Source organism: Staphylococcus sp. EZ-P03 (assembly GCF_003344575.1).
In the GTDB taxonomy this organism is placed as follows: domain Bacteria; phylum Bacillota; class Bacilli; order Staphylococcales; family Staphylococcaceae; genus Staphylococcus; species Staphylococcus simulans_B.
In genome coordinates, this window is record NZ_QPMO01000004.1 from 1 (window position 1) to 57,671 (window position 57,671).

The window sequence follows — 57,671 nt, forward strand, 5'->3', positions numbered from 1 at the left end:
AATATGTGTAATTTATATAAAAACCCCGCTGAAATTCAATTTGGAATTTCAGCGGGGTTCTTTTGAGGCTGTATTTATGTCCCAGCCCCTTTAAAATTGTTGTTTGAATTATTGTTAATTTTAGACTCTTACAGCAGATATATTATGGGATATAATAGTAGATGCAATCAGAAGTGGGAGATGATAAATTGTGAAAAAATTAATACTTATTATGATAGCAGTTGGCACACTACTTACTGCGTGTGGTAATGATACGAAAGAAAAAGTGCAATCTAAATCAAAACCAACAACAATGAAACAAAGTCAGCATCAAATTAAAAAAGAAAATGGTATTACGACAGTAGATGGTTTTGTTCTCGCAAATAAAAAAGTACCTCTGCCTAAAAATTTTAATCCTGGTGAAAATGCTAATGCTAGAAATCATTTGAATCAAATGATACAAAATGCTAAAGCAAAAGGCCTAGATATTGTGTATCGAAGTGGATTTAGATCTTATCAGCAACAAGTCAGTTTATTTAACAGCTACGTCCAACGAGATGGTAGAAAAGCAGCTGAAAAATACAGTTCTCCACCGGGCTATTCTGAACATCAAACGGGTTTAGCTTTTGACGTAGGTTCTAATCGCTACAATAAAGATTTCTTGAAAGAATATGGTGAAACACCAGAAGGAAAATGGTTAGCAAAGCATGCGCATGAATACGGCTTTATCTTGCGTTATCCAAAAGGAAAAGAACAGATTACAGGCTATCAATACGAACCGTGGCATTTCAGATATGTAGGTAAGAAAACTGCTAAAGCTATCTATGATAAACAGTTGACTTTAGAAGAATATTTAGACTATGGATATGACAAGAAAAGTACCAAGTAGTTAAAGGCAAAATAAAAAGGCGAAGCTGAACGGCTCCGCCTTTTATTGTGTAATTTGATTATGCGATTTCTAATGCGACTTCCATCATTTGTGTGAATGAATTTTGACGTTCTTCTGGTGTTGTTGCTTCGTCGCGTAAAATATGGTCGCTGACAGTGAAGATACCTAATGCTTTTTTACCTGCGTAAGTTGCATTTAAGTAAAGTCCTGCAGATTCCATTTCAATTCCTAAGATACCCATTCTTTGCCATTGTTGGTTGAAAGTACTATCTGCATTATAGAAAGTATCTGAAGATAAGATGTTGCCTACATGTGTTGTAGCACCAAGTTTATCTGCCGCATTTTTAGCTTGTACCATTAAATCGAAGTCAGCTAATGGTGCAAAGTGGCCTGGGATATTGTATTGGTCTACATAGTTAGAGTTTGTTGAAGCACCTTGTGCGATAATGATGTCGTATAAATTAACATCTTCTTGCAACGCACCGCAAGAACCGATACGGATGATTGTGTCTACATCAAATGTGTTGTAAAGTTCGTATGAATAAATACCGATACTTGGAATACCCATACCTGAACCCATTACTGAAACTTCTTTGCCTTTATATGTTCCAGTGTAACCGAACATATTGCGGACTTCGTTGAATTGTACAACATCTTCTAAGTAATTATCAGCAATGTATTTAGCGCGAAGCGGATCTCCTGGCATTAATACTGTCTTTGCGATTTTAGCACCGTTAGGTTGAATATGAGGTGTACCTTGAGTCATAAATTATCTGCTCCTTTAATATTTAGATATTTAAGTTAAATGTAACACGAAAAAGCCTGAATATGCGAGAATAACCTTGTTTTGTACATCTTATTTAGTGTTAAAAGATGCATGATTTTCCAAAAAGAGTGAAATTGAAATAGTGAGCAAGCAACAAATATTTTAGTCAGTTAAAATATTTTGGTAAAATGGCATATGAATCAATAATATTATATTCGAGCTTAAACAACATAATTGGAGGATGAATAAATAATGGATTACGCAAAATACATTGACCACACTTTATTAAAACCTGATACGACGGTTGATCAAATCGACAAGTTGATTGATGAGGCTAAAGAATACAAATTCAAATCAGTATGTATTAACCCGACATACGTTAAACATGCGGCAGAAGCATTGAAGGATTCAGATGTTTTAGTATGTACAGTTATCGGTTTCCCATTAGGCGCAAATACTTCAGAGGTTAAAGCATTTGAAGTTGAAGATGCAGTGAAAAACGGCGCAGACGAATTAGATATGGTGATTAATATCGGCGCATTAAAAGACGGCCGCTATGATGAAGTACAAAAAGATATTGAAGCTGTTGTCAAAGCAGCGGACGGTCATACTGTCAAAGTCATTATTGAAACAGTATTGTTAACTGAAGAAGAAAAACGTAAAGCGTCAGAATTAAGTAAAGCAGCAGGTGCTGATTTTGTGAAAACTTCAACTGGTTTTGCGGGCGGCGGCGCAACTGTCGAAGACGTGAAATTAATGAAAGAAGTTGTCGGAGATGATTTAGAAGTGAAGGCATCCGGCGGTGTAAGAAATCTAGAAGACTTTAAAGCTATGTTAGATGCAGGCGCTACACGTGTAGGTGCGAGTGCAGGTGTTCAAATCATTCAAGGATTAGAGTCAGATTCTGATTATTAAAACTTAATAAATTTTGATAAAAATGCTGTTCTTAATTGTAGAAAAGATTAAGAACAGCATTTTTTCATAGTTAAATTTGGTTAAAGTATGACAATAATAAACAATATTACGCTACTTTGTTGTGTAAATTTTGAAGTAATGATACTGTTAAAATAAGCGACAAAACAACAAAGGAGATACACCATGTACTTTACAAATTTAACTGAAGAAGAGTTTGGTAATTTTACACAAAATCATTTTTCACACTATACACAATCAGCACGGCATTACCACAACCGTAATAAGTTTCGTAATGATGTGCATTTAGTAGGTGTAAAAGATGATGATAATCAAGTAATCGCAGCTTGCTTGTTAACTGAAGCGCGCAGTATGAAGTTTTTTAAATACTTTTATACACACCGCGGACCAGTGATGGATTTCAATGATTTGAAATTAGTAGAATACTTCTTTGCATCTTTGACATTGTATTTGAAAAAGCAGAATGCATTATATGTATTAGTTGACCCTTATGTATTAGCTAGTGTCAGAGAAGCAGATGGAGAAATCATTGAAAGTTATAATAATCATGCATTGATGGATACATTGAAAAAGCTCGGTTATATTCATCAAGGTTATTCAATCGGCTACTCGTCAATGAGCCAAATCAGATGGTTGTCAGTATTGGATTTGAAAGGAAAATCAGAAACACAGCTGCTGAATGAAATGGATTATCAAACAAGACGCAATATTAAAAAGACCTATGAAATGGGTGTACAGGTCAGAACTTTATCGATTGATGAAACACCTCTATTCTTTGAATTGTTTAAAATGGCTGAAGAAAAACATGGTTTTACTTTCAGAGGATTAGATTACTTTAAACAAATGCAGAAAACTTACGGCAATCGCGGTTTCTTAAAATTAGCTTATATTGATTTGCATAATTATTTGAAAGAACTGCAAGACAAACGGATGGAACTGCAGGGACAACTAGATGAAATCAATGAGAAATTAAAAGAAAATCCGAATTCTAAGAAATCTAAAGGCAAAGCCAATCAGCTGCAGCAGCAATTTGACAGTAATGAGCGAAAAATCAATGAAACGCAGGCTATGGCAGAAAAAGACGGTAATATTTTAAATCTCGCAGCGGCGCTGTACCTTTACAACGAACATGAAGTGTATTATTTATCCAGCGGTTCAAACCCTGAATACAATGCCTTTATGGGTGCGTACCGTTTACAATGGGATATGATTAAATTTGCGAAGAAAAAAGGTATCGATCGTTATAATTTCTATGGTGTAACAGGGGACTTCTCTAAAGAAGCTGAAGATTATGGTGTACAAAAATTTAAAGAAGGTTTCAATGCACATGTAGAAGAATATGTCGGCGACTTTATTAAACCAATCAGACCATTGGTTTATAAATTATCGCTGCTGATTGATAAATTGAAACAAAAAGCAAAATAATTACAGTTCAAAATGACTTAACATAAGAAAACAGCACTGATAATGCGCGGTACTGCGCTATCAGTGCTGTTTTCTTATAGTTTAACTTCTTTTGAGAAATATAATCTGCAGATTATTCGCTGAAGATTTTATCCCATTGGTCGCGTTTTTCTAACATTTCTTTTGCGATTTTTTGTGCATCTTCTAAAGAGTGGCTTGCAGCCCAGCCGCATTGTACTTCGTTGTCAGCTGGAACTTCAGTTGCTGCAACAGCATCTTTTAATGTTGCTTCAATGATGTTTAATACATCTTCGTAATCATCATGGTTGATGAATGAAACATAGAAACCAGTTTGGCAGCCCATTGGACTTAAGTCTACGACTTTGTCTGTGTGGTTTCTGATATTTTCAGCCATTAAATGCTCTAATGAGTGCATTCCAGGCATTTTCATGTGTTCTTTGTTCGGTTGTTTGAAACGAATATCGTATTTCTTAATAACATCTCCGCTTTGACCTTCTTTAGTACCTGCTAAGCGTACGAATGGTGCAATAACTTTCGTATGATCTAAATTGAAACTTTCAACGTTCATTTTAGGCATAACTTGTAACCTCCTTGAATTATTCATTCCCTATTGTAACAAGGGGAAAGGGCTTTTACAATTTGTAGGTTTCCACTTTTTGCGAAAATATTATCGGTTTACTCGGAATGAATTTGTTGAAAATTGAGAAAAAGGATGACAAAGCACTTAAAAACCTTTAAAATGTTTAGTAATCGAATTTACTGATAAAGATATAAAAGAGGTTTGGAACGTGGTGAAAAAGCGTTCCAAATTGTGTTATTTCAACCTCTGTGTAACTTATAGCTTTGAAAATAAAGGGAGCCATGGAAATGTCATTTGAAACACAAATTGAACAATTTATTAAAGATAAACAGTCAGAATTTATTGATATTAGTCACAAAATTCACGAAAGACCAGAACTTGGAAACCAAGAAGTATTTGCTTCTGGGGTTTTGATGCAAGAATTAACAGAATATGGATTTGAGATTGAACAAGATATTGCTGGTCACCCAACAGGATTTATTGCAGAATACAACAGTCATAAACCTGGCCCAACCATCGGTTTCCTTGCTGAATATGATGCGCTTCCGGGCTTAGGACATGCATGCGGACATAATATCATCGGTACAACGAGCGTGCTTGCAGGTATCGCATTGAAACAAGTAATCGATGAAGTCGGCGGCAAAGTTGTGGTATTAGGCTGCCCTGCCGAAGAAGGCGGAGAAAACGGCAGTGCCAAAGCCAGCTATGTAAAAGCGGGTGTGATTGATCAGTTGGATGTAGCTTTAATGCTGCACCCAGGCAATGAAACATATAAAACAATCCATACACTTGCTGTGGATGTATTAGATATTAAATTCTACGGTAAGAGTGCGCATGCTTCTGAAAATGCGAATGAAGCAATCAATGCGTTAGATGCAATGATCAGCTACTTTAATGGTGTGGCGCAATTACGTCAGCAAATCAAGAAATCAGAACGTGTTCACGGTGTGATTTTAGATGGCGGTCAAGCAGCCAATATTATTCCTGATTTCACACATGCACGTTTCTATACACGTGCAACAACACGTAAAGATTTAGATGTATTAACACATCGTGTCGGACAGATTGCACAAGGTGCAGCTATCCAAACAGGCTGTGATTATGAATTCAAACCGATTCAAAACGGCGTAAACGAATTCATTTTGACACCTAAATTAGATGAGTTGTTTGCTTATTATGCCAGAAAAGAAGGCGAGGAAGTCAGCGAAGATGATTTCGGATACGGTTCAACAGATACAGGCAACGTCAGCCATGTTGTTCCTACATTGCATGCACACATTAAAATCGGACCGAGCAACTTAGTCGGCCATACGTATAAATTCAAAGAGGCTGCCGCAAGCGATCATGGGGACAGTGCTTTAATCAAAGGTGCCCAAATTATCGCATTGATGGGGCTGGACTTGATTCAAAACAATGAATTGCTGAGAGAAATCAAAGAGCAGCATGTCAGAAAAGTAAAACAAGCTTCTTTAAAAGAGTTCAGAAAGCACTCTGAACAGCCGAAAGTCACATTAAGCGATTTATATGATGATTCGATTGTGTATACTTCAAGACCTTCATATGTCTCTAACCCTTGGTTAGAACCAGATGAACATCAATCGAACTTCTTAACTGGACGAGAATTGCTGATTGCGAATAAAATGCCGGTCATTGTGCATGAAGCAAGTGTTACAGATAAACTGCAGCAGCTATTCAATGAAGTCGGTAAAGAAGTACCAAGCAATGTTTATAAATTCCATAATCAAGCAAGTTATGAACACTTGCTGAAATCTTTACCTAAAGAAGAAGGCAAGAAAATCTACTTCCAATATGTGCATAGTGAAGAACTTGTACCAAAAGAGGATTATGCATTAGATAAAGATACTTTTGTTGCGTTGAATAATAAAGCACGTATTCCAGAGTGGACCAACGGCAAATACTTGCCGAAACGTGAAGTAGTAGCGATAGAAGATTTTGAAGAAGCGGTTAAACAATGGCCGTTGCCGATTGTGTTGAAACCAGGCGATGACTTGCCTACAGCAGGCGGTTACGGCGTTATGATTTGTTATAATCAAGAGGATTTAAATAAAGCTATCGATCGTATTCATAAAGCAACAGAGGAAACCGATACAATTATTATCGAGCAGAAAATCGAAGATATTGCGAACTACTGTGTGCAATTCGCTTATTCAGATCAGCTTGGATTGAAATATCTTGGTACAACAGAACAGTTGACGAATGAGTATGGATTCTATAACGGCAACCAAAGCGTGCCAGTTGAAGAAGTACCGCAAGCTGTAATTGAAGCAGGCCGTGAAATTATGGAAATCGGTATCAGTCACGGTTTCTACGGTGTCGCAGGTTTTGATTTGCTTTATGATAAATACGGTGATGTTTATGCGATTGATTTGAACTTCCGTCAAAATGGATCTACAAGCATGCTGCTGTTAGATGATGAATTGACAGGAGATTATCACAAATTCTACAGCTACTTCTCAAAAGGCGATAATACGAAATTCTACCGTACTATTATGAAATATGTCCGCCAAGGTAAAATTTATCCATTATCTTATTATGATGGTGATTGGTACGGCAAAGATAAAGTCAATTCACGCTTTGCTTGTATTTGGCACGGCAGCTCAAGAGAAGAAATCGAATTAAACGAAAAAGCATTCTTAAAAGAAATTGAATCTTAATCAATAAACAGCGAGTCGTCTAAAAGAGAGGCTCGCTGTTTTTGATTTGTCTTAAGCACATTAGATTGACTGATAAAGTTAATTATTTTATATTTGCATTGATGCACAACTAAAGAGAAAGTAGGTTGATTATGGATTATAGACACGAAAGATTTTTTAAAGACCTTCTTGTTAATGAAACATATTATATTGCGATTAAAGATAGAAAAATGGTTCGCAGAAATGTAGAGGACGATGCGGTCGCTTTATTTTGGACAAGAAAAGAATTAGCAGAAGCTTACTTTGAAAATCGTACAGACGCATACGATAAAATTATTACAAGAGACTTAGATCGTTTTGTGACAAGCGAATTAGATGATTTGTTTGATGAAGGCGATAAAGTATTAGTCAATGTTACAGATGATGTGGATGGTCATTTTATTGATATTTATGAAACTACAGATAAATTGATGACAGAACTTGACCGCATCCGTGTTGTAGAATTCTCACGTATTACTGCACAATCAGATGATGTGTTCGGCTTAACACATAAAGGCAACAAACAATTCATTATCATCAGTGATAATGGTGAAGACAAGCCGAATTTGATGCCGGTATGGAGTGATTACCATTCAGCATTGAAAGTCCGCGATGAAGACTTTGAAGAATGCGACGTTGAACAAGTCGAAGGCGAAGTGTTCAGCGAATGGTTAGAACAATTAAGAGATGAAGACCGTGCAGTCGGCGTCAACTTAAAACCTGGTGTGGTAGGTTCAATCGTTTCAGCACAAACACTTAAAAACGAATTATCATATTAAAAAATAAGGGGATAGGGTGATAGCAGATAACTATCAACCGTATCTCCTTATTTTTAATTAATCCTGATTGCCTAAATAGACACTGCCTAACGCGCCTGAGAAAGCACCATGTTCGATATAGTAAGGTTTGAATCCGCGCAACACAGTATAATCTTCAACAACTTTTCTTAACAGCGGATTGTTGTTGAAGGAAGAACCGATATAAACTACATTTTCAGTATGAGACTCGCGTGCAAGGGTAATGGCCATCGTTGTTACGACTTCTCCGACCACACCCATCACAGAGGCAAGTTTGTCTGCAGGGGTTAAGTCTTTATCCAAATTATGCAAGACATGACCGAAATTGGCAGCTGTTAAATCTCCTGGAATCGGCGGTTCGCTGTTTTTATAAATGTGTTTTACTTTTAAATCGATGTATTCGCGATCGCCTTGCTGGGCTGTATTTGTCAAATCAGTGTAGTCTGTAATCCCTGATAAGAGATAGCCGAGACCTTGAATCATACCGCCGCCAGCACCGATACCGCCGACACGTTTTTGCGACTTTCCGTCTGAATAGTGCATGGAAGTACCTGTTCCGACATTTGCGAAGATATAATCAGATAAATAATGGCCTTGTTCTTCAAGCAATACTTCTAATCCTTTAGAGGACGCATCGAATTCTACGAATTCTTTTGAAGGGAAATTCAATTGCTTTTGAATGAGTTTTGCTTTCCCGCCTGTTAATGTGACGTTCGTACAAGATTGATGATTCAACCAGTCGATTACTTTGGATAAATCATCAGAAGGTTCAGTGCGGAAATTACGCTGCCCGTTTTCAATCTCAACAATTTTAATTAATGTCCCACCTGCATCAATACCGATTTTCATGTTTTCACCTCAAATATATGTATAAGACGTAATCATTAATAGTATAATCAAAATGTAAAGAAAAAAGCAAAAATGAGGAGTGTACGATATAAAATGAAATTAAGTCCATACCTTATCGTTGAAAATGCAGGGCAAGCAGCAGAATTTTATCAACATGTATTCGGCGGAGAAACAAAAATATTAAATCAGCAAAAAGATACAGTTCTTCACGCAGAAGTGCATGTGAATGAACAAATGGTTCTGCATATTTCAAGCAATTACGGCAAACCTTTCAGCAATGAAAGTGTGAACCTGATTTTGACATTCGAAGATGCAGCAGAACAGCAGCGTGTTTATGATGCATTAAGTGAAAACGGAGATCCGCATATGCCGATTGCAAAAACTTTTTTCAATGCGATGCACGGGCAAGTGAGAGACCAATACGGTGTCAATTGGTTATCTAATTGTTTCTTATAATAGAGAGTAGGGAAACACTAATTGAACTTGTAGTAAATTAGAAATGTAGGGGATATTATGAAACATAGCAAGCAATATGAAGATATTATTGTAACATCATACCAACCAAAATATTACCAAGAAGTTGTGAACTTTGAATTATCAGAACGTCAGCAGATTTATTCATCGCTGCCGATTCAAGTCTTAGACGATGCACTTAAAGATAAAGACCGCATCGCAAATATTGCGATTAATAAAGAAGGGGCAGTGGTCGGCTTCTTTGTGCTGCATCAATATTATCAGCACGAAGGTTACGATACACCTGAACATGTCGTTTATGTGCGTTCTTTGTCTATTAATGAAAAGTACCAAGGCAACGGCTATGGCACTAAAATTATGATGAATCTGCCGAATTATGTTCAATCGCTGTATAGTGATTTTAACCACCTTTATTTAGTGGTGGATGCTGAGAATAAAGCAGCATGGAACGTATATGAACGTGCAGGCTTTATGCATACCGCAACCAAACAAGAAGGGCCGATTGGAGAAGAACGCTTGTATTATTTAGATTTAGATTCTAAATATGTATCTTCTTTAAAATTAAAAGCACCAGAAGAACAGCCGGACAAAGAGATTGATACGGTCCATTTAATGCTGGACGGCAAGAAAGCAGGCTTCATTGCACTGCAAGCGACAGAAAACCGTATGCATATCAGAGGGATTGAAGTCGATAAAGCACAACGGCATAAAGGTATCGCAGAAAGTGCATTGCGCCAATTAGCAACATATATCAGAAAAAATTATCCTGACATTGATGTGCTTGATATTGTTTTATTCGGAGAACATAATGAATTAAAACAACTCTGTTTGAACAGCAACTTTGTCGAGACTTTACAGACAGAGGATTATGTGAAGTTTGAAAAGTATATCGTTTATTAATGGCGAATGGTAAAAAAGAATCATCATTAGCATTGCGAAATAAGACATTGTCATTTATAATTTACATTTGTTAACATGAGATGTAACTAAACTTGTGATTGAATTGATAAAGCCTTTGAAAGGGAGTAATAGAACATATGAAAATTCAAGATTACACAAAAGAAATGGTAGACGAAAAATCATTTATCGATATGGCCCATACTCTATTAGAAGAAAAAGGGACAACAATGAATTTATACGATATTATCGATGAATTTAAAGCTTTAGGACATTATGAAGATGATGAACATTTAGAGAATCGTATTGTTCAGTTCTATACGGATTTAAATACTGACGGTCGTTTCCTTAATGTCGGCGAAAATAATTGGGGATTGCGCGACTGGTATTCAGTAGATGATATCGAAGAAAAAATCGCACCTACAATTCAAAAATTCGACATCTTGGATGAAGAAGATGAAGAGGATAAAAACCTTAAACTTCTTGGCGAAGAGGAAGAAGAAGCCGAAGATGAAGAAAGATCTGAAGCGGACGCTGAAGACGACGAAGAAGATTTAGATGATCCTCAAGAAGAAGATGAAGTCGGCGAAGAGGATATCGTAATCGATGAAGATGACGATGAATTAGAAGAAACAGAAGAAATGTTTGAAGATGCGGCAGACTTCAATGACGAGCCGGATGAAGAGTAAATTATAATTGACTTTTTCTAGAAAAATGATAGAATTTTATTCGGGCTCCTTTAATTAGGACAACGTGTATAAATGATACGCTCCCCCTTTACATGAGATGTGAGAGGGAGCGTTTTTTTATTTTTAAAAGCTTATTTTATCAGTGGATTAAGGCATTTTTGCCTTATCATGTATACAAGCAATATGGGAATGTACAAATTATATGTAATTGAATAGTAGGAGGAAAAAGAATGACTAAGTTCATATTTGTTACTGGCGGAGTAGTTTCTTCACTAGGTAAAGGGATTACTGCTGCATCATTAGGCAGATTATTAAAAGATAGAGGCTTATCTGTTACAATTCAAAAATTCGATCCGTACTTGAACGTGGACCCGGGTACAATGAGTCCGTATCAGCACGGTGAAGTATTCGTGACTGATGATGGAGCTGAAACAGACTTAGACTTAGGCCACTATGAACGTTTTATTGATATCAACTTAAATAAATACTCTAATGTGACAGCAGGTAAAGTGTATTCACACGTATTAAAGAAAGAACGCCGCGGTGATTATTTAGGCGGAACAGTTCAAGTAATTCCTCATATCACTAACGAAATCAAAGAACGTCTGTTATTAGCAGGCGAAAGTACAAAAGCTGATGTAGTAATTACAGAAATCGGCGGTACAACAGGCGACATCGAATCATTGCCGTTTATCGAAGCAATTCGTCAAATCCGCAGTGATTTAGGCCGTGAAAATGTTATGTATATCCATTGTACATTGCTGCCGTATATTAAAGCAGCAGGCGAAATGAAAACAAAACCGACACAACATAGTGTAAAAGAATTACGCGGTTTAGGGATTCAACCTGATTTAATCGTTGTAAGAACAGAATATGAAATGACACAAGATTTAAAAGATAAAATTGCGTTATTCTGTGATATTCCAGAAGAAAATGTTATTGAATGCCGCGATGCTGAATCTTTATATGAGATTCCTTTACAATTAAGCAAACAACATATGGATGATTTAGTCATTAACCGTTTAGCATTAGATGCGAAATATGAAACACAATTAGATGAGTGGAAACACTTATTAGAAATTGTGAATAATTTAGACGGTGAAATTACTATCGCTTTAGTCGGTAAATATGTCAGCTTGCAAGATGCTTATCTTTCAGTAGTAGAAGCATTGAAACATGCAGGTTATCCGCTTCACAAAGACATCAAAGTTAAATGGATTGACTCAAGCGAAGTTACAGACGAAAACGCAGCAGACTTCCTTAAAGATGCAGACGGTATCTTAGTACCTGGCGGCTTTGGATTCCGTGCCAGCGAAGGTAAAATTTCAGCTATCCGTTATGCACGTGAAAACAACGTACCTTACTTCGGTATCTGCCTTGGTATGCAATTGGCTACTGTTGAATTTGCGCGCAACGTGCTTGGCTTAGAAGGGGCACACTCTACTGAGTTAGATCCTGAAACAGCATATCCGATTATCGACTTATTGCCTGAACAAAAAGATATTGAAGATTTAGGCGGTACTTTACGTTTAGGTTTATATCCAAGCGAAATCAAAGAAGGTACGTTAGCTTATGATATCTACGGCAAAAAAGAAATCGAAGAACGGCACCGTCACCGCTATGAATTCAACAATGATTATCGTGAGCAAATGGAAGAAAAAGGCATGGTCTTCTCTGGTGTAAGTCCAGACGGCAGAAGAATCGAAATGGTAGAAATTCCTGAAAACGACTTCTTCTTTGCGAGCCAATTCCACCCGGAATTCTTATCAAGACCAAACCGTCCGCAACCGATTTTTAAAGCGTTTATCGAAGCGGCAAACAAATTCCGAGAAAACAAAAACAAATAATAAACTGATAAAAAGAGAACAAAAATAATAAGCGGCAGAGCTGATCACCAATATAAGTGAAAAGCTTTGCCGCTTATTTTATTCAACATCTATATCTAAATCTCTGATCATTTCAATCATTTGCGTGTAGATTTCATAATACACATAGCCGAACGCCATCGGATGAGGCTGTACAATCTTATCATAGTCTTCTGTATAAACAATCGGCCTTGGTGTACATAAGTCGATGAAATGCAAGAGGTGATCCGGAATCTCAGTTTCTTTGCTCTTGTTGCAAATCAATACAAAGTCCACATCCAGATCAATTAATGCTTGTGTATCTGCTTGAATCGCTTCATCATAAAAGGGTGAGAACAATAAGACACGGTCTGTTGTATCTAATGCACTGAAATCCTCTAAGTCAGAAAGCAGTCTGCTGTCTTCTAACTTCTCATTGCTTTCTAATAAATAGCTTTCAAAAAACTTCAAGTCGCCATAGCCTTTAACATAAATATGGCCTTCTCCGCCAATTGCTTGAATCAGACATTGTGCTGCCATTTGAATATCGATTTCTTGTTGATTCAATCGATTAAATATACCTGTAAGTTGTGTTTGTAATATATTTGCCATGGTATCCTCCAACTTCATAATAGATATATTAATTCTATATGATGTGGTACGTGAATTCAATCTGAGGAAAAATGTATAACAAAGGGTAGAAAAAGGGTAGTGTAAAAAGATACACCGCTGATAATGAATTAATCAAGATAATGTGACGTATATTTCAAATGAATACGTTTTCATTTGAAAATTCACACAATTTTATCATTTATAACCGCTTACATTTAGTTTTGCAATGCATTACAGTGGTGACTTTGGTATACTAAACTTATAAAAATCACGTGCAATATGCACGCAAGGAGGAACTTTCATGCCTTTAGTTTCAATGAAAGAAATGTTAATCGACGCAAAAGAAAAAGGTTATGCAGTTGGACAATATAACCTTAATAACCTAGAATTCACTCAAGCTATTCTAGAAGCTTCACAAGAACAAAATGCTCCAGTTATCTTAGGTGTATCTGAAGGTGCTGCGCGTTACATGAGCGGGTTCTACACAGTAGTTAAAATGGTTGAAGGTTTATTACATGACCTTAAAATCACTGTACCTGTAGCAATCCACTTAGACCATGGTTCAAGCTTCGAAAAATGTAAAGAAGCAATCGACGCTGGTTTCACATCAGTAATGATCGACGCTTCACACAGCCCATTCGAAGAAAACATTGAAACAACTAAAAAAGTTGTTGAATATGCACATGCTCGCGGAGTATCTGTAGAAGCTGAATTAGGTACAGTCGGCGGACAAGAAGATGACGTTGTTGCTGACGGTGTTATCTATGCTGACCCTAAAGAGTGTCAAGAATTAGTTGAAAAAACTGGTATTGATACTTTAGCACCAGCATTAGGTTCAGTTCACGGTCCTTACAAAGGCGAACCAAACTTAGGCTTCAAAGAAATGGAAGAAATCGGTAAATCTACTGGCTTACCATTAGTATTGCACGGCGGTACTGGTATCCCAACTAAAGATATCCAAAAATCTATTTCTTTAGGTACAGCTAAAATCAACGTGAACACTGAAAACCAAATTTCTTCAGCGAAAGCAGTTCGCGAAGTATTAAACAACGACAAAGATGTTTACGATCCACGTAAATATTTAGGACCAGCTCGCGAAGCTATCAAAGCTACTGTAACTGGTAAAATCAAAGAGTTCGGTACTTCTAACCGCGCTTAATTTATAATTTAGTTTTGTTAAAGAGCATCTGTATTCTCAGGTGTTCTTTTTTGCGTTATAAATATATTTGAAAAGATTGTACTCTTATCAACCATGTGTTAGGATACATAAGATTGATTGAAAATTAATCGTACTTAAGGTAATCACTTTGAAGAAAATCTTTTTCAGTATCAACGTGCTTTATGCTATAATATCTTAAGTGATTTTTTGAATGATCAAAAAGTTTATTGAAACTAACATCTTAGATAACAAGATTAAATGGGTGCAACATATCAACTGTTATATTTACAGTATTAAATGGCAATGCATCCATAATATGAATATACAAACGCTTGTGAATTTAACTATAATAAATATGAAGAACTACGATAACCAATATTTTCATAGATGAATCTAATGTGAGTGGGGTGTAGTCATATCAGAAACATGGGTATGCTATACATAGAACTATGGAATGAAGATTGAATAACAAAGGAGAACAATCGAATGGCTCAAGAAGTAATAAAAATCAGAGGCGGACAGCCATTAAAAGGGAAGCTTAAAATTAATGGTGCGAAAAACAGTGCAGTTGCCATTATCCCAGCAGCATTACTGGCAGAAGATGTTGTAAAACTTGAAGGGCTACCGCAAATTTCAGATGTTGCTACTTTAGTTAGCTTGTTAGAAGATTTAAATATAAAAACAGATCTTGAAGGTACAGAGTTAAAAATAGATCCGACAGAAATTCAAAACGCATCTTTACCGAATCATAAAGTCGAATCTTTAAGAGCATCATATTATATGATGGGGGCTTTATTAGGCAGATTCAAAAAATGTGTCATCGGTTTGCCTGGCGGCTGTCCTTTAGGACCGCGTCCGATTGATCAGCATATTAAAGGGTTCAAAGCTTTAGGTGCGACAATTGATGAATCAAGCCCGACATCAATGAAGATTGAAGCAGAAGAATTAAAAGGTGCAAATATCTTCTTGGATATGGTCAGTGTCGGTGCGACAATCAATATTATGTTAGCGGCAGTGCGTGCAGAAGGACAAACAGTCATTGAAAACGCCGCAAAAGAACCTGAAGTTGTCGATGTTGCGACATTCTTGACAGGTATGGGTGCTAATATTAAAGGCGCTGGTACAAGTACGATTAAAATTACAGGTGTTGACCACCTTTATGGTGTAACGCATCAAATTATTCCAGATAGAATTGAAGCGGGTTCATATATGTGTATGGCAGCTGCTTGCGGCGGAGAAGTGGAATTAGACAATATTATTCCAAAACATATTGAACCGTTAACAGTTAAGCTTCAAGAATTAGGCGTGGATGTTAATATCAATGATGATAGTGTCACGCTTAAAGGCCAATTGCCATTCAACAATGTGAATATCAAGACATTGGTATATCCTGGATTTGCGACGGACTTGCAGCAGCCGATTACGCCATTGCTTTTCTTAGCTGATGGCCCTTCATTTGTGACGGATACGATTTATCCAGAACGCTTCAGACATATTGAAGAATTGAAGAAAATGGGCGGCGCAATTTCTGTTGATCAAAATACAGCAACTGTTAAACCTTCAACACTGCAAGGCGCTTCTGTCTATGCCAGCGACTTGCGTGCAGGGGCTTGTTTAATTGTTGCAGGCTTGATTGCAGAAGGTGTAACAACAATTTATAATGTAAATCACATTTATCGCGGTTACACAAACATTGTTGAAAATTTAAAATCTCTCGGCGCAAACATTTGGACTGAAAAAATCTAAAATTTGTGGTATACTTTGTATATTAGGTTGACATGATCTAGTAATCATGGAGAGGTGATTTAAATGGAAGTATGTCCTTATTTAGAAGAAACATTTAAAATCATCGGTCGCAGCTGGAATGGATTGATATTGAATTATCTATCTAGATGCCCAGAAAAGTCAGCTCACTTCAGTGAAATGAAGAAAGACTTGAAGACCATCACACCGCGTTCTTTAAGTTTAAAACTTACAGAATTGATGGAATGGGACTTAGTAGAAAAGAATATTGTATCCAAAGCACCTGTCTCAATTGTCTATCAATTAACAGATAAAGGTGCAGCACTGGCTGAAGCATTAGTACCGATGGAAGAATGGGCACAAAAATACGTCGAACTGGAACAAGAGCATAAAGCTGCAAATTCTTAAAATAGATTTGATAAAAGCAAGAGTTATTCCTTCATGGAGTAGCTCTTCTTTTTGGTTATAAGCACATTCGTTTAAAAATAGCGCTGTTAGGTTAAAATAGATAATAAGACATTTACTAAGGAGTGACTGTAATTGAGAACTCAAACGAAACAATATATCAATGGCGAATGGGTAGACAGTACAAGCGGTGAAACAATTGATGTCATCAACCCTGCAACTGAAGAAGTCTTAGGCCAAATTGCAAAAGGGAATAAAGAAGACGTTGATAAAGCAGTAGAAGCTGCGAACAATGTTTATCTTGAATTCCGTCACAGCAGTGTAGAATACAGAAGAGATTTACTTGATAAAATCGTTAAAGAGTACGAAAACAGAAAAGAAGATATTATAGAAGCAATTACAGATGAGTTAGGTGCACCATTAGAAAAATCTGAAAAAGTGCACTATCAAATGGGATTAAATCATTTCGCAGAAGCAAGAGATGCGTTGGATAACTTCCAATTCGAAGAACAGCGCGGCAATGATTTAGTTGTAAAAGAAGCTATCGGTGTAGCAGGATTAATTACACCTTGGAACTTCCCAACCAACCAAACTTCACTTAAATTAGCAGCAGCTTTCGCAGCAGGCAGCCCAGTAGTGTTGAAACCTTCTGAGTTAACACCATTTGCGGCTGTTATCTTAGCAGAAATCTTTGATAAAGTCGGCGTACCGAAAGGTGTCTTCAACTTAGTGAACGGTGACGGCGAAGGTGTCGGCAATCCATTAAGCGAACATCCTGATGTGCGCATGATGTCATTTACAGGTTCTGGCCCGACAGGTGCAAAAATTATGGAAAAAGCTGCCCAAGACTTCAAAAAAGTTTCACTTGAACTTGGCGGTAAATCACCATATATCATTTTAGATGATGCAGATATAGACGGTGCAGCAGAAGCAGCTGCAGGCAAAGTCTACAATAATACTGGACAAGTTTGTACTGCAGGTACAAGAACCATCGTCCCAGAATCATTGAAAGATGACTTCATTAAAGCAGTAAAAGAAAAAATGAGTGCAGTTAAAGTCGGAGACCCAAGAGAAGACGGTGTAGACATGGGTCCGATTATCAGTAAAAAACAATATGATCAAGTTCAAGATTATATTCAAAAAGGTATCGACGAAGGTGCTGAATTAATCCTTGGCGGTACAGGCAAACCTGAAGGCTTAGAAAAAGGCTATTTCGCAAAACCTACTATCTTTACAAACGTTAAAAACGATATGACGATTGCACAAGAAGAAATCTTCGGTCCGGTGATGTCAGTCATCACATACAAAGACTTGGACGAAGCAATTGAAATCGCAAACGATACAGTATATGGTTTAGCAGGTTATGTTTATGGTAAAGATTTAGATACTTTACGCAAAGTTGCACGTGAAGTAGAAGCCGGTACAATTGAAATCAATGAAGCCGGACGCAAACCAGATCTTCCATTCGGCGGCTACAAACAATCAGGCTTAGGCAGAGAATGGGGCGACTACGGTATTGAAGAATTCTTAGAAATTAAATCAATTGCCGGATATTACAACAAATAGAATTTTGAACTAAAATGCTGGGCAGTAATGTGCTCAGCATTTTTATTTTTTTAAGGAGAGGATAACGTACAATTTTAAGCAGAGTATCAATCATTGTTTTGCGATAAGGTTTAAAATTTGCTATGGTTATCTTATGAAAAATACTTTATAATAAGTAAATACGTAAACTAAAATGAAATGAGTGTAAAACATGCCTGAAAGAGAACGTACATCTCCCCAATACAAGTCTTTCCACGAACTCTATAAGAACAATACTACTAAAGCGCTAACTCAAAAAGCAAAATCTCTTAAATTAACTAACTATAGTAAATTGAATAAAAAAGAATTAGTATTAGCCATTATGGAAGCACAAATGGAAAAAGACGGCAATTACTATATGGAAGGTATCTTAGATGATATCCAACCAGATGGTTATGGCTTTTTAAGAACTGTCAACTACTCTAAAGGCGAAAAAGATATTTATATTTCTGCAAGTCAAATCCGCCGTTTTGAAATCAAACGCGGGGATAAGGTGACAGGGAAAGTCAGAAAGCCTAAAGATAATGAAAAATATTACGGCTTGCTGCAAGTCGATTTTGTCAATGATCATAATGCAGAAGAGGTTAAAAAACGCCCGCATTTCCAAGCACTTACACCGTTATATCCGGATGAGCGTATTAAATTGGAAACAAAATCAAACAATTATTCGACAAGAATCATGGACTTAGTTGCACCTATTGGTTTAGGTCAGCGTGGTTTGATTGTCGCACCGCCTAAAGCAGGTAAAACGTCATTGCTGAAAGAAATCGCTAATGCGGTTACAGTCAATAAACCTGAAGCGAAACTCTTTATTCTGCTTGTCGGAGAACGACCTGAAGAGGTAACAGATATTGAACGATCAAGCGAAGCGGCTGAAGTCGTACATTCAACATTTGATGAACCGCCGGAACATCATGTTAAAGTAGCTGAATTGTTGTTAGAACGTGCGAAAAGATTAGTTGAAATCGGTGAAGATGTCATCATTTTAATGGATTCGATTACACGTTTGGCACGTGCTTACAACTTAGTAATTCCGCCAAGCGGACGTACTTTATCAGGTGGTTTAGACCCTGCATCATTACACAAACCTAAGCACTTCTTCGGTGCTGCGCGAAACATTGAAGCAGGCGGCAGTTTAACGATTTTAGCAACAGCTTTAATCGATACAGGTTCCAGAATGGACGATATGATTTATGAAGAGTTCAAAGGAACAGGAAACATGGAATTGCATTTAGATCGTAAATTAGCTGAAAGACGTGTCTTCCCAGCAATTGATATCGGAAGAAGTTCAACCCGTAAAGAAGAACTGCTGGTTGATAAGAAAGATTTAGACAGTTTATGGCAATTGCGTAATATGTTTACTGATTCAACAGACTTCACTGAACGCTTTATCCGCAAGTTGAAACGTTCTAAAAATAATGAAGAATTCTTCCATCAATTACAAGAAGCAGCAATAGAAAGTAAACGTACAGGCAAACCTATCATTTAATAATAAATTATATTTGTCTTCCAGAATGGGTTGCATTTTATTCTGGTAACAATTATAATTACTAAGTATTGGGTAAAAACTCACAAATAACTCTGTTCCAGATGGTTCAGGGCAAAGGAGCTGAAAATAATTATGAGACAAGGAATCCATCCTGAATACCACAAAGTAATTTTCTTAGATACAACAACTAACTACAAATTCTTAAGTGGTTCAACTAAATCATCATCAGAAACAATGGAATGGGAAGATGGCAACGAATATCCAGTTATCCGTTTAGATATTTCATCTGACTCACATCCATTCTACACTGGTCGTCAAAAATTCGCAGCTGCGGATGGCCGTGTTGAACGATTCAACAAGAAATTCGGTCTTAAATCATCAAACAATAACGAATAATTTCGATTTAAATGAGACTCTCGCAATTTGGCGAGAGTTTTTTTATTTGGTTTTCAAAGCAAAGTATAATGATGTAAGGGATGCAAAAAGAGATTGCATTCCATTAAAATTTTCTCATGTTTTGCCCGTTGTCCTAATAAAAAATATGATATAATGAGATGATTTTGTTTTGAAAAGGAAGGAAAAGCATAATGTATGAAACTTATCATTCCGGCTGGATTGAATGTATTACCGGCAGCATGTTCAGCGGTAAATCTGAAGAATTAATCCGCAGATTAAAACGCGGCATGTATGCAAAACAGAAAGTCGTAGTATTTAAACCTGCAATTGATGATCGATACCATAAAGAAAAAGTGGTATCGCATAACGGCAATGCAATAGAAGCAATCACTATTAAAAAGGCTGAAGAAATTTTAGAACAGGATTTGACTGAAGTCGATGTGATTGGTATAGATGAAGTGCAATTTTTTGAGGATTCGGTTGTAGAAATTGCACAAGATTTAGCAGAACAAGGCCACCGTGTCATTGTGGCAGGACTGGACATGGACTTCAGAGGGAAACCTTTTGAACCGATGCCGCAGTTGATGGCTGTCAGTGAGTTGGTTACTAAGCTGCAAGCAGTATGTGCAGTTTGCGGTGCACCTGCAAGCAGAACACAGCGTTTAATCAATGGCAGACCTGCTAAAGAAGATGACCCGATTATTATGGTAGGGGCAGATGAAAGTTATGAACCTAGATGCCGCGCACATCATATCGTTGCACCTAGTGAATCTGAGAAGGAGGAATTATAATGTTTGATCAATTGGATATCGTAGAAGAACGTTATGAACAATTAAATGAATTACTGAGCGACCCGGATGTTGTCAGTGATTCAGATAAACTGCGTGAATATTCTAAAGAACAGTCAGATTTGCAAAAGACTGTAGATGTTTATCGCGAATATAAACAAAACAAAGAAGATATCGGTGAAATGCAAGAGATGTTGAATGAAACATCTGATAAAGAAGAAGTGGAAATGCTGAAATCGGATATCAGTGAATTAAAGGCGACATTGCCTGACCTTGAAGAAGAATTGAAATTCTTATTAATTCCTAAAGACCCTAACGACGACAAAAACGTTGTAGTTGAAATCCGTGCAGCTGCAGGCGGCGATGAAGCAGCAATCTTTGCTGGGGATTTATACCGTATGTATTCACGTTACAGTGAATCATTAGGTTATAAAACAGAAGTATTAGAAATGAATGACAGTGATCATGGCGGATTTAAAGAAATCAGCTTTATGATTAATGGTCAGGGTGCTTATTCTAAATTAAAATATGAAAATGGTGCACACCGTGTACAACGTGTTCCTGAAACTGAATCAGGCGGCCGTATTCATACTTCTACTGCTACAGTTGCGGTACTTCCAGAAGCAGAAGATGTTGAAGTAGAAATCAGAAATGAAGATTTGAAGATAGAAACATATCGTTCAAGCGGTTCAGGCGGTCAGCACGTCAACACAACTGACTCAGCGGTACGTATTACGCACTTGCCGACAGGTATCGTTGCGACATCATCTGAAAAATCACAAATTCAAAACCGTGAAAAAGCCTTAAAAGTCTTAAAAGCACGTGTTTATGATATGAAATTGCAAGAAGAACAAGAAAAATATGCATCAGAAAGAAAATCAGCTGTAGGTACGGGTGACCGTTCAGAGCGTATTCGTACGTACAACTATCCGCAAAACCGTGTGACGGACCACCGTATCGGTTTAACAATCCAGAAATTAGATCAAATCATCGAAGGCAAATTAGATGAAATTGTGGATGCTTTAACAATGTCAGAGCAAACTGAGAAATTGAAAGAATTGAATAACGTTGAGTTATAAGGAAGCTGTACAATCAGCTGCGAAACAAGCAGTTGCACGCGGCTTTGAATCTAAAAGAGCAGAGTGGCTGCTGTTAGATTTGCTTGACTGGTCGCTTGCGGATTATGTCTTGAAGATGAATGACACTATGACAGAAACACATCGTTCAGCCTATCAAGCAGCAACAGAACGTATGTTAACTGGGGAGCCGATTCAATATATTACCGGGTTCCAAAGCTTTTACGGCGAACGCTTCAAAGTAGATGCGCGCTGCTTGATCCCTAGACCTGAAACCGAAGAAGTCCTGCTGCATTTTATGAATCAATTATCCAACGGTGATTGTGTGGCTGATATCGGTACAGGCAGCGGTATTATTGCGGTGATGCTGAAGCTTTTGAAACCTGATTTGACAGTTTATGCGACGGATTTGTTTGAAGGACCGTTAGAGGTTGCGCGTGCCAACGCAGCAATGCATCAGACAGATATTACATTCTTGCAAGGGAGCGACTTGTCTCCTTTAATAGAACAAAATATACGTCTAGACGGCTTAATTTCAAACCCGCCGTATATTGATCAAGCAGAATCTATAGATATGGCTGAAACTGTAGTGGATTATGAACCGCACCAAGCTTTGTTTGCAAAAGAGCATGGCTTAGCCATTTATCGAGCAATTATTGAAAAGCTGCCGCTAGTTTTGAATGACAATGCTGTAGTCGTTTTCGAAATCGGTTATAATCAGGGGGAAGTGCTGAAGGCACTGATTCAATCTATCTATCCGTCAATTGAGGTAGATGTGATTCAAGATATTAATCAAAACGACAGAATTATTTCATTTATATGGAAACGCTGAACAGCGTATTGATGAGAAGTTATGGGAGAAGAGGGGAGATTGTATAACACCCTGTTCTCGCATAACTTCTTATTTTGTTTTACAATTATTTTTGAAAGGACGTGCAGAGAGATGAAGACAAAAACTTGGGATTTGCGTCATCAATTAGGAACTAAACAAGGTCAGAAAGCGTTAGAAGAAATCAGTGCCATCTATCATGCAGGCGGCTTAGTTGCTTTGCCGACAGAAACGGTATACGGGTTAGGTGCGAATGCGCTGGATAATGAAGCAGTGCGTAAAATATACGAAGCAAAAGGACGTCCTTCTGATAATCCTCTGATTGTGCATATTCACGACCAAGGTCAATTAGATGCGTTTACAGCGCCGCGTTCAAAAGAAGTAAAACAGTTAATGGACACATTTTGGCCGGGACCGATTTCATTTATTTTACCGCTTGAACCAGGCTATTTATGCGAAAGTGTTTCTGGCGGGTTGCAGTCTATCGCAGTCAGAATGCCGAGTCATCCTATCGGCCGAGCTATTTTAAAATATACAAATTTACCGATTGCTGCGCCGAGTGCGAATATCAGCGGCCGTCCTTCGCCTACAACCTTTGCTCATGTCTTTAGAGATTTGAATGAACGGGTAGAAGGAATAGTAAATGGTGATCAAAGTGAAGAAGGTTTAGAAAGCACCGTGTTGGATTGCACGCAATATCCGTTCAGAATTGCACGTCCGGGTGCGATTACAGCAGATATGATTGAAAATGTCTTGCCGGGTTCAGTTGATACAACAGCGCATTTAGATACAGATAAACCGATTGCACCTGGAATGAAATACAAACACTATTCACCAGAAACACCTGTAGCGATGCTGACAGAATTAAGTCATGAGATTTCAAGCGACCAGGATTGGCAGCACATTTTATTTGCGGTACCTGCGACATTGAAGCAGTATATTCCAAAGAACGCGATTTATCGTGAATTATCTTCTGATATCTATGATTTAAAGGCCGCAAATCATAATTTATATCAAATATTGCATGAACTTGATACGGATGATTCGATTCATCAAGGTTATATTTATCGTTATGAAACAACCGATGACAGTATTGCTTTCTTGAACAGACTCGAAAAAGCAACAGGCAATCAACAAATAGGAGCGGATCAATTGTGAAAATAATATTTGTTTGTACAGGCAATACATGCAGGAGTCCGATGGCAGAAAGCATTGCCAAATCATTAATGCCGGACCATGAATTTTATTCAAGAGGCTTATTTGCAATGGATGGACAGCCCGCAGCTGTACATACTGCTGAGATATTGCATGAAAAAGGTTTAGATGCGCCGACTGTATCTTGCCAGTTCAGCGAACAAGATACAGATGCTGATTTAATCTTAACGATGACAGAAGGTCATAAGCAGCAATTGGCCATGATGTTTGAGAAAGATTTGCCGGTGTATACACTTTATGAGTATGCAGGACAAAACGGTGAAGTTTCAGATCCTTACGGCGGTACACATGCACAGTATGAGCAGATTTACAATGAATTGAATTACTTGCTGAATGAGGTCAAAACGCGATTGGAAAAAGATATGGATAATTAGTATAAGTTAAGCTTTAAATGCGTTATAATAGCTATTATATAGCATGGTTTGCTTACATAAGCGAAGCAGACAAGCGGTGTTCTTGTTTGTCTTGGCTTGTCATCATTTTAAAAAGGGGTGGAATTAAATGGAAAACTTGAAGTTGTTGCTGAATGAATTGAAAGAACAAAATTTCTTTAAACCAGGAGAAATTTGCGTGATCGGCTGCTCGACATCTGAGGTTATCGGCGAACGTATCGGCTCGGTCGGTTCTATGGATGTTGCACAAGAATTGTTTGATGCGTTGATGGAGGTCCGTAAAGAAACGGGTGTCATCTTTGCATTCCAAGGTTGCGAACACATCAACAGAGCAATTACTATCGAACGTGAACATTTCAATCCACTTACAATGGAAGAAGTAACTGTAGTACCTGCAACGCATGCTGGCGGCAGTATGTCAACGTACGCTTATCGCCACCTCGACAATCCTATGGTTGTTGAGCATATCACAGCAAACTGCGGTATTGATATCGGTCAAACTATGATCGGCATGCATATCAAACATGTTGCAGTGCCTGTGCGCACTTCTGTGAAAACAGTCGGCGATGCGGTAGTGACAATTGCGACTTCCAGACCTAAGTTAATTGGCGGCGAACGTGCTCACTATACTTTATAACTAAATGAATTGGGGGAATGATGTCATGTCATTTATCGAAAAGGAAGACAAAGCAGTATTTGAAGCTATTCAAAACGAATACAATCGTCAGAATAACAACATTGAATTAATCGCATCAGAAAACTTTGTGTCTGAAGCAGTAATGGAAGCACAAGGTTCAGTATTGACTAACAAGTATGCTGAAGGTTATCCAGGACGCCGTTACTATGGCGGCTGCCAATTTGTGGATGTTACTGAAACTTTAGCAATCGAACGTGCCAAAGAATTATTCGGTGCAGAACACGTAAACGTACAACCGCATTCAGGCTCACAAGCTAACATGGCTGTTTATTTAGTTGCGCTTGATTACGGCGACACTGTATTAGGTATGAACTTAAGCCATGGCGGCCACTTGACACACGGTGCTAAAGTCAACTTCAGCGGCCAATTTTATAACTTTGTTGAGTATGGAGTAGATAAAGAAACTGAACGTATTGATTATGAAGAAGTACGTCGTCTTGCAAAAGAAAACAAACCTAAATTAATCGTTGCAGGCGCATCAGCATACCCAAGAGAAATCGACTTCAAGAAATTCAAAGAAATTGCTGACGAAGTCGGTGCTAAATTAATGGTAGACATGGCACACATCGCTGGTTTAGTTGCTGCAGGTTTACACCAAAACCCAGTAGACTATGCTGATTTTGTAACGACAACTACGCATAAAACATTAAGAGGCCCTCGCGGCGGTATGATTCTTACTAAAAAAGAATATGCGAAACAAATTGATAAAACAATCTTCCCAGGTATCCAAGGCGGACCTTTAGAGCATGTTATTGCTGCTAAAGCAGTAGCATTCGGCGAAGCTTTGCAGCCTGAGTTCAAAGTTTATCAGCAACAAGTTGTTAAAAATGCAAAAGTACTTGCTGAAACACTTGTTAAAGAAGGCTTCAGAGTTGTTTCCGGCGGAACAGAAAACCACTTGGTTGCTGTAGATGTCAAAGGTTCATTTGGTATTACTGGTAAAGAAGCAGAAGAAGCTTTAGATGAAGTAGGAATTACTTGCAACAAAAACACAATTCCTTTCGACCAAGAAAAACCTTTCGTTACAAGCGGTTTACGTTTAGGTACACCAGCGGCGACTACACGCGGATTCGACGAAAAAGATTTTGAAGAGGTAGCAAAAATTATCAGCCTAGTTGTTCAAAACATTAAAGATGAAGCAAAATTAAAAGAAGCTGCAGAACGTGTGCAAGCGTTGACTTCAAAGCACCCATTATATAAATAAGAGAACTAGGAGGCTATTCCTTTATGGGAAAAGTACATGTATTTGATCATCCGTTAATTCAACACAAATTAAGCTATATCCGCGACGTTCATACAGGAACGAAAGAGTTCAGAGAACTTGTAGACGAAGTCGGTATGTTAATGGCTTATGAAGTTACAAGAGATTTAGAACTTCAAGATGTTGAAATCGAAACACCTGTCACTAAAACAACAGCAAAAAGATTATCAGGTAAAAAATTAGCATTTATTCCGATTCTTAGAGCTGGTTTAGGTATGACGCAAGGTGTCTTAAGTTTAATTCCAGCAGCACGTGTAGGCCACGTCGGCTTATACCGTGACCCGAAAACATTGGAAGCAGTAGAATATTTTGTGAAATTACCGCAAGATATTGAAGAAAGACAAATCATTGTCGTAGATCCGATGTTAGCGACAGGTGCTTCAGCAATTGAAGCTATCAACTCATTGAAAAAGCGCGGTGCCAAACACATTCGTTTCATGTGTTTGATTGCGGCAAATGAAGGTGTTGAAAAATTACAAGAAGCACACCCTGATGTAGATATCTACATTGCTGCACTAGATGAAAAGCTAAATGATAAAGCATATATCATCCCAGGTTTAGGTGATGCTGGAGACCGCTTATTCGGAACAAAATAAGTTGTCTGAATGTAAAATGCTATCTATAGGATACGCATAATGTTTTGATATGATATATAGATGAATAAACAAAAGAGTATGCAAATTATTTAGCATGAATACACAACGTGTTTAAATCTGTTAAATATTGATTTGCATACTCTTTCTCTGTATAGGAGGAAATGATTTGAAAAAAATTATGACAATCTTCGGCACACGACCTGAAGCTATAAAAATGGCACCATTGGTCAATCAATTAAAAAAAGAAGAAGAGTTAGTGCCTATTGTTGTTGTCACAGCACAACATAGAGAAATGCTGGATTCTGTACTGGATACGTTTAACATTCAGCCTGATTATGATTTGAACATTATGAAGTCGGGTCAAACGCTGTCAGATATCACAACTAAAGTGCTGAAAGGGTTAGAAGCAGTCATTCAACAAGAGCAGCCGGATATGATTTTGGTACATGGCGACACGATGACAGCTTTTGCGAGCAGTTTAGCTGCATTTTACAATCAAGTTGCTATCGGTCATGTCGAAGCAGGGCTGAGAACTTGGAATAAGTATTCGCCTTATCCTGAAGAAATGAATCGCCAAATGATCAGCAAATTAGCTGATTTGCATTTTGCGCCGACAGCACAAGCTAAAATGAATTTGTTAAATGAAAATACCGATGCATCTAAAATTGCGGTGACAGGCAATACTGCGATTGATGCAATGGCGACGACAATTCAAGATAACTATCATTCAGAAGTCATGGAGAGACATAATGGAAAGCGTGTATTGCTGCTGACTGCACATCGCAGAGAGAATCTAGGCAAGCCCATGGAACATATCTTTTCTGCAGTACGCAAGCTGGTAGAGGCACATGAGGATGTTGTAGCAGTTTATCCCATGCACAAGAACCCTAAAGTCAGAGCAATTGCACAACGCTACTTGAGTCATCATGATCGTATTGAATTGATTGAACCATTAGATGTAGTAGATTTTCATAACTTCGCACATCAATCTTATTTGATATTGACGGATTCAGGCGGTATTCAAGAAGAAGCACCATCGTTAGGCAAGCCGGTGCTTGTTTTAAGAGACACAACAGAGCGTCCTGAAGGTGTCGCAGCAGGGACATTGAAGCTGGCAGGTACAAATGAAGCGGATGTGTATCGTGAAGCGGAACAATTGTTAACAGATCAAGCTATTTATAAGCAAATGAGTGAAACAGCCAACCCTTATGGTGATGGAAAAGCTTCTCAGCGTATTTGTGACAATATTAAGTATTATTTTAGTCTAACTAGTGAAAAACCGTTAGATTTTAATGAAAATAAAGATAATTATGAATAAATTGTTAAAAATGTGTCGGAAATGTGACAATTGTAGTTCATAAGAATTGCATATTTTGAATGTAATTGACACGTGTTCCGTTGCTATATTATGATTAAAACTGTATGGATGAAATGGTTTACAAATGATTCGTATCTCCATGTGAAATGAGGCACAATAAATGAAACAGTTCAACTTTATCTTTAAGAAATTTCTTCAATATTACATTTATTGGTTGTCAGCCTTGGTTATTATTGCATTTTTAATACCCAAGCCTTTCATTATTGGTCTTATCATTGGTTCATTTGGTTCCTTAATCAATACATACATCTTTGAATTATATTTATCTAAGGCGCAGAAAGAAGAAACGTCTCAGATATCAACAGGGGGCATATGGCGCTTTTTAGTCGCTTTAGCAGCTTGTTGCATCTGGCTTTTCTTTAAAAACCAAGTGAATATATTTGGTGTAATGATTGGTTTAATGATTTCATATTTTTTAATCATTTTCCGACCATTTCTTCACAAAATGTAATACAAATCAATGAGTGAAAGAGGTGAGTATTATATGCAACACGAAAGCCCAAAGTCTACTTTGGATTTGTTTGGCTTAGACCTCACATTTAACTGGGCAACTGTCTTAATGGTTATTATTACCGCAATCCTTGTCTTTGTCCTTGCTGTTTGGTGTACACGCAATTTGCAGAAACGTCCAACCGGCAAACAAAACTTCATTGAATGGGTTTTTGACTTTGTCAGAGGTATTATTGAAAGCAACCTCGCTTGGTCGAAGGGCGGACAGTTCCATTTCCTTGCTGTTACTTTGATATTGTTTATCTTTATCGGTAATATGCTAGGCCTTCCGTTTGCTATCGTGATAGACCATAAATTATGGTGGAAATCGCCGACAGCAGATGCGACCGTTACGTTGACATTATCTACTTTGATGATTCTGTTGACACATTATTACGGTGTTAAGATGCGTGGAGCAAAAGCATACTTTAAAGGTTATACAAAACCATTCTTGGCTTTGACACCTGTTAATGTATTTGAAGAATTCACTTCTACATTAACGCTCGGCTTGCGTCTTTATGGTAACATTTACGCAGGTGAAATCTTAATCGGCTTATTATCATCATTGATAGTAGGTAATTTAGCATGGGGTTGGATCATCGGTGTGCCAGGTTTGATTGCTTGGCAAGGTTTCTCAGTTTTCATCGGTACAATCCAAGCGTATATCTTTATCATGTTAACCATGGTATACATGTCCCACAAAGTTGCGGACGATCACTAGTATTTCTAAATTAAAATTTTATAAACACATTAGGAGGATTTTTTAATATGAATTTAATCGCAGCGGCAATCGCAATTGGTTTATCAGCACTTGGTGCAGGTATTGGTAACGGTCTTATTGTATCTAGAACAGTTGAAGGTGTAGCACGTCAACCAGAAGCACGCGGACAATTAATGTCAATCATGTTCATCGGTATCGGTTTAGTTGAGGCATTACCGATCCTTGGTCTTGTAATTTCATTCATCGTTTTATTCATGTAATAGAAACATTGAGGCAAGCGGCGAAGTCAGATTATCGACATTCGCCATTTCTTTCGTAATGAATTAACACTAAATGCCAATAGAGGACTTTGAATGAAAGGAGTGTCCAAGTACTGTGACTGCGACTACAAACACATTAGTTTTAGGTGCTGCAGGCGGCGGTGTTGAATGGGGTTCAGCATTAGTAACATTAATTACTTTCTTAATCCTTTTAGCATTGCTTAAAAAATTCGCGTGGGGTCCATTGAAAGCTGTAATGGATAAACGTGAACAAGATATCAACAAAGATATCGATGATGCAGAACAAGCTAAAATTAATGCTCAAAAACTAGAAGAACGAAATAGACAAACACTAAGAGAAACTCAAGATGAGGTTCAAAAAATCTTAGAAGAAGCAAAAGTTCAAGCACGCGATCAACATGAACAAATCATTCATGAAGCAAACGTTCGTGCTAACGGCATGATTGAAACTGCTCAAAGTGAAATCAACAGCCAAAAAGAACGTGCAATCTCTGAAATCAACGATGAAGTATCTAAGTTGTCAGTTCTGATTGCGTCTAAAATTTTACAAAAAGATATTTCAGAAAAAGATCAAAAAGACTTGATCGACAAGTACATTAAAGAGGTAGGGGATAAATAATGGCAAATGTTGCTAAAAAATATGCCCAAGCACTGTATGAAACGTCACTCGATAAAGATGTTTTAGATTTAATGTACGATGAATTTGCTGTTATTAATGAAGCAGTAATTCCTTATAAAGAGAAATTAAAATCTTTCGATGAAGATCCAAAGAATATTGCAAAGAATCGTAAAGACTTTGTCGATGCAACTTTCCAAGGTGTAAATGAATACTTGAAAAATGCTTTATATGTATTAGCTGAAAATCGCAACTTAGCGATTGTAGACGAAGTATTTGTTGAATTCCAAGGATTGTATAACAAACATTACAATCAAGATTTTGCAACTGTAGAATCTGTACATGAGCTTACTCAAGAAGAGCTTGATCAAGTAGGGGAGTCTTTAATTCAACGTACAGGTCTCAGCAAAGTCATTCTTACAAATGTGCTTAACCCATCATTAATCGGTGGAGTAAGAACTAAAGTAGGAACTAAAGTTTATGACGGCAGTATTCAAAATGATCTCGTTAACTTAGAAAGAAGATTTACTAGAACGAAATAATTAATTATAGAGGAGTGACATAGATGGCCATAAAAGCTGAAGAGATTAGTGCATTACTTCGCTCACAAATTGAAAATTATGAGTCAGAGATGTCTGTTACTGATGTTGGTACAGTAATTCAGATTGGTGACGGTATTGCATTAGTTCACGGATTAAACGACGTTATGGCTGGTGAGTTAGTAGAATTCCATAATGGTGTGCTTGGACTAGCTCAAAACCTAGAAGAATCAAACGTTGGTATCGTAATTTTAGGACCATACACTGACATTAAAGAGGGAGACGAAGTTAAACGTACAGGACGTATCATGGAAGTACCTGTAGGCGACGAATTAATCGGTCGTGTTGTTAACCCATTAGGTCAACCGTTAGATGGACAAGGTCCGATTGAAACATCTAAAACACGTCCAGTTGAACAAAAAGCAACGGGCGTTATGGCAAGACAATCAGTTGACGAACCATTACAAACTGGTATCAAAGCGATTGACGCATTAGTACCAATCGGTCGTGGTCAACGTGAGTTAATCATTGGTGACCGTCAAACTGGTAAAACTACAATTGCAATCGATACAATCTTGAACCAAAAAGATCAAGATATGATTTGTATCTATGTAGCAATTGGTCAAAAAGAATCAACAGTACGTGCAACTGTTGAGAAATTAAGACAGCACGGTGCGTTAGATTACACAATCATCGTAACTGCAGGTGCTGCTGACCCAGCTCCATTGTTATACATTGCGCCATATGCAGGTGTATCAATGGGTGAAGAATTCATGTTCAACGGCAAACAAGTTTTAATCGTATATGATGATTTAACTAAACAAGCAGCAGCTTACCGTGAACTTTCATTATTATTACGCAGACCGCCAGGTCGTGAAGCATACCCAGGTGACGTGTTCTATCTACATAGTAGATTATTAGAACGTGCTGCTAAATTGAATGATGAATTAGGCGGCGGTTCTATCACAGCATTGCCTATTATCGAAACACAAGCAGGGGACATTTCTGCTTATGTTCCAACAAACGTAATCTCAATCACTGACGGACAAATCTTCTTAGAATCAGACTTGTTCTTCTCAGGGGTACGTCCAGCGATCAACGCCGGATTCTCAGTATCTCGTGTAGGTGGTTCAGCACAAATCAAAGCAATGAAAAAAGTTGCAGGTACATTACGTTTAGACTTAGCTTCATACCGTGAATTAGAATCATTCGCGCAATTCGGTTCAGACTTAGACGAATTCACAGCGAGAAAATTAGAGCGTGGTAAACGTACAGTTGAAGTACTTAAACAAGGTCAAGGCGAACCATTGCCTGTAGAAAACGAAGTATTAATCATCTATGCATTAGTTAACGGTTTCTTAGATGATGTTCCTGTTCAAGACGTACAACGTTTCGAATCAGAAATTATCGGATGGACTAAAAACAATGCACCTGAATTATTAGATGAAATCAAAAATAAAGGTACTTTACCTGACAAAGAAAAAATGAACCAAGCAATTGAAAACTTCAAACGCAGTTTCAGTGTTTCTGAAGACTAAGATGAAGCGAAGTAATAATAAGGTGGTGAAATAATGGGATCTCTAAAGGACATTGATTCAAGAATCAAGTCGACGAAAAAGATGAATCAAATTACCAAAGCGATGAACATGGTTGCAAGTTCGAAGCTGAATAAAGCGCAACGTAATGCAAACGGGTTCAAACCTTATATGGACAAATTGCAAAATGCGATTACAGCAGTTGCAGGTCAAACGACTTCCAATCATCCGATGTTGAAGAAACGCCCAGTTAAGAAACGCGGCTACTTAGTGATTTCAAGTGACCGTGGTTTAGCAGGCGCGTACAATGCGAATATTTTGAGAAAAGTAGTTCAAGATATTCAAGAACGCGGTGAAGGGCCTGAAGACTATAAATTGATTGTCTTAGGTAAAGTAGGTATCGACTTCTTCAAGAACAGAAGTTATGATGTTGATTTTGCGTTGCCGGATGTACCGGATCAACCGTCATTCAAAGCAATTTCTTCTGTAACGAAAAAGGCCATTGATTTATACAGCGATGGCGATATTGATGAATTGAACATTTACTATAATAAATTCGTCAACGTTCTTGAAAACAAGCCAACTGCAAAAAGAGTATTACCATTAACTAAAGAAGATACAAGTTCAGGTCATGGACAAATGTCTTCATACGAATTCGAACCAGATAAAGAGTCAATTTTAAATATTATTTTGCCGCAATATGTAGAAAGCTTAATTTACGGCTCAATTCTAAATGCGAAAGCCAGCGAGCACGCATCTAGAATGACAGCAATGAAAAATGCTTCTGATAACGCGAGCGATCTTATTGATGACTTATCATTAGAATATAACCGAGCACGTCAAGCAGCAATCACACAACAAATTACTGAGATTGTCGGTGGCGCAACAGCTCTTGAATAGTATATTAAAGGAGGAAAATAGAATGGGTGTAGGCCGCGTAACACAAATCATGGGTCCAGTTATTGATGTAAGATTTAATCATGATGAACTGCCTAAGATTAATAACGCTTTAGTGCTAGATGTACCTAAAAAAGACGGCACGACTGAATCTCTTACATTAGAAGTAGCACTTGAATTAGGCGATGACGTAGTAAGAACAATCGCTATGGACTCTACAGACGGAATTAAACGTGGTGACGACGTTAAAGACACTGGCCGTCCAATCAGTGTCCCTGTCGGTGAAGATACATTAGGAAGAGTATTTAACGTTTTAGGTGACGCAATCGATAACGATGGTCCAATTCCTGAATCAGTTCCACGCGAACCGATTCATAGACAACCACCACCATTTGATGAATTATCAACTAAAGTAGAAATTCTTGAAACAGGTATTAAAGTAGTAGACTTATTAGCACCATATATCAAAGGTGGTAAAGTAGGTTTATTCGGTGGTGCCGGAGTTGGTAAAACAGTATTAATCCAAGAATTAATCAACAACATCGCTCAAGAACACGGCGGTATTTCAGTATTCGCAGGTGTTGGTGAACGTACACGTGAAGGTAACGACTTGTACTTTGAAATGAGCGACAGTGGTGTAATCAAGAGAACAGCAATGGTATTCGGACAAATGAACGAGCCGCCTGGTGCACGTATGCGTGTAGCATTATCAGGTTTAACAATGGCTGAATACTTCCGTGATGTTAAAGGACAAGACGTTCTTTTATTCATTGATAACATCTTCCGCTTTACACAAGCAGGTTCTGAGGTATCAGCATTGCTTGGCCGTATGCCGTCAGCCGTTGGTTACCAACCGACATTGGCAACAGAAATGGGTCAATTACAAGAACGTATCACATCTACATTGAAAGGTTCTATCACGTCAATCCAAGCAGTATTCGTACCTGCCGATGACTATACTGACCCAGCGCCAGCAACAGCATTCGCTCACTTAGACTCAACAACTAACTTAGAGCGTAAATTAACAGAAATGGGTATCTATCCAGCCGTGGATCCATTAGCATCTACTTCTCGTGCGCTTGAACCGACTATCGTTGGACAAGAACACTATGATGTTGCACGTCGCGTACAAGCAACATTACAAAAATACAGAGAATTACAAGATATCATCGCAATCCTAGGTATGGATGAATTATCTGATGAAGATAAGAACACAGTTGAACGCGCAAGACGTATTCAATTCTTCTTATCACAAAACTTCCACGTAGCTGAACAATTCACTGGTCAAAAAGGTTCTTATGTTCCAGTTAAACGTACTGTTGAAGACTTCAAAGATATTCTTGAAGGCAGATATGACCACATCCCTGAAGATGCATTCCGTTTAGTAGGAAGCATGGATGATGTATTAGAAAAAGCAAAAGACATGGGTGTTGAAGTTTAATATTAGGAGGTAAAGTTTAATGAACACAATGAACGTTAATATTGTTACTCCTAATGGTTCTGTTTATAACCAAGATAATGTTGAAATTGCTATTCTGCAGACAGTTGGAGGCGACATCGGTGTAATGTATGGACACATTCCGACTGTAACAGCTATCAAAACTGGTTATGTTAAGGTACATTATACAGATGGGATTGAATTCATTGCGGTCAGTGATGGTTTCGTTGAAATCAGACAAGAAAGCACATCAATAATTGTACAAACAGCAGAAAAAGCTGCGGATATTGATGTCAAACGTGCAAGATCGGCTAAAGAACGAGCAGAATCACATTTGAATAACAATGACGAAGATACTGACATTAACAGAGCAGAACGAGCTTTAGAGCGTGCGGAAAACCGCATTAAAGTTTCTGAAATGGAAGAATGACAACCATTTATCATAGGATATATCTCAAAACGAGATATATCCTATTTTTTAATGTTCAAAATTCGGGTAAACATATAAATGAACGACGTACCAAATTATTGAATATTTGATGTTGATTGTATGATTTTTAATAGATTTAATGTACAATATGAGACAGTAAACAATTGAGGAGACGACTAGACTAATGGAATATTTAGGACATTTTGCGATTGCGCATTTAATCATGCATGTGTTATGTATTTGTACAGCATATTGGGCATTGAATGCGATCAGGTTAGAGCAATTCTTTAAGAAGGGCTATCCTGTACAAGTTCAGGTACTGATGATATTTATCGCAATCTTAATCGGTACAGGAGTCAGTAATTTTATAATTGATTTACTGCAATTCTCAACACAAATCAAATATATTGGAAGCTAATCGTTTGAGTGTAATTCGAATGTTATTCCATATATAATAATAGAAGAGATAAGAACTAATTTGAATTGAAGATGTTTAGGAGTAAAAAGTGGAGGAGTAGTAATGAATAGAGATAGAATGATTATTAAAGGTGGCAACCGCCTTGTAGGTGAAGTACAAGTTGAAGGAGCTAAAAATGCGGTTCTGCCGATACTTACGGCATCACTCTTAGCTTCAAAAGGAACAAGCACATTACATAATGTTCCGGAGTTAAGCGATGTAGAAACAATTAATAATGTATTATCAACATTAAATGCAGAGATTGCTTACCATAAGGACAGCAACAGTGTCACAGTAGATGCGACAAAACAACTTAACTATGAAGCACCATATGAGTATGTAAGTAAAATGCGTGCCAGCATTTTAGTGATGGGGCCTTTATTGGCACGTCTTGGTCATGCAAAAGTTGCTTTGCCTGGCGGATGTTCCATCGGAAGCAGACCTATCGAGCAGCATATTAAAGGATTCGAAGCTTTAGGCGCAAAAATCCATTTAGAAAACGGATTTGTATTTGCGGAAACTTCAAATGGCTTAACAGGTGCAGATATTCATTTAGATTTCCCAAGTGTCGGCGCAACTCAAAACATTATCATGGCTGCTTCATTGGCAAAAGGCAAGTCAGTAATTGAAAACGTAGCCCGCGAACCAGAAATTGTAGATTTAGCTAACTACATTAATGAAATGGGCGGCAATGTTACAGGTGCAGGCACAGACACAATTACAATCCATGGTGTAGAAGCTTTGCATGGTGTTGAACATTCTATCATTCCTGACCGTATTGAAGCTGGTACGTTATTAGTAGCAGGCGCAATCACAAGAGGGGATGTCCTTGTTAAAGGTGCGATCAGAGAGCACATGACAAGTTTATTATATAAATTAGAAGAAATGGGCGTTCATTTAGAGTATCACGAAAATGCCATTCGTGTTACAGCTGAAGGCGAATTGAAACCGGTAGATGTTAAAACATTACCGCACCCAGGCTTCCCGACAGATATGCAGTCGCAAATCATGGCATTGCTTCTTACTGCAGAAGGCCATAAAGTGATTACTGAAACAGTCTTTGAAAACCGCTTTATGCACGTAGCAGAATTCAAACGTATGAATGCACAAATTACAGTAGAAGGCCGCAATGCTAAAATTACAGGCAAAAGCCATTTACAAGGCGCACAAGTAAAAGCAACAGATTTACGTGCTGGCGCAGCATTAATTTTAGCCGGACTTGTGGCAGAAGGTACTACTGAAGTTTCAGAATTAAAACACTTAGATAGAGGCTACGTTAATTTTAACGGCAAACTTAAAGCATTAGGTGCTGATATCGAACGTGTAAGCAAATAATTAAGCAAGGGGAAGAATGATGATAAAGCAATGGAGCAGTAAATTGATGCGTTTGCCTATGGGATATCATATTTTGATTGTGCTCATACTGTTAGTATGTATGTTCATCATCGGCATGTGTATCGGTTTTCTGCTCAATCATCAAAACCCGCTTAAATTATTCGATTACCAAACCTGGTATCATTTCAAGCAAATTTTTGGAGGTTAACATAATGGAAACAATTTTTGACTATAATCAAATCAAGGAAATCATCCCGCATCGCCAACCTTTTTTATTAATCGATAAAGTGGTGGAATATGAAGAAGGACAGCGTTGTGTAGCTATCAAACAAGTTTCTGGGAACGAACCATTCTTCCAAGGCCACTTCCCTGAATATGCGGTAATGCCAGGTGTGTTGATTACTGAAGCATTAGCACAAACAGGTGCAGTTGCCATCTTGAACAGCGAACAAAACAAAGGCAAAATTGCTTTATTCGCAGGTATTGATAAATGCCGCTTTAAAAAGCAAGTTGTGCCGGGTGATACATTGCAGCTTGAAGTTGAAATTACAAAAATGCGCGGACCTATCGGTAAAGGTACGGCAAAAGCTACAGTAGATGGTCAATTAGCATGCAGTTGTGAATTGACTTTCGCAATTCAAGACGTATAAAAATCAAAATAAACGCTCCCTTTATTACAGACCTTTCAGTGTTTGTAGTAAAGAGAGCGTTTTTAGTTTTGAATCACTTTATCTTTTTTCATCTTTTAGACGCGGCTTAGATTGCATCATTCGATTGAAGGTAGTTTTCAGTTCTTCTCCTGAAAATCCCTCGTCGACAAGTTGTGCTAATAAGTTTTCAGCATAGACTTGTCTTAATGTATAGACGTGGCAATCAAAAATTATAGACATACGTTCATTATCATATAATGATATGTTTTTGATAGTCGCATCAAATAATGCCGGATCATTCGATGGACGTGTAATAACTACACGGATATCTAATAATGTTTCATCATCCATATATTCTTTCATAATGTCATAATGATTGCTGGAGATTACAATTTCCAACAACCAGCCAGTGCCGCTTTGTTCTTTATTGATTATAACGCCATCATATAATTCATATTCTATTACGCCACCATTTTCAGTGACAATTTGGAATCTGACTGCTTTAAATGTTTTCAATTGAAGTCACTCCAATCTTTTTAAAATTCTGCGAATTCGTTTATTCTTCCTCTAGTATAGCGTAAATTGTGAAAATATTTGAGAGATACCTTAAAAAATGAGTATAAACAGTATATATTTTTTCATTATTTTCGTTTTGACGGTAAGCACGAATCTGAATAAGATATTAACAAGGAGGTGAACAAATGATCAATAAGATAGTAATTGTAGGAAGATTAACCAAGCAGCCTCAGATTATCGCAAAGGAGGAATCAGACATTGTATACTTCACCGTTGCTACTGAAAGAAATTATAACTATCAAGGTAAAAATCAACAATCTGTAGACTACATTAATTGTAAAGCATTTGGCAAAACTGCCCGAAATATTGCCAGCTATACAACTAAAGGTACGCTTGTAGGAATTACCGGCTACATGCATTCCTACAAATATGAGAAAGACCAGCAAACGCATTTCGGTATGGAGCTGGTTGTGGAAACAATCAAATTTATCTCAACGCCGAATGATGCCGCTAATCATTCAATCATGGAAGAGAATGAAGCAAGCCCGTGCTTTAATTCAATCCATGCTTAAATGAACAGCCATTCTTATTAAATCCAAAAAGTTAACTGCCAAATTCCCTAATCTTAAATTGCAACAAAATTTTTAGCATGATATTGTCAAATCATATCCTGTTCAAACTATCATGCTGTCCTCTCATTAAAAACATTCATTATGATGTTAGAACTATCCTTCTTTCTATTATAGGAAGTTTCCTATAACTCATCCCAAAACTCTATTTATATAAATTCTATTAAGTCCAACAGCATAGCTTTGCATAAAAGATGCTTGGATTTGCTCCACTTCAAATTTTGTACTTTCAACTTAATCCATATCAACTCTTTAAAATTAATACTCACTTTTGCCCTGTATAATTTACTTTATGCAGGGTTCTTTTACATAAATCAAGGTATTATCTTAAAATAAGCATCAAAACCCAGTATATTTTACGTTATATTTATGTCATATAAGAGTAATATAGGTGTTCAATTGTCTGAAAGATTACATGTATATTACATAGTAAATTGATGAAAAACGAAAGAGAATGCGATATGACAGGTCTTTTGAGAGATAATAAGGTATCTAACTAATTCATTTCAATGTAATTTACACGTAAAAATAAGCCTGTTTTTTTTATTTGTCTGTAACCTACACCCTGATTTCAGATGTTATAGTTGTAATTGCAAATTGATGATATTAATCACACGAAAAAACACTTACCTTATAGGAGGATTTTTAGAAATGAAAAAATTATTAGTAGCTTCATCAGCAACAGCAGCATTATTCGCAGTAGGAGTAGGAGCAAACGCTCACGCATCTGAACAAGGAAATGCAGATCAAGCACAATTAGCAGAAACAGCTTTAAACAATCCTGAACAATTAAATGAAAGCCCTGTACAAGAAGGCGCTTATAATATTAGCTTTGAATATAACGGTTTAGACTTCAACTTCAACTCAGACGGTACTTACTGGACTTGGAGTTACGGTCAAGCAGGCGGTAACGCACCAGCAGCTCAAACTACAACTCAAGCAGCTCCAGCAGCACAAGAAGCTCCTGCAGCTGAACAAGCAGCACCACAAGCTCAAACAGCAACTCAACAAGCACCAGCTCAACAAGCTGCTCCACAACAACAAGCACCAGCACAACAAGCAGCACCTCAACAACAAGCAAGCTCTGGTTCATCTGTTGGTTTAAATGATCACTTACGTGCAATTGCACAACGTGAATCAGGTGGCGACATCCACGCTATCAACCCTTCATCAGGTGCAGCAGGTAAATTCCAATTCTTACAATCAACTTGGGATTCAGTAGCACCAGCTGAATGGGTAGGTAAATCACCAGCATCAGCTCCAGAATCAGTACAAGATGCAGCAGCTGTTAAATTATATGACGGCGGCGCAGGTGCATCTCACTGGGTTACTGCATAATTCAAACGAATTAACAATAATAATATAGAACGATAAATCAAGGCAGGTTATCTCCGATAGGCGAGGTAATCTGCCTTTTTGTAATATAGATGTAATATATGAAACAAAATATATATATGGTTGTAACCCACCTGAATTGAAAGAATGCTAGTATAAAGATAAGAAATTAATCTTATTAAACAAACACCTTATGGGAGGACATATATTACATGAAGAAATTACTAGTAGCATCAACAGCGGTGACAGCTGCTGCAGCAGTATTAGCAACAGGATTCCAAGCAAATGACGTACAAGCAAAATCATCTACACCGGCTGAACATGCGAAAAAAGTAAAAGAAGCAGAAAAGTTTTTAAATGAAAAAGGTGAATACATTGTAGTTAAAGGTGACACTTTAAATAAAATCGCTAAAAAATTCGATGTTGAAGTTAAAGACTTAAAAAAATGGAACAAGAAAAAATCTGATCTTATCTTAGTTGACGAAAGCTTAAAAGTTAAAGAACCTAAGAAAACAGCTACAACTCAAACAGCTGTTCAATCTGAAGGCAACTACAACTATAATACACAAACAGTATCATATAATAATTACACTGAAGCGCAATCTAATAATGCGCCTGAACAATCATACAATGCACCGCAACAATCTTATAGTGCACCTCAAGTTTCTTACAGCCAACCAACATACCATGGCGGCGGTTCTGTTAGATTAGCAAACGGTAACACTGCGGGTGCTCAAGGTTCTTACGCAGCAAGCCAAATGGCAGCACGTACTGGCGTATCAGCATCAGTTTGGGAACAAATCATTGCACGTGAGTCAAATGGTCAAGTCAATGCATACAACCCATCAGGTGCTTCAGGTTTATTCCAAACAATGCCAGGTTGGGGTTCAACTTCAAGTGTTGACGATCAAATCAACTCAGCAGTCAGAGCATACAATGCACAAGGTTTAGGTGCTTGGGGCTTCTAATACTTCAATCACAATATTGAATTAATTTCATAGAATATATAAAGCCGGGACAATCGTCTCGGCTTTTTTCATCAATCATAAATATTGCAACGATGGAGCTGCTTTGATATGTTTAGTTTGTAAAGACAAATTTAATAAAACTGCTGGGGGCGCCGCAAAGGCTGAGATAGTAATACTAGACCCTTAAAACCTGATTTGGTTAATACCAACGTAGGAAAGTAGTAGCCATATAAAAGAACACTATAATTCTAAAAGTATGAACTGCTTTTCTGTCTCAGGAAAGCAGTTTTTTTATGGAGGAATTAAAAGTGACATTTGCTGAAACATTAGAAAGAAATGCACAACCCATTATTGATGAAATTTATCACGATGGTTTCATTCAAGATTTATTGAAAGCACAAATAGATAAAGAAGCAATCAGACAATATCTAAGAGCAGATGCATCTTATTTAAGAGAGTTTGCTAATATCTATGCATTATTAATTCCAAAAATGCCTGATTTAGAAAATGTGCGCTTCTTAGTTGATCAAATTCAATTTATTGTCAATGGTGAAGTGGAAGCACATGAGTTTATGGCAGAGTATGTCGGCGAGCCATACAACGAAATCGTTCAAGAGAAGGTTTGGCCGCCAAGCGGAGACCACTATATTAAACATATGTATTACAACGTTTATGCACATGAAAATGCGGCATATGCGATTGCGGCGATGGCACCTTGTCCTTATGTCTACGCAGAAGTTGCCAAACGTGCAATGCAAGATGCTTCGCTGAACAAAGATTCTATCTTAGCAAAATGGTTTGAATTTTATCAAACTGAGATGGATCCGTTAATCGATGTTTTGAATCAACTGATGAATACATTGACACAAAACATGACAGAGCACGAAAAACAAGAAGTCAGAGATAACTATCTTCAAAGTACGGTCCATGAACGCAACTTCTTTAACATGGCCTATACAAGCGAAAAATGGGAATTTGGAGGAACAAGAGTATGAATAAACCGAAAATAGCATTAACAATTGCTGGTACAGATCCGACAGGCGGCGCAGGTGTCATGGCAGACTTGAAATCATTTCATGCATGCGGCGTATATGGAATGGCAGCTATTACAAGTATCGTGGCACAAAATACTAAAGGTGTTCAGCATATTCATAACCTAGACATTACTTGGCTTAAAGAACAACTCGACAGTGTCTTTGATGATGAGCTGCCGCAAGCGATTAAAACAGGGATGATTGCGACTAAAGAAATGATGGAATTAATCCGCAGCTTTTTAGAGCAGCATCCTGACATTCCGTATGTCATTGATCCAGTAATGCTGGCAAAAAGCGGAGATGCTTTAATGGATGATCAAGGCAAACATGCACTGCAAAGTATTTTATTGCCGCTGGCAGATGTTGCGACACCGAACTTGCCTGAAGCAGAAGAAATTGTCGGCTTCAAACTAGATAGTGAAGATGCAATTAAAAAAGCCGGAAAAGTCTTTATTGAAGATATCGGATGCAAAGGTGTTGTGATTAAAGGCGGACATATTGAAAATGATGCAATCGCAAAAGATTATCTATTCACTAAAGAAGGATTAGAGGTCTTTGAAAGTGAACGTTATGATACGAAGCATACACATGGTACAGGCTGCACATTCTCTGCAGTTATCGCAGCAGAATTAGCAAAAGGCAAATCTATTTACGATGCTGTGAAAAAAGCCAAAGACTTTATTGCTTTAAGTATTAAATATACACCTGAAATCGGCCAAGGCAGAGGACCTGTGAACCATTTTGCTTATATGAAGAAAGTAGGTTTAGATGATGAGTAACGTTTTAGATAGAATCAGATCAGAACATCCATTAGTGATTTGTTTTACGAATGATGTTGTTAAGAACTTTACCGCAAATGGTCTGCTAAGCTTAGGAGCGAGTCCTGCTATGAGTGAAGCGCCGCAAGAAGCGAAAGATTTTTATCCGCATGCAGGTGCGGTATTGATTAATATTGGAACGCTGACAAAAGATACAGAACATGCCATGTTAGCAGTAGGCAAAATTGCGAATGAAACAAACACACCTTTAGTCTTTGATCCAGTCGCAGTCGGGGCATCACAATACAGAAAAAATTTCTGCAAATATTTCTTGAAAAAGATTCGCCCTACAGTCATTAAAGGCAATGCTTCAGAAATTTTAACTTTAATTGATGATACGACTACAATGAAAGGGACTGACAGTGATGAAAGTTTAGATGTAGTCAGCATTGCTGAGAAAGCACATGAACAGTACCAAACAGCGATTGTATTAACAGGCGAAACAGATGTTATTGCACATAACAACAAAGTAATAAAACTCAATAACGGTTCACGCTTTTTAACACAAATTACGGGTGCAGGCTGCTTGTTAGGTGCTGTGGTAGGCGCATTCTTATTCAGAAATGAAAATCCTGACATTGATGATTTGGCAGAAGCGGTTTCTGTTTATAATGTTGCGGCAGAACGTGCAGAACAATTGAGCGAAACGAAAGGGCCAGGTACTTTCTTAGTTCAATTTATTGATGCGTTGTATCGTATTGATCATGATGCTGTGGTTCAAAACAGCAAAGTACAAGAGGTGCAATAAGATGTTTCAACCTGAAGATTTAAAAGTTTACTTTATTTGCGGGACACAAGATGTGCCTGAAGGCAAAACGATTGAAGAAGTACTTAAAGCAGCTTTAGAAGGCGGTATTACTTTATTCCAATTCAGAGAAAAAGGACCGAATGCGAAAACAGGAGAAGAAAAAACAGCGTTGGCACACAAGCTTCAAGCGTTATGCCATGACTATAATGTGCCGTTTATTGTCAATGATGATGTAGCATTAGCTGAAGCTATTGATGCAGATGGTATTCACGTTGGGCAAGATGATGCTTCTGTTGCTTCGTTTAAAAATCAATTCAATGGTAAAATTATCGGTTTAAGTGTAGGGAACGAAGCAGAATTGGCACAATCTGATTTGACAGATATTGATTATATCGGCGTTGGACCTATCTTTAAAACAGGTTCAAAAGCAGATGCCAGCGACCCTGTCGGTACAGAAATGATTGAAATTCTGCATAAGGCTACAAAAGGTGTGCCGATTGTTGCGATAGGCGGGATTTCGATGGAAAATGCTGCTCAAGTTGCCAAAACACATGCACAAGGTGTTTCTGTGATTTCTGCCATTGCACAAAGTTCAGATATTGAAGCAACCGTCCAAAATTTCTTACAATATTTTAAATAATGCTGTTAATTTTATGTTTTTGTTTTCTACACCTCATAGAATGTGATAAAATTATTTTTATGTGAATAATACCAATAGAGGTGGAAAAATGAATAAAAAAGCATTATTGCCTTTGCTACTTGGGGTTATGGTGTTTCTTGCAGGGTGTGATTATTCTAAACCTGAGAACAGAACAGGTTTCTTCTATAATACATTTGTAAAAAACATGGATAACGTTATCCACTGGCTAGGCTCTAGTTTCAATAACGATTATGGATTAGCGATTATCGTCTTAGTTTTAGCAATCCGTATTATCGTTCTGCCATTCATGCTTTCTAACTATAAGAATAGTCATTTAATGCGTGAAAAAATGATTATCGCAAAACCAGATATGGATGCAGTAAAAGAAAAAGTTAAACGTGCACGTACACAAGAAGATAAAATGGCTGCTAACCAAGAAATGATGGAAGTTTATAAAAAATACGATATGAATCCAATGCAAAGTATGCTTGGATGTTTACCGATGCTGATCCAAATGCCGGTCATCATGGGATTATTCTTCGTATTGAAATATCCTTCACCGGGCGGAATTACAGAACATCCGGATTTCTTATGGTTCAACTTAGCTAAACCAGATATTTGGATTACAATTATTGCCGGTGTGCTTTATTTCTTACAAGCTTATGTTTCAACATTCAGTATGCCGCCTGAACAAAAACAAATGAGTTACATGATGATGATTATTTCACCGATTATGATCGTTTGGGTTTCATTAAGTTCAGCTTCGGCATTAGGTTTATACTGGTCAGTCAGTGCCGCATTCTTGATTGTTCAAACATATGTCGCAAATGCGTACTATTCTAAGAAAGCAAAAGAAGAAGTTGCACCTATGATCAGAGCGTATGAAGAGAAATACGGCAAAGATGGAAAAGGCAAAAACAAAGGCGCACAAGTAATAGGCAAGAAAAACAAAAAGAAAAAATAATATGAATTGAGAAAATCAGTTGCGATTCGCAGCTGATTTTTTCTTTAAGATAACACAATTAGGGAATAGACAAGTAAAGCGCTATCTAATTGGAGGTATATAACCAATGGAAATTAAATCAGTAACAACCGAAGATATAAAGGAACTGCAAATCATCAGTTATCGAACTTTTGACGATACTTTCAGAGAAATGAACCAGCCTGAGAATTTAAAAGCATATTTAGATTCAGCTTTTACTGAGGAACAATTGCGCAGCGAACTTGAAGACCCGCATTCTTATTTTTACTTTTTATACGACAATGATAAAATAGTCGGCTATTTGAAAATGAATGGACCTGATGCACAAACTGAAGAAGTTGCATCGGATTCTATCGAAATTGAACGTCTATATATTTTGAAGAACTATCAACGTTACGGTTATGGCAAGAAATTATTGAACTTTGCGATTAAGTTTGCAGTCGAAGAAGGCAAGAAAAGTATTTGGTTGGGCGTTTGGGAGAAAAATACGCAAGCTATCGGATTTTATGAGCATCTCGGTTTCAAAAAGATTACAGAACATGATTTCATGATGGGAGAAGAACGACAAACTGATTATATATTAGCGCATTCTTTATAATAAAACAGTACAAAAAGATGCCCGCTATTATGCTTCGTTGCGTAATAGCGGGCATTATTATTTATACTTCGTAATCATTGCCGAAGTCCCATTCTTCAAAGAATGCTTTGACAAATTGTTCCATTAATTGATGTCTGCGCTGAGCTAAGTAACTGGCAGTTTCAGTATGCATCAAATCTTTTAATTTAAAGAGTTTGTCATAAAAGTGTTTGATGGCTGAAGGGTTGTAACCTTCTAGCGTTTGGTCTGGACTGATATCATCAGGTACTGTGCCTTCCCACATCGGTTCATTGAAGTGGCCGGCAAATTGGAAAGTACGTGCAATACCGATTGCACCGATGGCATCTAAGCGATCTGCATCTTTGACAATATAGCCTTCAGGAGAAAGCTTTTTATGTTCATTGGTGCCGTTTCGATAACTGATATTTAAAATGATGTCTAAGATTTTCTGCTGAAGACTTTCTTTTACTTCAATACGGTTTAAAAAGGCTTGAAGGTCTGATAACGCTGTTGTTTCATCTGTGAGTTTAGTGTCTACAGTGTCATGCAATAAAGCTGCCATTTGAATGATAAAAGGATTACCGTAGCCTTCTTGTTCAGAGATAAATAGTGCCATACGTACAACACGCATTACATGTGCAATATCATGACCTGAACTGTCTGATTCGTGGAAGTCTTGCATATAAGTTTCAGCTGCTTTTAATTGTTGGTATTGATTCATTCTAGGTCATACTCCTTTTAAGTTATAAAATAGGTGAAATTAAATTCGCGATAGCTTCTTTGAATTTCACCCAAAGACTGCGCTGGTTATAACGTTCCTGTGTTAGTTCAGAAGAGAACTCTAAATCTTTGTCGAATTGATTACGTAATTGCATTGCAATTTGTTTATCATAAATAAATGCATTGATTTCAAAATTCAGTGTAAAGCTTCTATGATCCATATTCGCGGTACCGACACTTGCGACTTCATCATCAATAATCATCATTTTCGAATGCAAGAAGCCGTTGTCGTAATGATACACTTTAACACCAGAAGCAAGCAGTGATGCTACGTTTTTTAATGTCGCAAAGAAGACGAAAGGATGATCCGGTTTGTTCGGAATCATAATGGTAACGTCAACACCGCCGAGCGCTGCAATAGACACAGCATCCATAAAGGCTTGGTCTGGAATAAAGTAAGGGGACTGAATTTGAATAGATTTCTTCGCTGAAGTAATCATTTTCAAGTAACCATATTTAATTTGTTCCCATTCTTCGTCTGGACCGCTGGATGCAATCTGCACCCCGATGGAACTGCCTGTATCAATATCAGGGAAGTAGCGATCTGAATACGTGATGTTGTCACGTTTTGCTTGCGAGTTCCAGTCTAAAATAAAACGCAGCTGCAACGCGTTGACCGCATCTCCTACAATTCTTAAATGCGTATCTCTCCAGTAACCGAAACGTTTAGATAAACCTAAATATTCTTTACCGACATTAAAGCCGCCGACATAGCCGATTGTGCCGTCGATTACTACTATTTTACGGTGATTTCTGTTATTGAGACGGAAGTTTATCAAAGGCAGTTTAGAAGGGAAGAAAGATTCTACTTGTCCGCCTTTACGTCGGAACTCATCAAAGTCTTTCAATGTTAAACCTCTGGAACCCATATCGTCATACAGCATCTTCACTTCTAAGCCCTCATTCAGTTTATTTTCTAAAGCTTGTAAAATACGTTTTCCGAGCTTATCGTTTCTGAATATGTAATATTCGATATGGATATAATCTTTGGCATTCTCGATATCTTTGATTAATGCATCAAACTTTTCATGGCCATCTGTAAAAATGGTCATTGCGTTGTCTGTTGTCAAGAATGCGGAGTTATTGTACAACAACATTTGTACCATTGATTTGTGTTTAACGATTTCATGGTTCCCTTTAGAGAATTCAGCTGTCTTTAATGCCTCTAATTGTTCATTGACAATCGCTTCTAGACCAATCCGATCTTCTTCGTCTAATGAGAAGATATGATCTTTTTGGATTTGACGTCCGAGCAGTAAATAGAGAATGAATCCAATTACAGGCAGAAATACAAGTACTAGAATCCATGCCCAAATCGAACCTGCTGATCTTCTTTCCATAAAAATAATAGTAAATGCGAAGATAAGGTTTAATACAAAGCACGCTATCAAGATAATATTAATGGCTAAGTTCGCTTGATAGGGTACGAAATCAAAATTATACATAATGTAACCTCCACATCATTTACCAGCAGTATTTGTAAGTTAGTATCAACTGATAATGAACTTATTGTAACACAGCGGTGATAGATACGACATAGTTTGACATATACCTATATAGGGTATATGATGAATGTGAAAGCAAAACTAGGACGGGGAGGTTATGATATGGCTCAAGTTGATAAAGCACATCATTCTGAACAAATTAAATCCAACCTTAAAGCACGTCTTAATCGTATTGAAGGCCAAGTCAGAGCCATTAATCGTATGATAGATGAAGACGTCTACTGCGATGATGTATTGACACAAATCAGAGCAACACGTTCTGCATTGAACAGTGTAGCGGTCAGATTGCTCGATCATCACATGAAAGGTTGTATTATGCACAAAGTGGATGATGGCAACCCTGAAGAAGCAATGGAAGAATTGCTTGTGACCGTCCAAAAATTAATTAAAGATTAATAAAGGAGTTTATCATGCAAACTAGTGTGATTCGCATCAGCGGAATGGAAACGATAGAACAGCAAGAAACACTGAAAGAACATCTTGAAGCGATGATTGGTGTTTCTGAAGTACAAGTTGATCTTGATACGAATGAAGTAAAAGCAAGTTTTAAAACACCTATCAGTTTGAATAACTTAGAGAAAGAAATTTACGATCAAGGTTATCAAATATTAAATTAATGGCAAGGAGTGATCTATTATGGAAAAACAATTAAAAGTAGAAGGTATGAGTTGCGGACATTGTAAAGCAGCAGTAGAGGATGCAGTGGGTAAAGTAGAAGGCGTAGATAAAGTCGACGCAAATCCTGATGCAAATACTGTAGATGTTGCATACAACGGTGACGATGCAGTGTTATCTCAAGTAGAATCAGCAATTTATGATGCAGGTTACGATGTTGTAAAATAATAAAGGTGAATAGAGGCTTAAGTTATGGATGTAACTGAGCCTCATTTTTTCAAAGAATAATATACCTCTACAGGGTATAGGAGTGAATTAATAATGGAAAAAGCAGAGTTTAAAATTTCGGGCATGACCTGTGCTGCTTGTTCTGCACGTATCGAGCGGGTGCTCAGCCGTACAGAAGGGATTGACCAAGCTAACGTCAACCTTGTGACTGAAAAAGCATCTGTTGCTTTTGATAAAGATAACGTCGATATACAGCAAATCTTCGAGAAAGTGAAACAACTAGGTTATGAACCGATTGCGATAGAAACGGCAGACCAAGCACAACAGCGTAAACAAAAAGAATTGAATCGTCAAAAAATGAAATTTGTCATTGCGATGATACTATCACTGCCATTGTTATATACGATGGTAGGGCATTTCAGCTTCTTAAGCTTTATCCCTCTGCCTCATGTGATGACTGAACCTTGGTTCCAATTCATCTTAGCAACACCTGTCCAATTTATTTTAGGTTGGCAATTCTATAAAGGTGCTTATGGTGCCTTGCGCAATAAAAGTGCCAATATGGATGTACTCGTTGCTTTAGGTACCTCGGCTGCGTACTTTTACAGTATCTATATGTGGATTATCCATGCAGGCGAACAGCATATTCCGTTATATTTTGAAACCAGTGCTGTATTAATTACATTGATACTGCTAGGCAAATATTTCGAAGCAAAAGCTAAAGGACATGCGAGCGATGCGATCAATAAACTGCTTTCGCTGCAAGTGAAAGAAGCGCGTGTAGAAAGAGACGGCGAAACGGTAGAAGTGCCTGTCGACCAAGTAAAACAAGGCGATATCTTGCTGATTAAAAGCGGCGAATATGTGCCTTTAGACGGTGAAATAATCGAAGGGGATACTAGTATCGATGAATCGATGCTGACAGGTGAAAGTATTCCTGTAGATAAAGCAGCAGGTGATGAAGTCATCGGTGCAACTTTAAACCACGGCAACTTCATTAAAGTTAAAGTAACGCACACTGGCGATGATTTAGTCTTGAATCAAATCATTAAAATCGTTGAAGAAGCTCAGGGTGAAAAACCAAACATTCAACGATTAGCAGATAAAATTTCAGGTATCTTCGTACCAACAGTACTAGGCATTGCTTTAGTCGTATTTATTATCTGGTTCAGTTTTGTTACACCGCTTGATTTCCAATCTAGTTTAGAAGTGTTTATCGCTGTGATTGTGATTGCTTGTCCTTGTGCATTAGGGCTTGCGACACCTACTTCAATCATGGCAGGTTCCGGACGTTCAGCTGAATTAGGTGTGCTTTTCAAATCTTCAGAGGCACTAGAACAAACACAAAATGTGGACACGATTGTCTTTGATAAAACAGGAACATTAACAGAAGGACAGCCTTCTGTGTATAAAGTCATTGATAACACAGATAATCAGCAATTCGGTACGTTAGTGAAGAGTTTAGAAGTTCAATCTGAACATCCTTTATCTCAAGCAATCACTGAATACTATCAAGATGTGCCTAATTTAATTGTAGAAAATTATCAAACACATCCAGGCAATGGTATCAGCGGTATAATTAATCAACAAGCTGTCAAAGTCGGATCGCAAAGCTTTATTCAACCTGATTTAAAAGAATGGGATCAAGCATTAGAAGCACAAATCGAAACATTGCAGCAACAAGGCGCAACAGTCGTTCTTGCATCAATTGATGACCAATTTGCAGGTATGATTGCTTTAAGAGATGAGCCGAAATCAAGTGCGAAAGCATTAATCGAACACTTGAATCCTGATTATGAAATTGTAATGCTGAGCGGTGATAGCCAAGGCACTGCAGAAGCAATCGCAGAAGAACTGGGTATTCAACGTGTTATTGCAGGTGTCAAACCAGATCATAAAGCAGATGAGATTACGAAACTTCAAGAAGAAGGCAAGTATGTCATGATGGTCGGTGACGGTATCAACGATGCACCGGCACTTGCTAAAAGCAATATTGGTTTAGCAATGGGTACTGGATCAGATATTGCTATCGAAGCAGGCGATATTATGATTGTCGGCGGAGATATCGAAAAAGTGGAAGTGGCTCTAGGCATGAGCAGCAAAACTATGAAAAATATCAAACAAAACCTATTCTTTGCATTTTGTTACAACGCAATCGGTATTCCAATTGCAGCATTCGGATTATTAGCCCCATGGGTAGCTGGTGCAGCAATGGCATTCAGCTCTGTCTCTGTCGTACTCAATGCATTACGACTTCAAAAGGTTAAATATCAAAAGAATTTACAAAATTAATGTAGTAATAGGAAAATTTTTAGGGTAGAATGTAAGTAACAATCATTTGTAATACGAAGATGGGGTGAACACGAATGAATAATAATACAGATAAACTACGTAATGTCGTTCAATTGTTATCTTCGCTAGGTGTTAATATTAAGAAAACGAAATCAAGATTAGAAATTATGCATACTTTGCCTAATACATCAGTTGCGACACCTAAATTAAAGTAAGAATAAAAACCGGTTATCGATTCGGACATTGTAAAATGTTCGACCGATAACCGGTTTTTTGTTTGTTGTGTATTAATGATTATATGATTTAGAACGCAAGAAGTCGGGTTGGTAAGGTACAGGTTGGTGATAATAAATAGATAGAATCACACCGACACCTGTCATTAAGCTCCATAAAGAACTTCCTCCATAACTGATGAATGGAAGCGGAATCCCTGTAATCGGCAAGAGTTGTATTGTCATACCCATATTCTGTACTGCATGGAACAATACAAGTGTCATAAAGCCGATGATATAAATCTTATTATAAATCACAGTATTTTTCGTAGCTAAACGTACAAGGTGGAACATTAATACTATGAATAGAATAATCAGTACCACTGCTCCGATAAAGCCGAATTCTTCACCGACAACTGAAAAGATAAAGTCGGTATGGTTTTCAGGGATGTAGACTTCACCATGATTCAATCCCTTGCCGAATAATTGGCCTGAACCGATAGCTTTGAGTGATTCAGTTAAGTGGTAACCATCGCCTGAACTATAAGAATAAGGATCTAACCATGAAGCAATACGTCCTAATTGATATGTTTTAATTCCAAATCCATTTTCTATTAATGAAGGTTTAAAGATAATGGAAAGAATAAAGAAAGCACCGATAGATAAAATCGTTAAAAAGATAGGTGCCAAGATTTTCCAAGAAATACCGCTGACAATCAGTACTCCAACGACAATAGCAAGACAAACCAATGTAGTACCTAAGTCGTTTTGAAGGAAGATCAATACCATCGGAATACCAGAAACCACAAGTAATTTGAAGAACAGCTTGAAGTCTGTTTCTAATGATTTATTGAATGTGTATTTGTTATGTCGCGATACGATTTTTGCCAGCATTAAAATCAAGACGATTTTCATAAATTCAGACGGCTGGATACTGATTGGTCCGAAACTGTACCAGCTTTTTGCGCCGTTGATTGTCGGCGTAACAGCTGTTTCCGGCATAATCAGCAAGACAATAAGCAAAAAGCATAAAATGCCGTATAAAGTATACGTATATTTCATAATCCTTTTAGGCGAAACAACCATAATCCCCAGTGCGATAATAAACCCGAATATGTAATAGATAATTTGTTTGATACTGAAGTTCGCACTATATTGACCGCCGCCCATAGCGGATTGAATAAATAAAATACTGATTGCTGCAAATATCAGCAAGATGGCAATTAAAACCCAGTCAATGCGCCGTAACCATGATTTACTAGGTTGTTGACGTGAAGCTTTCATATATTAGATCTCCTTTAATCCACAATTTCACATCGGCAGAAATGATGACAAGCCGCTTGTAACCGCTCTGCCTTTATTATTTCTCTCTATGAAAAACTATAGCATATTTAATGTTTTACCTGTAGCTATTTCCTATTATATACCGTTTCATGAAATTGTGAATTTTCTTTCTCAGCTTTGACATGCAATAAGTGAGGCAATCGTGATAAAATAAAGTTTAATAATGCGTTTGGAGGAAAGAACATGGCTAAAGAAAATATATGTATCATTTATGGTGGAAAGAGTGCAGAGCATGATGTATCGATTTTGACTGCGCAAAATGTATTAAATGCTATCAATAAAGATGATTACCAAGTAGACATCATTTACATTACAAATGACGGTTCTTGGAAGAAGAAAGATAATATCACAGAAAGCATTGAAGATACTGAAACTTTACGCCTAGAAGATGTAGAAGAAGGTGAAATTTCAAGCTTGCTTACAAACAGCAGCTCTGGACAGCCATATTCAGCAGTGTTCCCGTTATTGCATGGACCAAATGGTGAAGATGGAACTATCCAAGGTCTGTTTGAAGTATTGGATTTACCGTATGTCGGCAACGGCGTACTTGCTGCATCTAGTACAATGGACAAATTAGTAATGAAGCAGCTTTTTGCACATAGAGGGCTGCCGCAGCTTCCATATGTCAGCTTTTTACGCAGCGAGTATGAAAAATATCAAAGCAATATCTTAAAACTTGTCCATGATAAATTAGAGTACCCAGTCTTTGTAAAACCAGCAAACTTAGGTTCAAGTGTAGGTATCAGCAAGTGTAATAATGAAGAAGAATTAAAAGCAGGTATCGATGAAGCTTTCCAATTCGACAGAAAACTTGTAATTGAGCAAGGTGTTGTAGCACGTGAAATCGAAGTTGCTGTATTAGGCAATGATTATCCTGAGACTACAGAACCTGGCGAGGTTATTAAAGATGTTGCATTCTACGATTATAAATCTAAGTACTTAGTCGGCAATATCCAACTTTCTATTCCGGCAAAACTAGATCCGGAAGTCAGCACAACATTAAGAAACATGGCAGTTGAAGCCTTTAAAGCAACTGACTGTGCTGGTTTATTGCGTGCAGACTTCTTCGTGACAGAAGACAACCAGATTTATATTAATGAAACGAATGCTATGCCTGGATTCACAAAATACAGTATGTATCCAAGTTTATGGGAAGGCATGGGCTTATCCTATGCTGACTTGATTACGAAACTGATTGAACTTGCGAAAGAGAAACATGTGGAAAAACAAAAGAACAAATATAAAATTGATTAAGGTAGTGTACTTGTAATGATAGAAGTAACATTAAAACAAATTAAAGAATGGATTCCCTGTGAAATTGATGAACAGTATTTAGAACATACGATTAAAGGCGCAGCAATTGATTCAAGAAAAATTGAAGCAGGCAATTTATTTATTCCGTTTAAAGGGGAAAATACAGACGGGCACCGTTTTGTTGAACAAGCATTGGCAGATGGTGCCGGTGCTGCCTTTTACCAAAACGACGCAAAACCAGAGACACCAGTAGAAGGACCTATCATCTGGGTAGATGATACATTATTAGCATTGCAAGAGCTTGCAAAAGCATACTTGCAGTCTGTACAGCCTAAGGTGATTGCGGTCACAGGTTCTAATGGTAAAACAACAACAAAAGATATGATTGAAAGTGTCTTGAAACCTAACTTCAAAGTGAAAAAGACACAAGGCAATTATAATAATGAAATCGGCATGCCGTTAACGATTCTTGAATTAGATCAAGATACTGAAATTTCTATTTTAGAAATGGGTATGTCAGGCTTCCATCAAATTGAACTATTATCTGAAATTGCACAGCCGGATATTGCGGTAATTACGAATATCGGCGAATCGCATATGCAAGACCTGGGTTCAAGAGAAGGTATTGCAAGAGCGAAGTTTGAGATAGTAGCCGGTTTAAAACCAGACGGTGTATTACTTTATGATGGAGACGAGCCTTTATTAGTGCCGCACGTCAATACGTTAGCAGACAAACAAACGATCAGTATCGGATTAGGTTCTGAGAATGAAGTGGTCTGCAGTGTAGATCAGCATGATGCATTCGGTATTGCGTTCAGTTTAAACGTCAGCGAACATTATCAAATACCGATTTTAGGTACGCATAATATGCGCAATGCAGCGATTGCAATTACAGTAGGCAAATTGTTAGGTTTATCATATGAAGTCATCAAAGAAAACATTGCGAAAGTACAATTAACACAAATGCGTATGGAATTGCATCGTACAGACTCAGGAATTGCTGTGATTAATGATGCTTATAATGCGAGCCCGACAAGCATGAAAGCGGCTATTGATACACTCGCAGCAATGGACGGACGCAAACTATTGATTTTAGCAGATGTATTAGAACTCGGTGAAAACAGTGCAGAGATGCATGCGTCAGTCGGTGCTTATTTAGAAAATAAAGGCATCGATATATTACTGACTTTCGGCGAAGAAGCGAAACACATTCATGAAGCCGGTCAAGCATTTGTAGAATCGGCACAGCATTTTGATGATAAAACAGCTTTGATTGATACAGTTCTTCAAGCTGCTCAGCCTAAAGATAATATTTTAATCAAAGGTTCAAGAGGCATGGCTTTAGAAGAAGTCGCACAAGCACTATTAGAACAGAAATAATACAAAGTTAGTAAGATGGTGAAAAATTCTCAATACGAGAACTCCTATCATCTTACTAACTTTTTTGTTTTTAAGAGGAATTTGCGTTATTGCTATAATGGTCTCAAGGTGGTACTATATAGAAGTTGATGAAAAATTAAAGACAGGTGGGGGCGGGTGCTCATCAAGTTCTGTAATTCATACAGAATGAATGTTAAATTATTAACCGCTCATTTTTTATCATTTTTAGGATGAAAATGAAACTTATAGATGATGTATATCTACTGGATTGAAGAGAGCACAAAATCATCAAAGTCGTCTCGACCATATATAAAGGAGAATTATTTTGCAAAAATTTATAGATTTAGGTGTTTCAGGAAAAACTGCTGAAACGCTTGCTAATATGGGCTTCGAAGAACCGACTCCTATACAAAATGACAGTATTCCGTTTGCATTGCACGGATTAGATATTCTAGGTCAAGCTCAAACAGGTACAGGTAAAACAGGAGCGTTTGGTATTCCATTAATCGAGAAAGTTGTAGGAAAAGACGGTATTCAAGCACTGATCTTAGCACCTACACGCGAATTAGCAATGCAAGTAGCTGAACAGTTAAGAGCGTTCAGCCGCGGACAACGCGTACAAGTTGTGACAGTATTCGGCGGTATGCCGATCGGCCGTCAAATCAAAGCATTGAAAAAAGGCCCTCAAATCGTAGTGGGTACACCAGGACGTGTGATTGACCATTTAAATCGCCGTACATTAAAAACTGATAATATTCACACATTGATTATTGATGAAGCGGATGAAATGATGAACATGGGCTTCATCGATGATATGAGATTCATTATGGATAATATTCCATCAGAAAATCGTCAAACAATGTTATTCTCTGCAACAATGCCGAAAGCTATTCAAGCATTAGTGCAGCAATTTATGAAAGACCCTAAAATTGTTAAAACAATGAATAACGAAATGTCAGATCCGCAAATTGACGAATACTATACGATTGTTAAAGAATTAGAGAAATTCGAAACATTTACAAACTTCTTAGATGTACATCAACCAGAACTTGCGATTGTCTTCGGTCGTACAAAACGCCGTGTTGATGAATTAACAAGTGCGTTGATTTCTAAAGGTTATAAAGCAGAAGGCTTGCATGGCGATATCACACAAGCAAAACGTTTAGAAGTCTTGAAGAAATTCAAAAATGACCAAATCGACATCTTAGTTGCTACAGACGTTGCAGCACGTGGTTTAGACATTTCAGGTGTCAGCCATGTATACAACTTCGATATTCCTCAAGATACTGAAAGTTATACACACCGTATCGGACGTACAGGCCGTGCTGGTAAAAAAGGTATCGCAGTTACATTTGTGAACCCGATTGAAATGGATTATATCCGTCAAATCGAACAAACAAACAACCGCCGAATGAGAGCTTTAAGACCGCCGCATCGTAAAGAAGTATTGCGTGCACGCGAAAACGACATTAAAGAAAAAGTAGAAAAATGGATGTCTCATGAACATTCAGAACGTCTGCAAAACATTTCATCTCAATTATTGAATGAATACAATGATGTTGAATTAGTCGCAGCATTATTACAAGAGTTAGTGGAAGCGAATGATGAAGTAGAAGTACAATTAACATTCGAAAAACCATTAGCAAGAAAAGGACGTCAAAATTCTAAAGGACCTCGTCGCGGAGGCAAACCTTCAAATAAACGTTCTAACAACAAGCACGATAACAAAAACCGTCGCGGCAAAGGCAAATTCAACAACAAGAAACAACGCAACGATAAAAAAGACCATAAGAAACCGATTAAAGGCCGTACATTTGCGGACTTGCAAAAATAATAGACGTGATTAAAATGTTACCGTTCCGATTAATTTCGGAGCGGTTTTTTTACATAAAGTTGTTACAAAATGAGGTGGAACATTGTTAAACTATGATTAATAGTAAAATTAAAATGAATAGGAGAGGCATAAAAAT

Annotated in this window: 63 protein-coding genes, 1 pseudogene and 1 riboswitch (1 of these 65 running past the window's edge); of the genes and pseudogenes, 56 read left to right on the forward strand and 8 right to left on the reverse strand. The window is 37.6% G+C overall.

Annotation, left to right across the window (positions count from 1 at the left end):
• Positions 1-190 precede the first annotated feature (190 nt).
• Positions 191-868 (forward strand): M15 family metallopeptidase, encoded by a 678-nt coding sequence (locus DVJ99_RS01845; protein WP_240430802.1) that lies wholly within the window; start codon positions 191-193, stop codon positions 866-868.
• Between the two features lie 58 nt (positions 869-926).
• Here DVJ99_RS01845 and deoD read toward each other — a convergent pair whose 3' ends face one another.
• Complete coding sequence (gene deoD, locus DVJ99_RS01850; RefSeq protein WP_114602925.1) at positions 927-1,634, reverse strand: purine-nucleoside phosphorylase; 708 nt, start codon at positions 1,632-1,634, stop codon at positions 927-929.
• Between the two features lie 252 nt (positions 1,635-1,886).
• Here deoD and deoC point away from each other — a divergent pair, with 252 nt between their 5' ends.
• Positions 1,887-2,549 (forward strand): deoxyribose-phosphate aldolase, encoded by a 663-nt coding sequence (gene deoC, locus DVJ99_RS01855; RefSeq protein WP_114602926.1) that lies wholly within the window; start codon positions 1,887-1,889, stop codon positions 2,547-2,549.
• A 183-nt stretch (positions 2,550-2,732) separates the two neighbouring features.
• On the forward strand, positions 2,733-3,992 hold the full coding sequence (locus tag DVJ99_RS01860) for an aminoacyltransferase (RefSeq protein ID WP_114602927.1): 1,260 nt from the start codon (positions 2,733-2,735) through the stop codon (positions 3,990-3,992).
• Between the two features lie 112 nt (positions 3,993-4,104).
• Here the strand turns inward: DVJ99_RS01860 and DVJ99_RS01865 are convergent, their stop codons facing one another.
• Positions 4,105-4,569, reverse strand: coding sequence for an S-ribosylhomocysteine lyase (locus tag DVJ99_RS01865; RefSeq protein WP_114602928.1), 465 nt, complete (start codon positions 4,567-4,569; stop codon positions 4,105-4,107).
• 290 nt (positions 4,570-4,859) lie between these two features.
• On the opposite strand from DVJ99_RS01865, the pseudogene DVJ99_RS13265 reads away from it, so the two are divergent.
• The 3 genes and pseudogenes from DVJ99_RS13265 to DVJ99_RS01875 all read left to right on the forward strand — a co-directional run.
• A pseudogene (locus DVJ99_RS13265) lies at positions 4,860-6,017 on the forward strand (M20 family metallopeptidase); the annotation flags it as partial.
• Positions 6,003-7,247 (forward strand): L-aspartate--L-methionine ligase LdmS, encoded by a 1,245-nt coding sequence (ldmS, locus tag DVJ99_RS13270; protein WP_415922964.1) that lies wholly within the window; start codon positions 6,003-6,005, stop codon positions 7,245-7,247. The pseudogene DVJ99_RS13265 and the gene ldmS, both read left to right, overlap by 15 nt.
• Before the next feature lie 131 nt (positions 7,248-7,378).
• Complete coding sequence (locus DVJ99_RS01875) at positions 7,379-8,044, forward strand: DUF2750 domain-containing protein (protein WP_114602975.1); 666 nt, start codon at positions 7,379-7,381, stop codon at positions 8,042-8,044.
• 57 nt (positions 8,045-8,101) lie between these two features.
• Here the strand turns inward: DVJ99_RS01875 and coaW are convergent, their stop codons facing one another.
• Complete coding sequence (gene coaW / locus DVJ99_RS01880) at positions 8,102-8,911, reverse strand: type II pantothenate kinase (protein WP_114602930.1); 810 nt, start codon at positions 8,909-8,911, stop codon at positions 8,102-8,104.
• 93 nt (positions 8,912-9,004) lie between these two features.
• On the opposite strand from coaW, the gene DVJ99_RS01885 reads away from it, so the two are divergent.
• The 4 genes from DVJ99_RS01885 (at position 9,005) to DVJ99_RS01900 (ending at position 12,818) form a co-directional block, all read left to right on the forward strand.
• Positions 9,005-9,367 carry a VOC family protein gene (locus DVJ99_RS01885; RefSeq protein WP_114602931.1) on the forward strand — a complete coding sequence of 121 codons (363 nt, stop codon included), beginning with the start codon at positions 9,005-9,007 and terminating at the stop codon, positions 9,365-9,367.
• Positions 9,368-9,424: 57 nt separating this feature from the next.
• On the forward strand, positions 9,425-10,285 hold the full coding sequence (locus DVJ99_RS01890) for a GNAT family N-acetyltransferase (RefSeq protein ID WP_114602932.1): 861 nt from the start codon (positions 9,425-9,427) through the stop codon (positions 10,283-10,285).
• 137 nt (positions 10,286-10,422) lie between these two features.
• Complete coding sequence (gene rpoE, locus DVJ99_RS01895) at positions 10,423-10,971, forward strand: DNA-directed RNA polymerase subunit delta (protein ID WP_114602933.1); 549 nt, start codon at positions 10,423-10,425, stop codon at positions 10,969-10,971.
• A gap of 230 nt (positions 10,972-11,201) precedes the next feature.
• Positions 11,202-12,818, forward strand: a complete 1,617-nt coding sequence (locus DVJ99_RS01900; RefSeq protein WP_114602934.1) for a CTP synthase — start codon at positions 11,202-11,204, stop codon at positions 12,816-12,818.
• A 78-nt stretch (positions 12,819-12,896) separates the two neighbouring features.
• Here the strand turns inward: DVJ99_RS01900 and DVJ99_RS01905 are convergent, their stop codons facing one another.
• Positions 12,897-13,427 (reverse strand): DUF2529 family protein, encoded by a 531-nt coding sequence (locus DVJ99_RS01905; RefSeq protein WP_114602935.1) that lies wholly within the window; start codon positions 13,425-13,427, stop codon positions 12,897-12,899.
• 301 nt (positions 13,428-13,728) lie between these two features.
• Here DVJ99_RS01905 and fdaB point away from each other — a divergent pair, with 301 nt between their 5' ends.
• The 28 genes from fdaB to fabZ all read left to right on the forward strand — a co-directional run bounded on the left by fdaB (position 13,729) and on the right by fabZ (position 37,823).
• Complete coding sequence (gene fdaB, locus DVJ99_RS01910) at positions 13,729-14,586, forward strand: class IIb fructose-bisphosphate aldolase FdaB (RefSeq protein WP_105994347.1); 858 nt, start codon at positions 13,729-13,731, stop codon at positions 14,584-14,586.
• A 486-nt stretch (positions 14,587-15,072) separates the two neighbouring features.
• On the forward strand, positions 15,073-16,332 hold the full coding sequence (locus tag DVJ99_RS01915) for a UDP-N-acetylglucosamine 1-carboxyvinyltransferase (protein ID WP_114602936.1): 1,260 nt from the start codon (positions 15,073-15,075) through the stop codon (positions 16,330-16,332).
• Between the two features lie 63 nt (positions 16,333-16,395).
• The gene (locus DVJ99_RS01920; RefSeq protein WP_105994345.1) at positions 16,396-16,737 is read left to right on the forward strand and encodes a winged helix-turn-helix transcriptional regulator; all 342 of its coding nucleotides are present in this window, start codon (positions 16,396-16,398) and stop codon (positions 16,735-16,737) included.
• 132 nt (positions 16,738-16,869) lie between these two features.
• Positions 16,870-18,300 carry an aldehyde dehydrogenase family protein gene (locus DVJ99_RS01925; protein ID WP_114602937.1) on the forward strand — a complete coding sequence of 477 codons (1,431 nt, stop codon included), beginning with the start codon at positions 16,870-16,872 and terminating at the stop codon, positions 18,298-18,300.
• A 190-nt stretch (positions 18,301-18,490) separates the two neighbouring features.
• Positions 18,491-19,807, forward strand: a complete 1,317-nt coding sequence (gene rho / locus DVJ99_RS01930; protein ID WP_114602938.1) for a transcription termination factor Rho — start codon at positions 18,491-18,493, stop codon at positions 19,805-19,807.
• Positions 19,808-19,939: 132 nt separating this feature from the next.
• Complete coding sequence (locus DVJ99_RS01935; protein WP_105994342.1) at positions 19,940-20,203, forward strand: type B 50S ribosomal protein L31; 264 nt, start codon at positions 19,940-19,942, stop codon at positions 20,201-20,203.
• A gap of 191 nt (positions 20,204-20,394) precedes the next feature.
• Positions 20,395-20,994, forward strand: a complete 600-nt coding sequence (locus tag DVJ99_RS01940; protein WP_105994341.1) for a thymidine kinase — start codon at positions 20,395-20,397, stop codon at positions 20,992-20,994.
• Positions 20,994-22,070 carry a peptide chain release factor 1 gene (prfA, locus tag DVJ99_RS01945; RefSeq protein ID WP_105994340.1) on the forward strand — a complete coding sequence of 359 codons (1,077 nt, stop codon included), beginning with the start codon at positions 20,994-20,996 and terminating at the stop codon, positions 22,068-22,070. The genes DVJ99_RS01940 and prfA overlap by 1 nt, the downstream gene beginning before the upstream one ends.
• Positions 22,060-22,899: a peptide chain release factor N(5)-glutamine methyltransferase gene (gene prmC / locus DVJ99_RS01950; protein ID WP_114602939.1), complete on the forward strand. Its 840-nt coding sequence runs from the start codon at positions 22,060-22,062 to the stop codon at positions 22,897-22,899. The genes prfA and prmC overlap by 11 nt, the downstream gene beginning before the upstream one ends.
• Before the next feature lie 111 nt (positions 22,900-23,010).
• On the forward strand, positions 23,011-24,054 hold the full coding sequence (locus DVJ99_RS01955) for an L-threonylcarbamoyladenylate synthase (protein ID WP_114602940.1): 1,044 nt from the start codon (positions 23,011-23,013) through the stop codon (positions 24,052-24,054).
• Entirely contained in the window at positions 24,051-24,485 is a 435-nt protein-coding gene (locus tag DVJ99_RS01960) for a low molecular weight protein arginine phosphatase (RefSeq protein ID WP_114602941.1), read from the forward strand. The genes DVJ99_RS01955 and DVJ99_RS01960 overlap by 4 nt, the downstream gene beginning before the upstream one ends.
• 127 nt (positions 24,486-24,612) lie before the next feature.
• Positions 24,613-25,140 carry a TIGR01440 family protein gene (locus DVJ99_RS01965; protein ID WP_114602942.1) on the forward strand — a complete coding sequence of 176 codons (528 nt, stop codon included), beginning with the start codon at positions 24,613-24,615 and terminating at the stop codon, positions 25,138-25,140.
• Between the two features lie 25 nt (positions 25,141-25,165).
• The gene (locus DVJ99_RS01970; protein ID WP_105994335.1) at positions 25,166-26,404 is read left to right on the forward strand and encodes a serine hydroxymethyltransferase; all 1,239 of its coding nucleotides are present in this window, start codon (positions 25,166-25,168) and stop codon (positions 26,402-26,404) included.
• Positions 26,405-26,427: 23 nt separating this feature from the next.
• Positions 26,428-27,057, forward strand: a complete 630-nt coding sequence (upp, locus tag DVJ99_RS01975) for a uracil phosphoribosyltransferase (RefSeq protein ID WP_105994334.1) — start codon at positions 26,428-26,430, stop codon at positions 27,055-27,057.
• Positions 27,058-27,223: 166 nt separating this feature from the next.
• The gene (wecB, locus tag DVJ99_RS01980) at positions 27,224-28,375 is read left to right on the forward strand and encodes a non-hydrolyzing UDP-N-acetylglucosamine 2-epimerase (protein ID WP_114602943.1); all 1,152 of its coding nucleotides are present in this window, start codon (positions 27,224-27,226) and stop codon (positions 28,373-28,375) included.
• Positions 28,376-28,535: 160 nt separating this feature from the next.
• Entirely contained in the window at positions 28,536-28,886 is a 351-nt protein-coding gene (locus tag DVJ99_RS01985) for an ATP synthase subunit I (RefSeq protein ID WP_105994332.1), read from the forward strand.
• A gap of 33 nt (positions 28,887-28,919) precedes the next feature.
• Complete coding sequence (gene atpB, locus DVJ99_RS01990) at positions 28,920-29,645, forward strand: F0F1 ATP synthase subunit A (RefSeq protein ID WP_105994331.1); 726 nt, start codon at positions 28,920-28,922, stop codon at positions 29,643-29,645.
• A 47-nt stretch (positions 29,646-29,692) separates the two neighbouring features.
• Positions 29,693-29,905 carry a F0F1 ATP synthase subunit C gene (atpE, locus tag DVJ99_RS01995; RefSeq protein ID WP_105994330.1) on the forward strand — a complete coding sequence of 71 codons (213 nt, stop codon included), beginning with the start codon at positions 29,693-29,695 and terminating at the stop codon, positions 29,903-29,905.
• Positions 29,906-30,020: 115 nt separating this feature from the next.
• Positions 30,021-30,545, forward strand: a complete 525-nt coding sequence (locus DVJ99_RS02000; RefSeq protein ID WP_105994329.1) for a F0F1 ATP synthase subunit B — start codon at positions 30,021-30,023, stop codon at positions 30,543-30,545.
• Positions 30,545-31,084 (forward strand): F0F1 ATP synthase subunit delta, encoded by a 540-nt coding sequence (locus DVJ99_RS02005; RefSeq protein WP_114602944.1) that lies wholly within the window; start codon positions 30,545-30,547, stop codon positions 31,082-31,084. The genes DVJ99_RS02000 and DVJ99_RS02005 overlap by 1 nt, the downstream gene beginning before the upstream one ends.
• Before the next feature lie 23 nt (positions 31,085-31,107).
• A complete protein-coding gene (gene atpA / locus DVJ99_RS02010) occupies positions 31,108-32,619 on the forward strand; it encodes a F0F1 ATP synthase subunit alpha (protein WP_105994327.1) in 1,512 nt (503 codons plus the stop codon).
• Between the two features lie 33 nt (positions 32,620-32,652).
• The gene (atpG, locus tag DVJ99_RS02015) at positions 32,653-33,516 is read left to right on the forward strand and encodes an ATP synthase F1 subunit gamma (RefSeq protein ID WP_105994326.1); all 864 of its coding nucleotides are present in this window, start codon (positions 32,653-32,655) and stop codon (positions 33,514-33,516) included.
• A 22-nt stretch (positions 33,517-33,538) separates the two neighbouring features.
• Complete coding sequence (gene atpD / locus DVJ99_RS02020) at positions 33,539-34,954, forward strand: F0F1 ATP synthase subunit beta (protein ID WP_114602945.1); 1,416 nt, start codon at positions 33,539-33,541, stop codon at positions 34,952-34,954.
• 19 nt (positions 34,955-34,973) lie between these two features.
• The gene (locus tag DVJ99_RS02025) at positions 34,974-35,381 is read left to right on the forward strand and encodes a F0F1 ATP synthase subunit epsilon (protein ID WP_105994324.1); all 408 of its coding nucleotides are present in this window, start codon (positions 34,974-34,976) and stop codon (positions 35,379-35,381) included.
• 184 nt (positions 35,382-35,565) lie between these two features.
• Positions 35,566-35,799, forward strand: a complete 234-nt coding sequence (locus DVJ99_RS02030; RefSeq protein ID WP_114602946.1) for a DUF1146 family protein — start codon at positions 35,566-35,568, stop codon at positions 35,797-35,799.
• 102 nt (positions 35,800-35,901) lie between these two features.
• Positions 35,902-37,173 (forward strand): UDP-N-acetylglucosamine 1-carboxyvinyltransferase, encoded by a 1,272-nt coding sequence (gene murA / locus DVJ99_RS02035; protein ID WP_114602947.1) that lies wholly within the window; start codon positions 35,902-35,904, stop codon positions 37,171-37,173.
• A 19-nt stretch (positions 37,174-37,192) separates the two neighbouring features.
• Entirely contained in the window at positions 37,193-37,381 is a 189-nt protein-coding gene (locus tag DVJ99_RS02040) for a DNA-directed RNA polymerase subunit beta (protein ID WP_162912125.1), read from the forward strand.
• 4 nt (positions 37,382-37,385) lie between these two features.
• Positions 37,386-37,823, forward strand: coding sequence for a 3-hydroxyacyl-ACP dehydratase FabZ (gene fabZ, locus DVJ99_RS02045; RefSeq protein ID WP_105994320.1), 438 nt, complete (start codon positions 37,386-37,388; stop codon positions 37,821-37,823).
• A 78-nt stretch (positions 37,824-37,901) separates the two neighbouring features.
• Here fabZ and DVJ99_RS02050 read toward each other — a convergent pair whose 3' ends face one another.
• Positions 37,902-38,339 carry a YwpF family protein gene (locus DVJ99_RS02050; RefSeq protein WP_105994319.1) on the reverse strand — a complete coding sequence of 146 codons (438 nt, stop codon included), beginning with the start codon at positions 38,337-38,339 and terminating at the stop codon, positions 37,902-37,904.
• Positions 38,340-38,524: 185 nt separating this feature from the next.
• Between DVJ99_RS02050 and DVJ99_RS02055 the strand changes: the two genes are divergently transcribed.
• The 9 genes from DVJ99_RS02055 to DVJ99_RS02095 all read left to right on the forward strand — a co-directional run bounded on the left by DVJ99_RS02055 (position 38,525) and on the right by DVJ99_RS02095 (position 46,091).
• Positions 38,525-38,911 (forward strand): single-stranded DNA-binding protein, encoded by a 387-nt coding sequence (locus DVJ99_RS02055; protein WP_114602949.1) that lies wholly within the window; start codon positions 38,525-38,527, stop codon positions 38,909-38,911.
• A gap of 708 nt (positions 38,912-39,619) precedes the next feature.
• Positions 39,620-40,306 carry a transglycosylase family protein gene (locus DVJ99_RS02060; protein WP_105994317.1) on the forward strand — a complete coding sequence of 229 codons (687 nt, stop codon included), beginning with the start codon at positions 39,620-39,622 and terminating at the stop codon, positions 40,304-40,306.
• Between the two features lie 209 nt (positions 40,307-40,515).
• Positions 40,516-41,271: a LysM peptidoglycan-binding domain-containing protein gene (locus DVJ99_RS13415; protein ID WP_114602950.1), complete on the forward strand. Its 756-nt coding sequence runs from the start codon at positions 40,516-40,518 to the stop codon at positions 41,269-41,271.
• 135 nt (positions 41,272-41,406) lie between these two features.
• A riboswitch (TPP riboswitch) is annotated at positions 41,407-41,505 on the forward strand.
• 74 nt (positions 41,506-41,579) lie between these two features.
• Positions 41,580-42,266 carry a thiaminase II gene (gene tenA / locus DVJ99_RS02070; protein WP_114602951.1) on the forward strand — a complete coding sequence of 229 codons (687 nt, stop codon included), beginning with the start codon at positions 41,580-41,582 and terminating at the stop codon, positions 42,264-42,266.
• Positions 42,263-43,084: a bifunctional hydroxymethylpyrimidine kinase/phosphomethylpyrimidine kinase gene (gene thiD / locus DVJ99_RS02075; RefSeq protein ID WP_114602952.1), complete on the forward strand. Its 822-nt coding sequence runs from the start codon at positions 42,263-42,265 to the stop codon at positions 43,082-43,084. Before tenA ends, thiD begins: the two co-directional genes overlap by 4 nt.
• Positions 43,077-43,871, forward strand: a complete 795-nt coding sequence (thiM, locus tag DVJ99_RS02080) for a hydroxyethylthiazole kinase (protein ID WP_114602953.1) — start codon at positions 43,077-43,079, stop codon at positions 43,869-43,871. The genes thiD and thiM overlap by 8 nt, the downstream gene beginning before the upstream one ends.
• A gap of 1 nt (position 43,872) precedes the next feature.
• Positions 43,873-44,511: a thiamine phosphate synthase gene (thiE, locus tag DVJ99_RS02085; RefSeq protein ID WP_114602954.1), complete on the forward strand. Its 639-nt coding sequence runs from the start codon at positions 43,873-43,875 to the stop codon at positions 44,509-44,511.
• A gap of 88 nt (positions 44,512-44,599) precedes the next feature.
• Positions 44,600-45,475, forward strand: a complete 876-nt coding sequence (gene yidC / locus DVJ99_RS02090; RefSeq protein WP_105994311.1) for a membrane protein insertase YidC — start codon at positions 44,600-44,602, stop codon at positions 45,473-45,475.
• A 106-nt stretch (positions 45,476-45,581) separates the two neighbouring features.
• Positions 45,582-46,091, forward strand: coding sequence for a GNAT family N-acetyltransferase (locus DVJ99_RS02095; protein WP_114602955.1), 510 nt, complete (start codon positions 45,582-45,584; stop codon positions 46,089-46,091).
• 61 nt (positions 46,092-46,152) lie between these two features.
• Here the strand turns inward: DVJ99_RS02095 and DVJ99_RS02100 are convergent, their stop codons facing one another.
• Together DVJ99_RS02100 and cls are read right to left on the reverse strand one after the other, a co-directional pair.
• Positions 46,153-46,812: an HD domain-containing protein gene (locus tag DVJ99_RS02100; protein WP_114602956.1), complete on the reverse strand. Its 660-nt coding sequence runs from the start codon at positions 46,810-46,812 to the stop codon at positions 46,153-46,155.
• Positions 46,813-46,834: 22 nt separating this feature from the next.
• Positions 46,835-48,316, reverse strand: coding sequence for a cardiolipin synthase (gene cls / locus DVJ99_RS02105; protein WP_114602957.1), 1,482 nt, complete (start codon positions 48,314-48,316; stop codon positions 46,835-46,837).
• 162 nt (positions 48,317-48,478) lie between these two features.
• Here cls and csoR point away from each other — a divergent pair, with 162 nt between their 5' ends.
• The 5 genes from csoR (at position 48,479) to DVJ99_RS13065 (ending at position 51,726) form a co-directional block, all read left to right on the forward strand.
• Complete coding sequence (gene csoR, locus DVJ99_RS02110; RefSeq protein WP_105994307.1) at positions 48,479-48,772, forward strand: copper-sensing transcriptional repressor CsoR; 294 nt, start codon at positions 48,479-48,481, stop codon at positions 48,770-48,772.
• Positions 48,773-48,786: 14 nt separating this feature from the next.
• Positions 48,787-48,993 (forward strand): putative copper chaperone CsoZ, encoded by a 207-nt coding sequence (csoZ, locus tag DVJ99_RS02115; RefSeq protein WP_114602958.1) that lies wholly within the window; start codon positions 48,787-48,789, stop codon positions 48,991-48,993.
• A 19-nt stretch (positions 48,994-49,012) separates the two neighbouring features.
• The gene (locus DVJ99_RS02120; RefSeq protein WP_114602959.1) at positions 49,013-49,219 is read left to right on the forward strand and encodes a copper ion binding protein; all 207 of its coding nucleotides are present in this window, start codon (positions 49,013-49,015) and stop codon (positions 49,217-49,219) included.
• A gap of 93 nt (positions 49,220-49,312) precedes the next feature.
• Entirely contained in the window at positions 49,313-51,511 is a 2,199-nt protein-coding gene (locus DVJ99_RS02125) for a heavy metal translocating P-type ATPase (RefSeq protein ID WP_240430803.1), read from the forward strand.
• Positions 51,512-51,585: 74 nt separating this feature from the next.
• Positions 51,586-51,726, forward strand: a complete 141-nt coding sequence (locus DVJ99_RS13065) for an Lmo0850 family protein (RefSeq protein ID WP_023016106.1) — start codon at positions 51,586-51,588, stop codon at positions 51,724-51,726.
• Between the two features lie 72 nt (positions 51,727-51,798).
• Here DVJ99_RS13065 and DVJ99_RS02130 read toward each other — a convergent pair whose 3' ends face one another.
• Positions 51,799-53,007, reverse strand: a complete 1,209-nt coding sequence (locus tag DVJ99_RS02130; protein ID WP_114602961.1) for an FtsW/RodA/SpoVE family cell cycle protein — start codon at positions 53,005-53,007, stop codon at positions 51,799-51,801.
• 243 nt (positions 53,008-53,250) lie between these two features.
• On the opposite strand from DVJ99_RS02130, the gene DVJ99_RS02135 reads away from it, so the two are divergent.
• From DVJ99_RS02135 to DVJ99_RS02150, 4 genes are all read left to right on the forward strand, one after another.
• Entirely contained in the window at positions 53,251-54,321 is a 1,071-nt protein-coding gene (locus DVJ99_RS02135; protein WP_114602962.1) for a D-alanine--D-alanine ligase, read from the forward strand.
• A 15-nt stretch (positions 54,322-54,336) separates the two neighbouring features.
• Positions 54,337-55,701: a UDP-N-acetylmuramoyl-tripeptide--D-alanyl-D-alanine ligase gene (locus DVJ99_RS02140; protein WP_114602963.1), complete on the forward strand. Its 1,365-nt coding sequence runs from the start codon at positions 54,337-54,339 to the stop codon at positions 55,699-55,701.
• 325 nt (positions 55,702-56,026) lie between these two features.
• The gene (cshA, locus tag DVJ99_RS02145; protein ID WP_114602964.1) at positions 56,027-57,535 is read left to right on the forward strand and encodes a degradosome RNA helicase CshA; all 1,509 of its coding nucleotides are present in this window, start codon (positions 56,027-56,029) and stop codon (positions 57,533-57,535) included.
• 134 nt (positions 57,536-57,669) lie between these two features.
• Positions 57,670-57,671 carry a 2-nt sliver of a PH domain-containing protein gene (locus DVJ99_RS02150; protein WP_162912126.1) on the forward strand. Its footprint extends 463 nt past the window's final position, so a 2-nt sliver of its 465-nt coding sequence is all that appears in the window; only part of the start codon is in view: it crosses the right edge, with 2 bases visible at positions 57,670-57,671; the stop codon falls past the right edge of the window.

What these genes read in the sequence shown, in the direction of transcription:
- deoD (WP_114602925.1), bottom strand. Translation starts at nt 1,634, where the DNA reads ATGACTCAAGGTACACCTCATATTCAACCTAACGGTGCTAAAATCGCA.
- deoC (WP_114602926.1), top strand. Translation starts at nt 1,887, where the DNA reads ATGGATTACGCAAAATACATTGACCACACTTTATTAAAACCTGATACG.
- DVJ99_RS01860 (WP_114602927.1), top strand. Translation starts at nt 2,733, where the DNA reads ATGTACTTTACAAATTTAACTGAAGAAGAGTTTGGTAATTTTACACAA.
- DVJ99_RS01865 (WP_114602928.1), bottom strand. Translation starts at nt 4,569, where the DNA reads ATGCCTAAAATGAACGTTGAAAGTTTCAATTTAGATCATACGAAAGTT.
- DVJ99_RS01875 (WP_114602975.1), top strand. Translation starts at nt 7,379, where the DNA reads ATGGATTATAGACACGAAAGATTTTTTAAAGACCTTCTTGTTAATGAA.
- coaW (WP_114602930.1), bottom strand. Translation starts at nt 8,911, where the DNA reads ATGAAAATCGGTATTGATGCAGGTGGGACATTAATTAAAATTGTTGAG.
- DVJ99_RS01885 (WP_114602931.1), top strand. Translation starts at nt 9,005, where the DNA reads ATGAAATTAAGTCCATACCTTATCGTTGAAAATGCAGGGCAAGCAGCA.
- DVJ99_RS01890 (WP_114602932.1), top strand. Translation starts at nt 9,425, where the DNA reads ATGAAACATAGCAAGCAATATGAAGATATTATTGTAACATCATACCAA.
- rpoE (WP_114602933.1), top strand. Translation starts at nt 10,423, where the DNA reads ATGAAAATTCAAGATTACACAAAAGAAATGGTAGACGAAAAATCATTT.
- DVJ99_RS01900 (WP_114602934.1), top strand. Translation starts at nt 11,202, where the DNA reads ATGACTAAGTTCATATTTGTTACTGGCGGAGTAGTTTCTTCACTAGGT.
- DVJ99_RS01905 (WP_114602935.1), bottom strand. Translation starts at nt 13,427, where the DNA reads ATGGCAAATATATTACAAACACAACTTACAGGTATATTTAATCGATTG.
- fdaB (WP_105994347.1), top strand. Translation starts at nt 13,729, where the DNA reads ATGCCTTTAGTTTCAATGAAAGAAATGTTAATCGACGCAAAAGAAAAA.
- DVJ99_RS01915 (WP_114602936.1), top strand. Translation starts at nt 15,073, where the DNA reads ATGGCTCAAGAAGTAATAAAAATCAGAGGCGGACAGCCATTAAAAGGG.
- DVJ99_RS01920 (WP_105994345.1), top strand. Translation starts at nt 16,396, where the DNA reads ATGGAAGTATGTCCTTATTTAGAAGAAACATTTAAAATCATCGGTCGC.
- rho (WP_114602938.1), top strand. Translation starts at nt 18,491, where the DNA reads ATGCCTGAAAGAGAACGTACATCTCCCCAATACAAGTCTTTCCACGAA.
- DVJ99_RS01935 (WP_105994342.1), top strand. Translation starts at nt 19,940, where the DNA reads ATGAGACAAGGAATCCATCCTGAATACCACAAAGTAATTTTCTTAGAT.
- DVJ99_RS01940 (WP_105994341.1), top strand. Translation starts at nt 20,395, where the DNA reads ATGTATGAAACTTATCATTCCGGCTGGATTGAATGTATTACCGGCAGC.
- prfA (WP_105994340.1), top strand. Translation starts at nt 20,994, where the DNA reads ATGTTTGATCAATTGGATATCGTAGAAGAACGTTATGAACAATTAAAT.
- DVJ99_RS01955 (WP_114602940.1), top strand. Translation starts at nt 23,011, where the DNA reads ATGAAGACAAAAACTTGGGATTTGCGTCATCAATTAGGAACTAAACAA.
- DVJ99_RS01965 (WP_114602942.1), top strand. Translation starts at nt 24,613, where the DNA reads ATGGAAAACTTGAAGTTGTTGCTGAATGAATTGAAAGAACAAAATTTC.
- DVJ99_RS01970 (WP_105994335.1), top strand. Translation starts at nt 25,166, where the DNA reads ATGTCATTTATCGAAAAGGAAGACAAAGCAGTATTTGAAGCTATTCAA.
- upp (WP_105994334.1), top strand. Translation starts at nt 26,428, where the DNA reads ATGGGAAAAGTACATGTATTTGATCATCCGTTAATTCAACACAAATTA.
- DVJ99_RS01985 (WP_105994332.1), top strand. Translation starts at nt 28,536, where the DNA reads ATGAAACAGTTCAACTTTATCTTTAAGAAATTTCTTCAATATTACATT.
- atpB (WP_105994331.1), top strand. Translation starts at nt 28,920, where the DNA reads ATGCAACACGAAAGCCCAAAGTCTACTTTGGATTTGTTTGGCTTAGAC.
- atpE (WP_105994330.1), top strand. Translation starts at nt 29,693, where the DNA reads ATGAATTTAATCGCAGCGGCAATCGCAATTGGTTTATCAGCACTTGGT.
- DVJ99_RS02005 (WP_114602944.1), top strand. Translation starts at nt 30,545, where the DNA reads ATGGCAAATGTTGCTAAAAAATATGCCCAAGCACTGTATGAAACGTCA.
- atpA (WP_105994327.1), top strand. Translation starts at nt 31,108, where the DNA reads ATGGCCATAAAAGCTGAAGAGATTAGTGCATTACTTCGCTCACAAATT.
- atpG (WP_105994326.1), top strand. Translation starts at nt 32,653, where the DNA reads ATGGGATCTCTAAAGGACATTGATTCAAGAATCAAGTCGACGAAAAAG.
- atpD (WP_114602945.1), top strand. Translation starts at nt 33,539, where the DNA reads ATGGGTGTAGGCCGCGTAACACAAATCATGGGTCCAGTTATTGATGTA.
- DVJ99_RS02025 (WP_105994324.1), top strand. Translation starts at nt 34,974, where the DNA reads ATGAACACAATGAACGTTAATATTGTTACTCCTAATGGTTCTGTTTAT.
- DVJ99_RS02030 (WP_114602946.1), top strand. Translation starts at nt 35,566, where the DNA reads ATGGAATATTTAGGACATTTTGCGATTGCGCATTTAATCATGCATGTG.
- murA (WP_114602947.1), top strand. Translation starts at nt 35,902, where the DNA reads ATGAATAGAGATAGAATGATTATTAAAGGTGGCAACCGCCTTGTAGGT.
- DVJ99_RS02040 (WP_162912125.1), top strand. Translation starts at nt 37,193, where the DNA reads ATGATAAAGCAATGGAGCAGTAAATTGATGCGTTTGCCTATGGGATAT.
- fabZ (WP_105994320.1), top strand. Translation starts at nt 37,386, where the DNA reads ATGGAAACAATTTTTGACTATAATCAAATCAAGGAAATCATCCCGCAT.
- DVJ99_RS02055 (WP_114602949.1), top strand. Translation starts at nt 38,525, where the DNA reads ATGATCAATAAGATAGTAATTGTAGGAAGATTAACCAAGCAGCCTCAG.
- DVJ99_RS02060 (WP_105994317.1), top strand. Translation starts at nt 39,620, where the DNA reads ATGAAAAAATTATTAGTAGCTTCATCAGCAACAGCAGCATTATTCGCA.
- DVJ99_RS13415 (WP_114602950.1), top strand. Translation starts at nt 40,516, where the DNA reads ATGAAGAAATTACTAGTAGCATCAACAGCGGTGACAGCTGCTGCAGCA.
- thiD (WP_114602952.1), top strand. Translation starts at nt 42,263, where the DNA reads ATGAATAAACCGAAAATAGCATTAACAATTGCTGGTACAGATCCGACA.
- thiM (WP_114602953.1), top strand. Translation starts at nt 43,077, where the DNA reads ATGAGTAACGTTTTAGATAGAATCAGATCAGAACATCCATTAGTGATT.
- thiE (WP_114602954.1), top strand. Translation starts at nt 43,873, where the DNA reads ATGTTTCAACCTGAAGATTTAAAAGTTTACTTTATTTGCGGGACACAA.
- yidC (WP_105994311.1), top strand. Translation starts at nt 44,600, where the DNA reads ATGAATAAAAAAGCATTATTGCCTTTGCTACTTGGGGTTATGGTGTTT.
- DVJ99_RS02095 (WP_114602955.1), top strand. Translation starts at nt 45,582, where the DNA reads ATGGAAATTAAATCAGTAACAACCGAAGATATAAAGGAACTGCAAATC.
- DVJ99_RS02100 (WP_114602956.1), bottom strand. Translation starts at nt 46,812, where the DNA reads ATGAATCAATACCAACAATTAAAAGCAGCTGAAACTTATATGCAAGAC.
- cls (WP_114602957.1), bottom strand. Translation starts at nt 48,316, where the DNA reads ATGTATAATTTTGATTTCGTACCCTATCAAGCGAACTTAGCCATTAAT.
- csoR (WP_105994307.1), top strand. Translation starts at nt 48,479, where the DNA reads ATGGCTCAAGTTGATAAAGCACATCATTCTGAACAAATTAAATCCAAC.
- csoZ (WP_114602958.1), top strand. Translation starts at nt 48,787, where the DNA reads ATGCAAACTAGTGTGATTCGCATCAGCGGAATGGAAACGATAGAACAG.
- DVJ99_RS02120 (WP_114602959.1), top strand. Translation starts at nt 49,013, where the DNA reads ATGGAAAAACAATTAAAAGTAGAAGGTATGAGTTGCGGACATTGTAAA.
- DVJ99_RS02125 (WP_240430803.1), top strand. Translation starts at nt 49,313, where the DNA reads ATGGAAAAAGCAGAGTTTAAAATTTCGGGCATGACCTGTGCTGCTTGT.
- DVJ99_RS13065 (WP_023016106.1), top strand. Translation starts at nt 51,586, where the DNA reads ATGAATAATAATACAGATAAACTACGTAATGTCGTTCAATTGTTATCT.
- DVJ99_RS02130 (WP_114602961.1), bottom strand. Translation starts at nt 53,007, where the DNA reads ATGAAAGCTTCACGTCAACAACCTAGTAAATCATGGTTACGGCGCATT.
- DVJ99_RS02135 (WP_114602962.1), top strand. Translation starts at nt 53,251, where the DNA reads ATGGCTAAAGAAAATATATGTATCATTTATGGTGGAAAGAGTGCAGAG.
- DVJ99_RS02140 (WP_114602963.1), top strand. Translation starts at nt 54,337, where the DNA reads ATGATAGAAGTAACATTAAAACAAATTAAAGAATGGATTCCCTGTGAA.